Raw genomic sequence first — 57671 nt, 5'->3', positions numbered from 1 at the left:
GCATCGGGTGGGAAAACGCTGTTGTTGCATAGTTTGGAACCTGTGATCGAGCTTTTGGTTTCTGATTTAAGAGAAAGCGTGCTCTTAAATTTAGATGAGCGTTTTCGCTTGGCTGGCATTAAAAAATACCATAAAAAAGAATTGGATCTTTTGCAGAACAATGATCAGGTTTTGCACCATTATCAGTTTGACGGAATTATTTTAGACGCGCCTTGTACAGGTTCAGGCACTTGGGGAAGAACACCAGAAATGCTTACTTTTTTCGAAGAACGTAAAATCAATCAGTTTGCAACCATCCAAAAAGGCATTGTACAGAACGTGGTAAAATACTTAAAACCAGGTAAACCTTTAATTTACATTACCTGTTCAGCTTTTGCGCAAGAGAATGAAGCTGTTGTGCAGCACATGCTCGATACACTTCCACTAGAATTGGAAAAGATGGAACTGATAAAAGGTTATGAAAATAATGCTGATACGATGTTTGTAGCAAGGTTGATTAAGAAAAGCCAGGATTAATCAGGATTAAAGATTTTAAGATCAGTAAATATCTTCTCGGCCGTCATTCCCGCGGAGGTCTATCGGGTGGACACATCTTTTTTAAGTATTTTTAGGCGTTTTGCTAACCAACTTTAATAAAGCACGGATTTTAACCAAGGACGCTGTCAATCCCAAGAGCCGGGAAAATCAAAAAAACAGTTGCACAATAGTAAAAATGGCACTAACAAACCTGAAACGCAGTGGTTTTGTGTTCATAACCGATGATTTAATTTTAAAAAATATTGAACACAAAACGAAGTGTCGCTGTTTTTTTGATGCGCGTGAGATTGCGCAAAGGCTCATTGTTGGATTGACAAAGCGCTTTGGGTACTTTGGCGCTCCAAAGTACCATGCCCCGCGGCATAGAGCGATAGAAGAATGTTATAATTAATTGTGTCCACACGATAGGCGCAGGCGGGAATCCTAATGCTTTAAGATTTCCAATCAAGTTGGAAATGACGAATCGATTCATTACATACTAAGTATGTTCAAACCAGGATCTGAAATTCCTTTTGACGTATTTCACCGCTTCGACTAAAACGGCGATGGCTCCAATAATTAAGGTATATTCTTCAAAGCTGTTCATGATGTAAGCTTTAATGTTTAGATGAATATACGGAATTATTGTTACAGATTGATTGGAGGATTGTCATTTAATAGAGTAATCGTCATTGCGAGGCACAAAGCAATCCTACAACTATAGAAGGTAGCGATCGCATTAAGATTGCTTCGTTATTCCTCCTTATAATGTGAAAAACGAAGCTACATCATCCATTTTCCATCTCACCTCTTCCATCCCCCTAAAGCCCTGTATTATTTCTGAACAACTTAATCGCTATGGCCAATAAAATTACGCCAAAGGCTTTACGTAAGATGTTTAAGCCTGATTTTCCGAAAAGTTTTTCCAGCCTGTTGGTGTTTTTTAAGACAAAGTAAACGAACAACATGTTGAGTATAATGCCCACCAATATATTCTGGGTATGGTATTCTGTTTTTAACGAAAGTAAGGTAGTCATTGTTCCGGCTCCGGCAATTAAAGGGAAAGCCAATGGAACGATAGATACCGTTTCGGGTGCTTCTTCTTTAAAGATGGTTAATCCCAATACCATCTCCATGGCGATAAAAAAGATTACGAATGAGCCTGCAATAGCGAAAGATTCTACATCTAATCCGATTACTTTTAATAGCGATTCGCCAACGAACAAAAAAAGAATCATTAAACCTGCTGCCACCAGCGATGCTTTTTCCGATTCGATATGTCCTGCTTTTCTGCGTAATTCGATTACAACCGGAATGGCGCCTAAAATATCGATAATGGCAAAGAGCACCATCGTTGTTGATATGATCTGGCTTAAGTTGAACGTCATAAAATCGAATTTCATAGCTGGACAATTTTAAGCAAAGGTAGCGGAATTTGTATCAATTCCTCAATTGTGCGATTATTTATTAGAAATAGAACTGTGTTCTTAAAGTAAGTACATTGTCCTTTCTGTCAGCCGTATAATCTTTAATCTGCGTCGATTCGTTTTTAATAATATCGTAATAAATTACCGCCTTAAAGTGTGGATTAAAGTGATGTAAAAAGCCAAAACCAAAAGTATCAAAGCGAACGTCTGCAGCAGAGAGTCCTCTGTCGCTTGAAATGTCAAGTCCTTTCACCTTTGCATTCGGATCATACCAATCATACTTTAAAATAAGCTGGTTGTCCGTACTGTTTAAGGTTTGTACAAAGGTAAGATAGGCTCCGTTAAAAGTTCTGGTATAATAAGGCAAGGCTACCGATTTATTATCAACAGGATAGGAGCCTGGTGTGGTTGAGGTTGTTGAAGTGCCTGTTTGTAGTCCTGATACCACCTCGGCCCTTAATTCTGATTTCCAGCTTTTGGTTTTTGTAGCCAGCTGAATATCGGCACCATAATATCTCCTTGGTGCTACCTTATTAATTGTTGAAGCGGATGAATCCTTTACCATTCGCCATTGATCGTTACTCCTGTCCATTTTATAGCTAAGGGGTAAACGATGGTTTAAACCACCTTGTAAGGTGCTGATACCGCCTGCAATGGTGAATTTATTAAATGCATAAGTCTTATGGCTTAACCGGAAGATAAAATCTTTGCTATTGTCGAATTCTACTGCCCCGGCCAAACCCTGTCCATTGTAAATGCCGGCATCAAATACAAAGTTTTTAAGTGTAGCATCTTTCCAACGCGGATTTAGGGTAAAAGTAACCCCAAGATCACGTTCTGTTTTCATTAAAATTTGCGACATCCGTCCACGCTCTGGTGCTTCCCTGACAGAAGAAGACAACTGCAGTTCATTTCCAAACGGACGGCCCGAAAGACCCAGCGTCACTGCCAGTATCTTCCATTTGTTTTCGTAATAACGTCCCCAGAAATCGCGGATGGCCACACCTTGTTCTGTACCGTCAAACTGGAGTACAAAATAGGTAGAAGGACTCCCATCTTCTGTAAGCATCATGTAATCGGCTCTTAAGCGACCTCTTCTTAATCTAAACCGGTTATTGGTAAATTCGCCAAAATTCCCTCCCTGGTATTCTGCCTGTGTACCATTTGATTGCGCTACCTGAAATTGTGGCTGTAAATATCCACTAAACGATAATGAGCCATATTTCTTTGAAATAATAAGCAAATGGTTTACCGTTGTAGAATCCATTACATCGTTAATTGTTCTTTGTGCATAGCCTAATGTGGATATGAATAGTAAAACAACAGTTAAAGAGAAATAAGCGCTCTTAATTTTAGCAGAATTGCGGTACATCTTATCAATTTTCTGCAAAGGTAGTTTTATTAACAATTATTTAACATAAAAAAAGCCCCGACTTTAAATCGGGGCTTTAATTTTTTTGAAAAATATAGCTTATTTAGCGTCTTTCAAATGTGAATTCTTTTTACTGTATCCGAAGTAAATGATAAAGCCTAAAGCTAACCAGCCAAATAACCTTAACCAGTTTGTCCAGCCTAAACCAAGAATCATTAAACCACAGGCAACAACACCAAGAATTGGAATTAATGGTACCCAAGGTGTTCTGAACTGACGTGGAAGATCAGGATCAGTTTTTCTTAAGATAATTACCGCAATACAAACCAGCATAAAGGCAAATAAAGTACCGATACTGGTCATATCGCCTACCACATCACCGGGGATGAATGCTGCAAATAAACCTACAATTACTAAAATTACAAGGTTGGCTTTGTAAGGTGTGTTGAATTTTGGGTGTAAATCGCTGAACATTTTTGGTAATAAACCATCTTTACTCATTGAATAAAATACACGACTCTGACCCAATAACATCACCAGGATTACAGAAGAGAAACCTGCTAAGATAGCTACCGTAACCAATTTGGCTAACCAGCTATAACCTGTCATATATTCACTGATTGCAGCCACAACTGATGCCTCACCACCTTTGGTTCTGAAGAACTCAACCGGAGCGATACCTGTTAAAACGTGCGCAAATAAGATGTATAAAACAGTACATACTGCTAATGAACCTAAAATACCGATTGGCATTGCGGTTTTAGGGTTTTTAGTCTCTTGCGCTGCAGTACTCACGGCATCAAAGCCGATAAACGCGAAAAACACTGTTCCTGCGGCACCAATAACTCCCCAGAAACCACCGAAACTATGGCTGATACCTGCATGATCTACATAAGTAGTCGCTTCTGGAATATATGGATGGTGGTTTGCTTCGTGTATAAAGCCCCAGCCTAATACAATAATCAGGATTACGATACCTACTTTTGTGATTACGATTATTCCGTTTACAAAAGCAGATTCTGAAGTTCCTTTAATTAAAAGTAAGCTCAATAAGGCTACAATAAATAATGCAGGAAGATTGATTATACCATTTACGGTTCCATCAGGGTGCGATTGAAAAGGCGAGTGGCACCACTCATACGGTATGGGCGAAGTATGCAATACCTCTACCAGTAATTTATTTAAGTATTCACTCCAGGCAATACCTACTGTTGCAGCTCCAACGGCATATTCCAACACCAAATCCCAGCCAATTACCCAGGCCATAAGCTCGCCCATGGTGGCATAAGTGTAAGTGTAAGCACTACCTGAAATCGGAATAGATGATGATAATTCTGCGTAGCATAAACCGGCTAATGCACAACCTATTGCAGCAATAATAAAGCCGATAGTAACAGATGGCCCGGCGTTTTGTGCAGCAGCAGCTGCTGTTCTAACAAATAGACCAGCACCAATAATTGCGCCCACACCCAATGCCACTAATGCACCGGCGCTAAGTGTACGCTTTAAGCCTTTGGCTGAATCTCCTGCTTCTTCTAGCAGCAAATGCATTGGCTTCTTAGTAAATAAACCCATATTTTAGTTTTTGTTTAGATTATTTCAGCTCCAAACCTAAATAAAAATTACGAAAATGTAAAAGGGATTTAAGTTAAAAATCCCTTTTATACTTTTTCTATCCAGGTTTTTACAACTAATGCGCTAAAGTATCGGTTGTATTGATTAAAGTATCGGTTTTTATGTTGCCTAAACCATCGGTTTTTTGCTCAATTCTGATTTCTTTACGAACTTCTGTACGGTGTTCGCCTGCAATTGCCTTAACTGCGATGTAAGGAGCAATAACTAGTGAAACGATAGACATTAATTTGATCAAAATGTTCATTGAAGGGCCTGAAGTATCTTTAAAAGGATCACCAACAGTATCTCCGGTTACAGAAGCTTTATGTGGTTCTGATTTTTTATAGTGCATCTCGCCATTAATCATTACACCTTGTTCGAAAGATTTTTTAGCATTATCCCATGCACCACCGGCATTGCTCTGGAAAATTCCCATCAATACACCAGTTACGGTAACACCGGCCAATAAACCGCCTAAAACTTCTGGTCCAAAGGTAAAGCCCACAATTACGGGGGTGATTAAAGCAATAGCACCAGGCATCATCATTTCACGGATAGAGGCTTTGGTAGAAATGGCCACACACTTTTCGTATTCAGGTTTAGCTTTGTATTCCATAATACCTGGGATTTCCCTAAACTGGCGACGCACTTCCTGCACCATATCCATCGCGGCTTTACCAACCGCCTGAATACATAAAGCAGAGAAAATAAAAGGGATCATTCCGCCAACAAATAAACCTGCCAGAACAGGTGCTTTATAGATATCAATTGCAGAGATGCCTGCAATGCCAACAAAGGCAGCAAATAAAGCCAGAGAGGTTAAAGCAGCTGATGCAATGGCAAAACCTTTACCTGTTGCGGCGGTGGTGTTACCCACAGCGTCTAAATTATCGGTACGTTCGCGAACTTCGGGAGGTAACTGGCTCATTTCGGCAATGCCTCCGGCATTATCCGCAATCGGTCCGAAAGCATCTATTGCCAGTTGCATGGCTGTGGTTGCCATCATTCCGGCTGCAGCAATAGCTACACCGTATAAACCAGCAAAGTGATAAGAAGCCATAATTCCACCTGCCAATACCAGGATAGGGATCACGGTAGATTTCATCCCAACGGCTAAACCCGCAATAATATTGGTGGCATGCCCTGTAGACGATTGTTGGATAATCGAATTTACAGGTCCTTTGCCCATTGCGGTGAAATATTCGGTTACGATACTCATAATCGTACCCACTACCAAACCCACCATAATGGCATAAAATACATTGATGCTCGAGAATTCATATCCACGAAGTTTAAGCGTTTCAGGCAGCATCCATTTCACAATAAAGAATGAAGCTACGGCTGTAATCACAATTGAAGACCAGTTACCCAGGTTCAACGCATTTTGAACATTTGATTTATCATCTTTAATGGTGACAAACCAGGTTCCGATGATTGAAAATATAATGCCCATTCCACAGATTACCATGGGTAGAAGGATAGGAGACATTCCTCCAAAATTATCTTTTACATCAATCTCCTGCCCTAAAACCATTGTAGCCAGAATAGTGGCTACGTACGAGCCGAATAAGTCAGCACCCATACCGGCAACATCACCCACGTTATCGCCCACGTTATCGGCAATGGTAGCAGGGTTGCGCACATCATCTTCAGGAATCCCTGCCTCCACTTTTCCCACTAAATCTGCACCAACATCAGCAGCTTTGGTATAGATACCACCGCCAACACGGGCAAATAAGGCTATAGATTCGGCACCCAAAGAAAACCCGGTTAAAACTTCTATTGCAGTTTTCATTTCAGTACTGTTAACCGAAACAACGTTGAAATGCTTAAGAAATATAATAAACAAGCCACCTAAACCTAAAACAGCTAGTCCGGCAACACCCAACCCCATTACCGTACCGCCGGTAAAAGATACTTTTAAGGCTTGTTTTAAACTCGTTCTGGCGGCCTGCGTGGTTCGTACATTGGCTTTAGTGGCCGATTTCATACCGATATAACCTGCAGTTGCAGAAAATACTGCTCCAATTAGGAAAGAAATGGAGATAATCCAGCTCGAATGCATCGGAATACCATTTATTTCAGTAATGGTTCCTGAGTAGGCCAGGAGTGCAGCGGTAAAAACAGCAAAAATGCTCAATACCCTCCATTCAGCTTTTAAAAAGGCCATAGCGCCATCAGCTATGTAGCCCGCAAGTTCCTGCATGTTTTGATCACCCGCATCCTGCTTGTTTACCCAGGCGCTTTTAATCATCATAACTATAATCCCAACAAGGCCCAGCGCCGGGATACAGTAAATTAAATTGTTTTGTAAAAATTCCATAGTTAATAATTGGTTTTTATATTTGGTTAGTTGTTTATTTAGTTCAATGGTTCATTAGTCATTAGTTCAATGGTCATTGCTGATTGGTTATTGATACCTGGTCATTTTGTAATTGGGTTAACTGGTTAATTGTCTCCAAACGCCTCGCGCTAAGCGCTCTGCTCCAAACTCTACTCTAGCAAGATAACAAAATATTTTTGTGGTTAAAATTTTACAGCACCTGCGAATAAAATTTTGTCATCATAAAATAATATCCTACAATTTCTTTTTTTTAAATAAATTAGCCACAAACTAAACCAAACTAAAAAATGAAAATTGAAAAAGAAGACGCACCTTCTAAAAGAAAGTTAAGCCTTTTTGATGCCACAATGTTAGTAATGGGTTCAATGATCGGAAGCGGTATCTTTATTGTTAGTGCCGATATCATGAGGAACTTAGGTTCTGGTTATTGGCTAATTGTAGTCTGGATAATCACGGGCGTAATGACAGTTGCAGCCGCAATTTCTTATGGAGAACTTTCTTCCATGTTTCCAAAGGCGGGTGGGCAATACACCTATCTGAAAGAGATTTTTGGTAAAATGATGGGGTTTCTTTATGGCTGGGGCTTGTTTACTGTAATTCAAACCGGAACTATAGCGGCTGTTGCTGTTGCTTTTGGTAAATTTACGGCTTACCTCATCCCTGCATTAAACGATGCTGCTCCAATTTTCCAAAGCGGCGGTTATAAAATTACCTGGATTCAGATTTTGGCTATCGGAGTAATTCTGCTTTTAACTTATATCAATACAAAAGGTGTTGAGGGAGGCAAAATTTTGCAGAATATTTTTACAGGTTCTAAAATTGTCGCTTTAATTGGCTTAATTATTTTAGGCTTTCTTTTGGTGAAAAGCAGTTTTTGGACAGGAAACATGAGCTTTGGCTGGAACGCTTTCAATAATCTTAAAACAGATCCCAGCGGCAATTTTCTAAAATCGGGATGGGAATCTATCTCCGGAATGACCATAATGGGCGGAATTGCAGCTGCAATGGTAGGTTCTGTATTTTCGAGCGTTGCCTGGGAAAACGTAACTTTTGTTTCAGGAGAAATCGAAAACCCTAAAAAAAATGTAGTGCGTTCTATGGTTTTAGGTACCTCAGCGGTAATGATCCTTTATTTATTGGTTAATTTTATCTATCTCAATACCTTAAACAGAGATAGTATTGCTTTTGCCTTAAATGATCGGGTTGCTGTTGCAGCATCAGAACAAATTTTTGGTAGTGGGGCTGGCACAATCATAATTGCTTTGCTGGTAATGATTTCTACTTTCGGTTGTGTTAATGGAATTGTATTAGCAGGGGCGAGGGTGTTTCAAACCATGGCTAAAGATGGAATGTTTTTTAAAGCAGCACTTAAAAACAATAAAAACGGTGTTCCTGAAAGATCACTTTGGATGCAGGGCATTTGGGCATCTGCTTTATGTTTGAGTGGGCAATATGGTAATCTTTTAGATATGATCTCCTTTGTTATTGTGCTCTTTTATATGATTACTGTTTTTGGTGTTATTTATTTAAGAATAAAACAACCTGGTTTAGAAAGACCTTACAAAACCTGGTTATATCCGGTTACGCCAATTATTTACTTATTAATCGGTGCAGCATTTTGCATTTTGCTTTTAATTTATAAACAACAATATACCTGGCCGGGACTAATAATTGTTTTGCTGGGGGTGCCTGTATACTTTTTGATTAATAAAAAAGAACAAGAGGGTTAGTTGTCTCATCAATATAGAATTGTCATCCTGAGGGATAATTTATTTTATAAAAATTAATATTAATGGACAGAAGAATTTTAACGAGCTGTAGACTGTGAGGAATCGTCATTGCGAGAAGGCTTTTTCAGCCGACGAAGCAATCTTACAACGATCGCTACTAGCGTGCGCATTAAGATTGCTTCGTTCCTCGCAATGACGATTTTTTTTATTGGAATCTGTCAATGGTAGCTTGTCGAAGGGCCTGTTTTAAATGCCTCACAAGGCGTTTCGATACTTCTTCAGTACAGGCTGAGCTTGACGTGACAATTCGATTGAATAAAATTTATGATACAGCCTCTTTACATTAAAGGATAATGGCTGTCAACCGGCTTTTAGGTTTCAAATCTCATATCAACCTCTCCAAGTCTCATTTTTACATTTTGAAAATCAGGGTTCTGTTTCAATTGGTTCCGAAAGTCCCGTTATCCGCTTTACTCACCCGATAGAAAAAATCGGGTTCGTGTTCGCTGCTACCGGGTTTAGTTAACTTAAAGCTGTGCATTAAACTCAATTTCTAAACCCGACATAGCGGATACCGGCCATGCGCCTAAGGCCTGCAGGTGTATGAGCATGTGGCGGGACTGATATAAAAAGGAGCCAGAGGCTTTGCTTTTCTAAAAAAGAGAACTCAATTTTTAAACGCTGATAGCAGCAGGGCATTTTCCCTAAACCCTAAAACATATGTTTAATCTTACCGCTCAAGATCCAAATTCATTTTTACACTTTGAAAATCAGGGTTCTGTTTCAATTGGTTCCGAAAGTCCCGTTATCCGCTTTACTCACCCGATAGAAAAAATCGGCTTCGTGTTCGCTGCTACCGGGTTTAGCTAACTTAAAGCTGTGCATTAAACTCAATTTCTAAACCCGACACAGCGGATACCAGCCATGCGCCTAAGGCCTGCAGGCGTATGAGCATGTGGCGGGACTGACATAAAAAAGAGCCAGAGGCTTTGCTTTTCTAAAAAAGATGAATGAACTAAATTTTCAAAGGCTTAGAAAAAATCGAAGCATGTTCGCGGCTATGGGATTTAGTTAACACCTGCCGCCTAAATTTTGTATGTATTTTTATACTTATTTCTTACCTAATTGTATGCCTGTAACTTCATGGCAGATAATTTTTCCACATTTATTAAAAACCTAAAATGTTAGTTCCAGCATGGTTTTAAGCTGATTTTAGTGCGATTTTCGTCCTTTTATTTAAGAGTTATTGGTTGTTAATCAACGGTATAGTGCATTTGTTGGCCTGATATTTGGTTTAGGAAAAGCGGTAGCTGCAGCAACCTTAACCAAATTTTTAACCTTTTAAATTTTAAACTTATGGCTTTCAAAGCTAGATTAAACTTTTCAGGCAAGGAGTACGATGTGCTTCACTGTGCCTATGCGTTAAACCGTGATGTAGATGCTAAAGGAAGACCTTCTTCCGGAGTTTACGGCGGTACCATCGACATTGAGATCGAATCAACCGAAGACACCTCAATAATCGAGGCGATGGTAAACAACCAGTACAAACCTATTACAGGAACCCTTCTGATCAAAAAATCCGAGGAAGATGCCAAAATGAAAGAAGTTAACTTCGAAGACGGTTACATTGTTAAATATTCCGAAGGAATCAACATTGTTGGCGATCACCCGATGACGCTTAAGTTCCAGATTTCTGCCCGCAAGCTTAAATTAGGAAGCGCAGAGCATGTTAACGATTGGCCAAAAGCTTAGTCTAAGGTTGAGGGTAGAAAGGTTGAAGGTGTAAGGTTTAAAACGCCAACCGCCACACGCCAAGCCCAATGCTTAGTTAGGTAGAAGGTGTAAGTTTTAGGGCTTAAGGCATTTAAACGCCAACCGCCATGCGCCAAGCCCCCTGAACCGCAACCGCAATTCATTCATTTTTCAAAAACATTAAAACTTTACAACAATGGCATTCAAAACCCGTTTAAACTTAGGATCAAAAGAATTTGATGTACTACAGTGCAACTTTTCATTAAATAGAGATGTTGACGCAAAAGGCCGTCCATCATCAGGTGTTTATGGTGGTACCATCCACATCGAAATCGAATCAACTGAAGATACTTCAGTAATCGAATCAATGGTTAACAACCAATACAAGCCACTTTCCGGAACATTGGTCTTCAAAAAAGGCGAAGAAGATTCAAAAATGAAAGAATTGTCTTTCGAAGATGGTTACATCATCCAGTATAACGAAGGTATTGCGGTAAACGACAATACCCCGATGACTTTAAGTTTCGTAGTATCTGCCCGTAAATTAAAACTGGGCAATGCAGAACACGAAAACGATTGGCCAAAAGCATAGTATTTGTATAGGTTGGGCAATAGCTAACAAGCTAATGCCCAGCCTGATTTTATACTACGCTCACAAGAAGAAGGGAAATAAAACCAAAACACCTTCTTAACCATTAGAAATTTTTAAATAACCTCTTCATGCAAAACAGACTTTCTGGAACAGGTAAAGTTGAATCGGCATATAGCAGAAAATATGCCTGCATCATACTATTAACATTTTTATGTATTGCTTTTGCGGCATGTAAGCAAAATAAAAGCAAAAATCTTTCATCTACCGTTGCTACTAAAGATTCATCGTCAATAGTAGATAAAAATCTGCCGTTGGCAGAAGAAAAATATCAGGATCCACCAAAATCATTAATACAGAATCTTAAACAGCAAGCCTTGCACATCGTTTTGGTAAATGTAACCACCGTCGATTCTGTTTACAATTCGGAAAAGATTTTTAGCGCTAAAATATTGAAATCTTTTAAAGGCAGGCTAAAAGCTGGAGATAGCCTAAAATATATGGCCATGAACGATATGAAATACGTTAAACACCCAAACGATACCTTGATAGTTTTTCTTGACAAATCTAAATCACCTGTTTCATCAGGAGATAAAGATGTGTTTCTCTACGCATTGGAAAATGCATCATTCATTGGCAACAAATACCTTGATTCACTTTTGACCAGAAAATAATATGCCACTTTCTTTGCCAGCTTTTAACGATTTAAGAACCAATTACCCTACAACAAGTAGCGACCTGGTTAAAGCAACTATTGGTGGTGCTGTTAATGCAGCCTACATTACCAATACCTGTGTGGTTAGAATGAGCAGGGCATTTAATTATTTGGGTGTTGATAATAATATTTTTACCCTAAATACCCCAAGCTGGAAATATACCACAAAACAAGCATTTCAGGCCCAGGAAAAAGTAAAGGTACATGTAATTCCTAAACGGTATGCGTTTACCAAGAAATTCGAAACTATTGCAGGCGCCGATCAAAAACGCTATTGCTTCCGTGTGTCCGAATTTTTCGATTATCTGAACCATAAATACAATAAAAGTAACCACTCACTTATTTTAAAATCAGGCAAATTTTTTGCGCAGTCAGAGATACGCGATTTTACAGATAAGATTAGCAACAAAACCGGCATTATATGTTTTAAAACCAAATTTAGTGATGCAACAGGCCACTTTACCTTATGGGATGGTTATAAATGTTTGTATCAGGATTATTTTCTGGACCCCCGGACCTCAGAAATATACCTTTGGGAATGTTAATGCAATATTAAAATAACTACTATGGAAAATAAATTAATCTCCGAAATCAATATAGAAGACAAAGCCATTCTTCATTTTGCCTCCTTTTCCCTACAGCAAGCTTTTAATGATCACCATTATTTCGAGCTGCGGTTTAATCACGATCAAATGGGTGCGCCCGGATTGGTCAGTTTAGACGACAGTCGAGATTTTGTAGGTAAAACTTTAACCGCTTCTTTTGGCTACACGCCAGAAAAAATGCAGCACTTTGCCGGCCTGGTTACCCGGGTTGAATTGGCACAAAGCCACGGCTATCACGGTGTTTTAATTGTAAGTGGCTATAGTCCAACTGTATTGATAGACCGTGGACCCGATTTAGGATCCTATTTGGATAAAGATTTAGATACCATAGTAAAACTGGCTACCAAAGATACCCCGGCAAATGACCTGACTATAGTAGCCAATGCCTCAAGAAAATCGCCCATCGATTATCTGATCCAGTACCGCGAAAGCGATTTCGATTTTCTCAACCGTTTATCTGGCGAATACCACGAATGGTTTTTTTACGATGGTAAACAACTCAACTTTGGTAAACCCGATGAGCAAAAAGAAGTGGCCTTATTTTATGGCCGCGATGTGCAAAACTTGCAATACGCCATGGAAGTTTCGCCGATAAAATATAAACGTTTTGCTTATAACCCTAAGCAGGATGAAATGCTGCAGAGCGAGAGTACAGGGAAAGCAGACGGAAATCCAGATTTGGCGCATGCCATTAACGCCTCCAATTCGATGTACAGCAAAACCTTTAACCAGCCTTCATTAATCAGGGTTGACAATAGTAGCGACATTAAAAGCCATGTAGAAAACGAAGAAAAGGCCCACATCAGCGAATTGCTTAAAGTTAATGCCAGTGGTGACAATGCAGAACTTGGTATTGGTACCCTTGCCGAAATTATGATGAGCCTGCGTAAAGAACTTAGCTTCTCTACAGAAAGTCTGGGTAAATTCCTGATCACCAAAATCAAACATGATATAGATGGAACCGGCAAATACCACAATACCTTTGAAGGTGTAGTGGCTACAACGGAACGTTTGATGGTAAGAAATTACGAAAAACCACATTCCGATATGCAGCTGGCCGATGTAATCGATAATGATGATCCACAGGGGCAGGGCCGGATTAAGGTTAGATTTAAATGGGAATGCCAAACCAACGACCCAACTGAATGGTTAAGGGTTGTTAGCCCCAATGCCGGAAGTGGTGATACAGGGAAAAACCGGGGTTTCCATGTCATCCCTGAAAAGGGCGATCAGGTGGTGGTTGCTTTTGAAGAGGGCAACGTGGCCAGACCTGTAGTAATGGGCAGCGTGTACCATGGCAAAAGTGGCGATAGCAGTGGCTTCAAGAATAGTAATACAAAGGGCTTAACTTCAAGGAAAGGAAGTTGTTTAAGTTTCGATGACCTGAACCATGCACTAAACCTAGGTACCAATGCTGCTAACTTTGTGAAGATTGAAAATGGACCAGGATTTATTACTGAGCAGGCTGACAACAAAATAACATTAAGTACAGGCGGCAAAGATGGAAGTAGCATTACGCTGAATAGTAATGGGACGATTGATATTGTTGGAAAGGTGATTAATATTCAGGGTACAGATGAGATTAATGCGAATGCGGGTAAAATGCCAGGTGCCAAGGTGAATATTGGTACAGTTGGAACAACTGCAGTAAACTTAGGTAGTAAAACTTATAATTTGGAATCGCAGGGGACAATTGTAGTGTGCTCGGATGCCACTATTTCTCAAACTTCAGGAGGTGAACAAAAAATAATTGGTAAACCAGTAAACATAAACTAGTAGATGAGCAGATTTAAATTTTTTGATGACTATTCAAAAGTCAATTCTACAAAAATTGAGGATTCAAGAGAAGAATCTCCTATTAATAAGCATAGTAATCAAGTTAGATATCGCGCTGAACAACAGATTATTACTAAGCATAGTGGTAATATGGCAAGCCATGGGCTGCTTAAGCACGAATACTTATTGGGTTTAGATAAATTAAATGATGGTTATAATGCAAAGGTAACCATTACAGATGCTTATGGTTCCTATGAGCCAGAATTAATGAAGGATCTTATTCAATTAGGATTATTAATTGATTCAGTTAGACATGAACAGAAATTTAAACTGAATAATGATGGTAAACCTACAGAGTTATTGAATAAGTCAGAAATGATAAGTAATTGGATGACTTTGAGAACCATGCAGTTAAAGGATGACAAACTTTTGAGAAATTTTGAAAAGGATGAGCAAAAACAAATCCTCAAAGAAGTCAATAACTATTGTGACGTAGTTTTTTCAGATAATTATCCAATGTTGGAAGAATTGTCGAAAAATTTATTTCATTTCACTGTTTTTGATAAATATCTGTCTTCAGGTAATTTCCTTGGAAAGGATGCTGAGAATGTTCAATTTTATTCAAGTATGTTTAATATTCCTGTGACTATGGAATTTGAATATCAAAATTTTCAAGAGAAGGACGATTTTTATGTTTTCGAAAAGAATGGTAAATTACTTTACGTTGATTATGATCTAATTATAGATATTTATAAAACACAGTATCAGCCGGTGTTACATTATGCTTATACAGATTATGATTATAGTATCACTTCTAAAATAGAAGTTGATAAAAAAAGTAATTGTATCACCCAAGCTTATGTGACCATTAACGAAGCTGTCAAAAATAATGTAGAGAGCACAATCATTTATAATTTAAAACAAGTAGAGTTATGAGTAAAGGTTATTTGGATGAGGGTACCTGTTTAGTGTGTAGTTTCATGACATCAAGTTCACCAAATACTGCTGTTGCAATTGATAAAAATTTAAATGTAAATCATGCAAAACCAGATAAGCTGCTTTTGAGGCATGTAGATGCTAAAGTAAAAACGGATTTTCTTTGTAAAAAACCTTTTGCATCTATGCTAGGCTTTGCAGGGTTTTTAATTGGCTTTGGAGCAGGCTTCGCTGCGTTAGGCGGCGCTGCTGCCATGGCAGCATTAATGGGGCCTGTAGGTTGGGCTGCATTAGCTATAGCTATTGTTGTCATTGCATTAGTAGCAGCATTTGCTAAAGCAAAAAATATGTGTAACTCTGCCTTGAAAGGTAAGGAATGGGAAATGTTTCATAAAACAGTTAATTTTAAAGGTAAACATGCCATACATCATGCTTCTATATTGAATTGCAATCAGGGAGGATTAATTAGGGCTATTCCAGATCCCGTAATGGCAGCGAAAGCAGCTAGTGATATTGCATCCAATAGTATGAAAAGCATTGGTTTAAAGGCTTTGTCACAAGCTGTTTATGGTTTTGTTGCCGGTGCTTTTTCTGCAAAAACAGGCGGATTAGGAACAAATGCGGCTGGTGCTTCAACGCTTAATTTTGGTGCGCTTACAAGTACATTAGCATTTAGTGGTGTAGGGTACTATGTTGGTGAGGTTACAAATACTCATGGAGGTGCTGTCGCAGGTACGGGAATGGCTGTAACAGTTCAGCCATATGTAGATGAATTTGCAGATGGGGCTACTCTCTCTAGTGTTGGTAGCCGATTCAATGCCTGGTGGGCATTTAAACCTAGTCTAAAAGAAATGCCTCTAGTAGCATTCTTTAGGGGGATAAATCCTTCTAATGCATTGAATCGAGCTGTTTATTGGTATAGGTTTAACCCTAATTTTGTAAAAGGATTAGGTATTGGTTTGGCAACCTATGCTTCAGATTTGTTAATTGTAGATCCAATAAATGAAAAATTAGAGACATCTTCTTTAAATATGGCGAAAGATAATTCTATAAATAGTGGATTAGGGACGGACATTATAACTTTACGATTTTTAAATGAAAAATGAAAGTTCACGTGCATTTGGTTTAGGATTATTTTTAGCGCCATTTATAGCTTTTATTCTTATAATTTCACTTTCTCCTGGTAATCCATCAGATAATGAAGTAGACAAGTACATAAAAGCATCTTCTGAGATTATTATCCCAATAAGTAAAACCATAAACTTAAAAAGTACCGATTGGACAGGAAGGTTCGTTAACGGAGATGAGACTTCATTTACTAATTCGGTACGTTATTATCTAAATTTTCGTAAAAATAGATATAAAGAATATGAGGTGTTTTATTCCTCAAGCTTCAAAAAGTATTTTGTAATAGAGAGTTATAACAAAAGTATGTCAAATCTTATAGATCAAGATAGAAAAGAGGCTCAAGCTATGGTTAACGAACAGGAACTGAAAAATCCTAAATACGGAACATTACAAAATCCTATACCAATACTTTGGTTAACTGAATATGAAAAATTGTCAGATCCTATAAACTATCAAAAATATAGATACAATGTCGTAGAGTATCTCAGATTTTATAAAGATCGAAAAAATTATAATGAGGGTGCTTGTGCCGTTTGTCCTTATTAAGTTATAATGAATAATCCATCATATGGTACAACAGAAAAGCCAATACCTGTTTTTAATTTTAAAGGGGTCAATGAGCCTGTAAGATATTCCTCAGATAATGCAGGCTCTATAAATGGGTACAAATATCTTGAGCCCACAGCTGAACAGTACAAGCACAATGTTCTAACTTATTTAACTTACATTATGCCTAAAGAAGAATTTAAGCAACGTTTCGAAGGTGGTAAATAGTTACTATACTTTAAATATAAGCGAACAAATTTTAGGATAGATAGTTGGCGTTTTCATTACCGGTATACTTATACTCGCGAATTCCATTAATCCAGAGTAAATGGCGAAAGAAAAATTAGGCGTATTTGCGATAAAAATTTAAATACGATATATGAATGCGATCAAAAAAATGTGGTTTAGTAACAAGCCATTATTAATAAGTTTATTGGTTTTTTCTTTATTGTTAATTCGAATTATTTTTAGTTCTGTTTACATGTTTAGTAACCTGCATACTGTCAGTGGTACCATACAAAAGATGGATTTATCAAAGGACGGATCAAAAACATATTTAACTCTGAGTCTTCGTAATGATAGTAATATTTACTATCAGAGATATAAAAAAAGGTTTTTTGACAAGAAAGTGCTGGTATTAAATAATGGGCAAAAGATAAATTTTTATACTTCCAATAATCGTTTATATTCAGCTCCACCTTTATGGAATGATGGACAACATACGAGGTATTATTATTATTATTATCCTGTTTTTAATATCAATACCTCTAAATCAATAGTTGATGTTTTGCTATTTAATTTTTATAGTCTTAATTTAATAAATTTTCTATTCTATATTTCCGTTTTATCCACGCTCCTCTACAGCTTTTTTTACATCGTTCACAGCAAAGGAGTATTTAGGGTTTTGTTTTTGGTAATACTTGTTTTTGTTGTTTGGCTATGGTTTCCCTAAATACATAAAGCTTCATTTCTAGGGTAGGGATGATATTGATCCCAATGCCATTCAAGGAAATAATCCACAATCGGAGAGAAGTTATAATCAAAACACACATTTTTCTGATGAAACAGGAAGTTATTCCGATGGACAAATACAATATGTAACTACTAATAATCAATGGTCTAGGCTTTCAAGAAGTGAAGCTATGAAAGGTGTAGGACAGGGTGCTTCAAATACTTTTAAAGATTGGAAAGGAATTTTACTCGGCCTTATACCAGATTTGTATAAATATATTACCAATCCATTTGTAAAAGATGAAATTCAAGATTATATTAAAGCAATGATTAACGATGAAGCCAAAGCTAAAGCCGGAATAAATGTAATCGAAACAGATATATGAGTTGGTATAAAATTTACAGATTTCCTTTACTGGTAATAATAAGCTGGGTAATTTTTTTTTTATTTCTCTTCCTAAATCTTAAAAACGCAACTGTTATTTCTTTAGCTAGAAAAGATATTCACATTCAAAAAAAAAGCAGCGGAACTTATGGCAAATTTAGTTTTACATTAAATATATCGGACGTTCAAAAAAAAAATGATTATTCACGTTCATTTAAAAACTTTTGCCTTTCAAATTTATTCTTCAATCTGGAAAAAATTGAAAAAGCAGATTCAATATATCTTGCAATATCAGCTGATCAGTTTAGCGTGATAAAACAGAATAAACGTCTTTATTATATAACAGACCATCGGCCAAATACATTAGAAAAAATAGCTCAAATAATTTCTTATACTATTAATAACCAAACTTTATATCTAGCAATACCCTTGGTATTAACATTTGTTTTTTGTGCTGATGAGTTTAAAAAAGACTATGGATATATAAATAATTTGCATAAAAAATTATCAAATACTTCTTATGTATTAATCGGAATATTTATTTTACTAATTACTATTTATTAACCGCTATGGAAAAAAAACAACCTTTGAGAGGTAATAAGCTGATCATATTTGGTGTCTTGTTTACAGCATTCATGCTATTTGTTGGCTATAAGATTTTATTCAATTCTAATGACGAAACAAATATAACGGCGATAAATCAAAAATTGAAATCAGGTAAAGGAATAGATCAGTTTGATAGGGGGCTTGAGTATTATGATCAAAAAAAATATACTGAAGCCAGTAAATATTTTGAGGAATCAATAAACAATGGTTTTCCAGTAGCACATGCTTTATTAGGGGAATGTAAATTACACCTTAATGATTTAAAGTCGGCGCAATATCATCTGCTACAAGCTTTAGCGGTAGAAAATGGTGAAAATGAATTAGTAGGATATTATTCGGGAGTAGAATATAATCTCGGCATGGTTTATTATATGCAGAAAGATACCAAAAATGCAATAATACATTTGCAAAAGGCAAAACAGCTCGGAAATAAAGATGCAAACACATATCTATCTAAAATAAGATAAGTTAGCCAACTTTAAATTTACAGTGCTATTCGTTAATAGCCGCTAAACGTATGCGCAATCTCACATCTCATCTTACATACTGCTAAAAATTTCTATGAACAATATTTTAAAGTATAGTGCAATAGGCATAGTTGGTGTTGGTGTGTTTTTTGGACGGTATATTGGCCGATGGTTAGTTTATAAATTCGATCAACCAACTATGACTAATGATGGCCGAGCTTTTGCAAGAGAATATATTTCTGATTGCAGCGAGATAAATCTGATGATCAAAAATCGAAAGGATACAATGTCTTACTTCGAGGCTCGTGACCGTTTTAATCCCAATACAGATCTAAGTAGTAAATATATTGACAAATTTGAAAGTGTATTTTACGATGATAGAGAAAAAAAATATTTTAAAATTATATACTTTTTCCCTGTAAACTCATGGTTTAGTGATATGTATAGAGACTATCTTAGGGAATTTGATCAAGAAGAAAGAAAAAGGGACATTATTGCCACTGTAAATAATAAAGAACTAGCTAATCCCAAATATGGTAATATTAAAAATCCTATTCCCGTTGTTTATTTTGATGCCCCTAATGTAAATAATACATTTTATAGCGCTATTAGTGGTAACCCGGAAGACAAAGATTTTTTCAAAGGAACAGAAGCAGAATTTAGAACTTACCAACTAAATTATAATGTTAACTGTTACCTTTCTTACGTAAAAAGCAAAGCAGATTTCGAAAAAATGTTTGGTAAGCAGGCTGATAAATGAAAAACATTTTAAAATATAGTGCTATAGTAGCATTAGGTATAGGTTTATTTTTTGGGAAATATTTAGGAAGGTGGATTGTTAACATGATAGATAATCCAGACACCAGAATAAACAATGGCAAGCCTTATGTAAAACAATATTTGAATAATTGTGACACTTTGCATTTAATCATGAAAAATTTCACAATTAAACTTGATGATTTTGAAGTTCAGGGTGCATTCAACTTCTCGCAAGCTGATAATACAGCCTATTTAGATAAACAAACCTCTGTTTTTTTTGATGATAAATCAGGTAAATTTTATTGCATTTATTATTTTTTTTCAAGTAATTCAAAGAATAGCCAGATGTACGATGCTTTTATTTCAGATGTTGATCAAAATGGTGCTAGCATCATTGCAATGGTAAATAAAAATGAACTCTCTGATGGTACGTATGGTACTAAGCAGAAACCAGTACCTATCATCTATTATGAAGTTCCGGAGAAAATGAATAGCTTTTATAGTTTGGTTGATGATATTGGCAATTCTAATTATAAAACAGAGGGAGAATTTAAGGAATATACGACCAACTATAATGTTAGAAATTATCTATCCTATGTAAAAAGCAAAGCAGATTTTGAAAAAATGTTTGGTAAGCAGCCTGATAAATGAAAAACATTTTAAAATATAGTGCAATTGTAGCATTAGGTATAGGTTTGTTTTTCGGGAAATATTTAGGAAGATTGATTGTTAATGTAATTGATAATCCCGATACGAGGATTAATAGTGGTACGCCTTATGTACAGCAATATTTGAATAATTGCAATACTTATTGAACAAAGGCCAATCCAATTCGGTTTTTAGGGTGGTTGAAGATCTACCAGATTCGATAAGTAGAAATCGTGGGTTCAGAAGATGGATGGGATGTTGATATTACTGAAAATCAATTTAATTATAATGTTGAACAGTATTTAACTTATATCATGCCTAAAGAAGAATTTCAAGAGAGGTTTAAAAAGAAATAATAGTTTCAGTCTGTAAATGAACAAACAAATATCACAAGCGATTGGCTGGGCTTTAGGTGTATTAGTCATATTTCCTTTAATACTTTATGGCGTTAACTATCTTTTCAAAAAAAAAGATAATAATTCAAAAACTGCGATTCCTGTATATATAGATAATTGCGTAGAACTAAGGATTTTATTTCCTGATCAACTGGATTTTAGAGATACTCAATATAAAACATCTTTATTATCTCCAGAAGAAAGTATTTACAAAATTTTTTTTAGGGAAAAATCGATAAACAAGTATCTAGAGATTACATTTTTTAATTATCCTGATGATAAAGGACTTGCTTTTCCTACTTCTTTACGGGGAAAGAAAATAATAATAACAATCAATAGAGATGAATTAAATAATAATAATTATGGTACCCCTAACAATCCAATACCTGTCTTTAGAGTAAGAGAAGATCTTCCTGATTCAATCAGTAACAGAAGAGGGCCAGAGGATGGATGGAATGTTGATATTACTGAAAATCAATTTAAATATAATGTTGAACAGTACTTAACTTATATTATGTCGAAGGAAGAATTTAAGGAGAGGTTTGAAAAGAAATAATAGTTTCACTCTGTAAATGAATAAGCAAACATCACAAGCCCTTGGCTGGGCTGTAGGAGTAATAGTTATATTTCCTTTAATAATTTATGGGATTAATTACTTTTTTAAAGATAAATTTAATAATGGTAGTAAGGCTACGTCAAAATATATACAAAACTGTTCTGAGTACAGATTATTTATTCCTAAATCTTTAAATCTAAAAACAACAAGCTATACCTCTTCTCTTCTGGCTCCAAAAGAATCTATCTATAATTTGACTTTTAAGGAACCCTCTATCAATAAATTTCTTGTGATAAAATTTTTTAACTTCCCAATGGACAGAAGACTTGCTTTTCGTTCTGTGATGAAAGAAAAAATTGTATTGTTAACTATAAATAAAAATGATTTAGATGATCCTAAATATGGTACCGCTAACAATCCAATACCTGTTTTTAGAGTAAGAGAAGATCTTCCTGATTCAATCAGTAACAGAAGAGGGCCAGAGGATGGATGGAATGTTGATATTACTGAAAATCAATTTAAATATAATGTTGAAAAGTACTTAACCTATATTATGCCAAAAGATGAGTTTAAAAAGCGGTTTGAAAAAAGATAGACCTTTATCAGGCAGTTTCCGTTACCGCTAAATGTTTGCCCAATCTCACATCTCATGTCTAATATCTCAAATCTCATCTTACCTCTCAAACAAAAAGCGTATTTTTGCAGCAAATGGGAACACTCGTAGATTCAGGTATAAAGGGATATAAAAATTACGGCACGCATTTGCGCGAAAAGTATAAGGGGCAACGTGTATTTAAAGTAATTGTAGATGGTGGATTTACCTGTCCAAACCGGGATGGGAGCAAAGGTTTTGGTGGATGTACGTATTGTAATGTAGATTCTTTTACACCCGAACCATCGCGTAAAAATCCAAATATTAAAGATCAGCTCGAAGAGGGCATGTTGAGGGCAAAAACATCTTATAAGGCTGATAAGTATATTGTGTACTTTCAGCCCAATACCAATACTTATGCGCCGGTTCATTATTTAAAAATGATGTACGACGAAGCATTGTCTATCAATACAGAAGATATTGTTGGTTTTGCAGTGGGTACACGTCCGGATTGCATTGATGCCGAAAAGGTTGCACTATTGGAAAGTTATACCGATCGTTTCGATGTGGATTTAGAGATGGGGATGGAATCCATTTATGATGAAACCCTTGATCAGATTAACAGAGGTTGCAGTCATGGTGAATTTGTTGCTGCAGTAGAACTTTTAAAAGATAGTAAACTCGATCTCTGTGTGCATACCATTTTTGGCTTTCCATGGGAAACCAGGGAGCAGATGCATGGTTATATCCACGAAATTAACCGTTTCCCGCAAATCAAGTTTGTAAAATTTCACCACCTCCATGTGGTAGAGGGCTCGATAATGGGCGCTAAATATAAAAAAGAGCCTTTTAAATTGTTTTCGCTTGAAGAATATACCGATTTACTTTGTGAGTTAATCCCTTTATTGCGTCCGGATATTGTGATTCAGCGACTTTTTGGTATTTCAGATTGGGATTTATTGATTGCGCCTAACTGGGGGCTTAATAAATCGGCAATTCAGACCTATATGGATAAAGAAATTGAAAAAAGAGGAGTTGTGCAGGGGTCTGCCTATTTTTCTTAGGAATTTAAAATATTCTGTTATTTTTTTTAAAAAACCATGAATTTTCATGGGTTTTTATGTTTTCTATCAGTTTTTTTGATCTGTTTTTTCAAAATTTTAGCTAAAATAGTGTAAATAGTAGTTAATATGTGATTTTGTTTTTATCAAAAACTTGTATTAAAATAACCTGTATTTTTTGTTATTTTTATTTTTAGGGTTTGTTTTTGGTTTGTTTTGCAAAAATTAATCGTTTTTATTAAAATATTTAGATTAAATGGTGTAAAAAATGCAATATGTTGTATTTTTATAAAAATAAATCAAGCATATTTAAATTATTTAAACGTTTCAAACAAATTAAGCTAAAAAACTATGGGTAAATTCTCCTTTAAACAGTTCGCGCCTTTTGCGATATTGATGATTGTCGCAATTTTCGCTCTATTTATTCCGCTTCTTCCTAATTTTGATGAAGGTAAGTATAGTGGACCAGACATTGCATTTATATTAATCGCAGCTGCACTAGTGTTTTTAATGACTCCAGGCCTTGCATTCTTTTATGGTGGAATGGTTCATCGTAAAAATGTATTGTCTACCATGATTAAAAGTGTGGTAGCGGCAGGAGTAATCACGGTTTTATGGACGGTTGTAGGTTTTAGTTTAGCTTTTGGTGATACCATTGGCGGTTTTATTGGAAACCCTTCCACATTCCTATTCTTTAAAGGTGTAAATTCCGGAGCACCACATCTTCAGGGGGGAGCAGACTTAACTATTCCGCTTTCTTTGTTTGCTGTGTTTCAATTAATGTTTGCCATCATTACACCGGGTTTGGTAGTTGGAGCCGTTGCTGAGCGTATCCGTTTTACTTCTTATATTTTATTTATTGTTTTATTCGCCATATTTGTTTACTCACCGTTAGCACACTGGACATGGCATCCACAAGGTTTCTTGTTTAAAATGGGCGTGCTTGATTTTGCTGGTGGTACTGTAGTGCACATTTCTGCAGGTATGGCCGCTTTAGCTGGTGCATTGGTTTTAAAACGTAGAAAATCTCACTTAGAGCATAAAGAAGTTCCGCCGGCTAATATCCCTTATGTATTAATTGGTACAGGTTTATTATGGTTCGGTTGGTTCGGTTTTAACGCCGGTTCTGCACTAAGCGCAGGTAGTTTAGCTGTTTCTGCATTTTTAACTACAAATACCGCTGCTGGTGCTGCTGGTTTATCGTGGATGTTCTTTGATGTAGCAAGAGGTAAAAAACCTTCAGTATTGGGTTTTTGTATCGGTGCGGTAGTTGGTTTAGTAGCCATTACACCAGGTGCAGGTTTTGTAAGTATCTCATCAAGTATATTTATTGGTGCTATTGCCGCAGTGATCTCCAATCTTGTGGTTTCATGGAAACAAAAAACCAGTTTAGATGATACATTGGATGTTTTCCCTTGCCACGGTGTAGGTGGTATCGTTGGGATGTTGTTAACGGGTGTTTTTGCTACAAAAACGGTAAATGCTGCGGGTGCTGATGGCTTATTTTATGGCAACCCGACTTTCTTTATCACACAATTAAAAGGTGCGGTGATTGTAATCATATTCAGTTTTGTTGTATCATTTGTGATTTTCAAACTGGTAAATCTGATCAATCCAATCAGGGTTTCTGAAGAAGAAGAAGAACTAGGTCTTGATGCTTCTCAACATGATGAGAAATACTCTCAAGGTACTTTACTGGTAGAGGAGAGAGCGATCTATATCGAAAAAAACAGTCCATTAACAGAACCAATTTCTTAAGGATTTTATATATCTAAACTCAAATCAAGCTCAAACATGAAGAAACTTTTAACCGCTATTTTTGCAATGGCCAGCACTACGTGTGCCCTGGCGCAAGAGACCACAACCTCACCACTTGAAATTTCAGGATCGGTAGATACGTACTTTAAATATGATTTTGCTAAAAATCCATTAAACGGAAAAACATCTTTTGTAACGGATCACAACTCGGTATCATTAGGTATGATTGATATTGCCCTGAAGAAAAAAACAGGTAAAGCTTCATTTGTTGGAGAGCTTTCTTTTGGCCCGAGAGGACAATCGCAATCTATTCCTGATGCGGCAGCTGGAGGTTCGTCTTTTAATATTCAAAACTTATATGTTAACTACGATTTTACCGATCAGTTTAGTATGACAGCCGGTTACATGGGTACATTCATTGGATATGAGGTAATCTCACCGGTTGGAAACTTTAACTATTCTACTTCATACCTGTTTACCAATGGCCCTTTCCAAAATGCGGGGATTAAAGCCACTTATAAATTCAGCGATAAAGTAAGTTTAATGGCTGGTTTATTTAACGATTGGAACGTTTACTCAGCTTCGAGAGGCGTTTCGGCTATCGGTGGCCAGTTAATGGTTGCTCCTGTTGAAGGCTGGACTGCTTACATCAACGCCTTATCAGGGGCTGGTTTTGGCGGGTATGGAACGATTATAGATTTAACTACTTCGTATCAAATTACAGAGAAATTTAAATTGGGTTTAAATGCCGCTAATTATGATATCAAAGATAGTTCGGTACCAGGAAGTTACGCAGGTGCAGCGCTGTACCCTCAATTTGCTGTATTGGATGCAGTAACTTTAGGTTTAAGAGGTGAGTACTTTAAATTTAAAGCCGCGGGTGCAGTTCCGGCTACTGCTTTTACTGCAGTAACACTTACTGCAAACATTAAATCTGGTGGTTTAACATTTATCCCAGAAGTAAGATTAGACCATAACAGTGATAAACCGTTCTTTAACAAGAGTGGTGCTGTAGCTCCAAATGGTGGCCAGTTTTCTTTGGCAGCAGTTTACGCTTTTTAAGGAAATAAAAATGTTAATATAAGGCCGTTCCGATGTAAAATCGGGACGGCTTTTTCTTACCTTTAAATATTTAGAATTGTCTATTAACCGATTTCAAATGAAACACCTTCTTTTTATTACTCTTGCTTTTCTTTCCATTCAATTATCCGCACAACAGAAACAGTTTTCTAAAGATGATAACGGTAAATTTATCTATTATAAGGTGGTAGATTCGCAAGTGGTAAACAAAGATACTTTACTGCAAAGGGCCAAATCTTTTGTTAACGTGGCTTATAAAAAATCGATGACGCAAGAAACTATTACCGATTCTTCTGTGCTGGCGAAAGGAACTATGGTGATCGATAAAACAATTTTAGTGGCGGGCCATCCAAGCGGAGAAATGAGTTTTAATTTTGTTTTTGAGGCACGTAATGGCAAATACCGGTTCTGGTTAACTGATCTGCTTTTTATCCCATACCAGCGAGACCGTTACGGGAATTTTGTTGCCACAACTAAAATTGGAGTGCCTTTAGAGCGTACACCAGGTAAACTTAGCGCTGGTGCATGGAAAGATATTTTAAATAGCGCCTATAACAAAATAGAAAAATTTGGCGATGACTTTAAGAAGTATTTAGCAACCAGTAGGGTAGAGATAACCAAAAAGAAAACTGAAACCATTTCTACCAAAAAATGGTAAAAGCTTCAAGTTAAAACTTACCGAAAAGTTCTTCAACTTTCTGATAACGGAACTTAAAAATCTCATTGATTTTATTATTCACAATTACCGCATTTGCGATGCTGCCAATCGGTCCCCAACCTATGCTATAGTGTAACGTATCGTGCATTAAAACTCCTCCGTCTATTTTTTCGAAATGGTGTTGATGGTGCCAGAAAGCAAATGGGCCGAAACGCTGTTCGTCTATAAAATATTCTTTATCCTTTACATGTGTAATTTCGGTGACCCAGCTCAATTTAATTCCAAATAAAGGAGAAACCTTGTAGGTAATAATTAAACCCGGATACATTTTGGTGTTGGCCATATTAGGCGAGGTAACATCAAAAGTCATGTCTTTTGGGGTAATCTCTGCCAGGTTTAAGGGCGAAGAGAAAAAGTCCCATGCAGTAGCTAAATCTATTGGAAGTTTCTGCGTAAATTCTAATCTATATGTTTTCAAGTATTTGTTTTAAGGGACAACAACAAAGATGCGGTTTTGTTGGGTTTAACCGCATAGTTTATATAGATAAAGCGCAGCGCTAGGAATTATAGATTAGTCATTCCCGCGAATGCCTACTTTGTGGACACAAAAACTGAAATTATTTTTAGTGCTCTGTGCCGCACGGCATCAAACTTTTGAGGCATCAAAAGTATGCAAAACCGAAGCGTTAGTGGAGCTCATTCATGGCAAGTAAAACAATAATAAAACATGAATAAATGCTTAGTCAATCCAGGCAAGGAGCCTTTTGCACAATCCCAATACACATCAAAAAACAGCGGCACTTTGTTTTGTGTTTGTTGTGCTACCTGAAAGTTTTTGCAAACTTTGAAACACAAAACCACTGCGTTTGAGGTTTGGTAGAGCTAATTGTTCTGTTGTGCACCTGTTTTTTGATTTTCCTGGCTCTTGAGATTGACGGACGTGCTTCGGAAAAGCCTATTCTTTTTCAAAGCAAGCCAGCATAACGCCTTAAATAATTCTAATAAAGACGTATCACAGGGTAGTTGCGGACGGGAACAAAATAGTGCTCAATGAAGCTTATTCCATTACGATTATTCGAAATGGTGACACTAGACTTCTGACCTCCGACCCCTGACTTCCGAACTAAACCATCATCCCTCTTCCATCTCACATTTTCCCTCTTAATGCACCATCTTATCTGCGCAGGTGGAGCTTGCAAATGCTTCCGGTTTAGCTTTAAAAATAAAGCCCATGCTTAAAATATACCCCATGGCATCATTTAGCGCTTTGTTGGATTTAAATAACGGACTGGTATTGATATCTGCATGTACTTCTAAAGCCACATCATAAATGTCAAGTAAATCGCAAATGGAATAAGCGGTTTCGATAGATTTCTGTACTTCCATTAACATTCTTTCTTTGATGCTTACCTGCTGCGTACTCTTTTCCTGATGGATGTACATAAAACCGCCATGATGTTCTCTTAAGAGCACAATCACAGTTGCAAAATCAGTTACTGCACCTTTTACCTGCGAATCGGTACCGATGCAAACTTTAAGTTTAAAGCCATTTTCACTTTCTCTGATAATCGCATTTTCTACTTCTTCCAGGATTGAAGATTGAATAATTTCACCACTAAATTTTTTCCACGTCATACATTGTATTTTTTGAGGTTAACGAATGGTAATCAGGTTTTTATAAAAATAAGCGCTAAAAATTAAATATATGTTAAGCCAGGATTGTTTATTTGCTAACAAAAAGTTAGTTATCAACAAGTTAGTCATAATAGTTTGGATGAACTTCTAATTTGTTGAAACAAATTATTATTCGGTCCGTTAATATTTATACAATCATTTAAAATTCTTAATTATGAGAGCAGAATTAATTCAAGAGCTCCAGTTATTACAAAATAGCAGAGCGAATAAATTTGTAGATGAACTGGCAGACAAAATCTTATCTTCGGTTGACGCCGTCAATGAAAAGGTATTATCTTCAATGTCTAAACGTGGCAGCATGTTAATGTTGCTTGATAAAAGACTCAACTTTTCTACCCTTCGGAAGCTGCGGAGCAGATTTTTAAAATCCTAACTAAGGCTACCGTTTTCGCCCTGAAGAGAAATGATTACCTTTACGGCGGAATGATGGAAAATGCCTTAAAAAAATTAAACATTTCTGCACTTAATGAGATGCAGGAGTCTTCTGTAAAAGCAGCTAAGACTGGTAAAGATGTAATATTAATAGCGCCAACGGGTTCAGGGAAAACGTTGGCCTTTTTATTGCCCTTGCTTTCCAATTTAAAAACGGGAGTTAAAGGCGTACAGGCTTTGGTTCTTGTTCCTTCAAGAGAACTTGCACTTCAAATTGAGCAGGTTTTTAAACAAATGGGCACTTCGTTTAAGGTAAACTGCTGTTACGGCGGCCATGCGGTAAGGATCGAAAAAAACAACCTCGCACACCCACCAGCTGTCCTGATCGGAACACCTGGCAGGATCGCTTACCATTTAGAGCATCAGAACTTTGACGAATCTTTTATAGAGACCTTAGTTTTAGATGAATTTGATAAAGCACTGGAGTTTGGCTTTGAAAATGATATGTCCTATATCATTGGCTCGCTGCTTTCTTTAAAACAGCGTATACTTACTTCTGCGACTAAAATGGAAGAAATTCCGGCTTTTGTAAAGTTAAATGCACCTGTTGAAGTTGATTATTCAAAAAATATAGAAGCAAAACCAGATCTAAAGCTCAAAAAAATAACAGTACCTGCAGCCGATAAGTTAGATTACCTATTCAGATTACTGAGTAAAATAGGCAGCAAAAATACATTGGTATTCTGTAACCACAGGGAAACGGTAGACCGGATAAGTGACTTACTGTTCGAAAATGGTTTAGGGCATGATGTTTTTCATGGCGGAATGGAGCAATTTGATCGAGAAAAGGCACTACTTAAATTTAGAAATGGTAGCCATCGGATTTTAATCACCACAGATCTGGCAGCACGTGGCCTCGATATACCGGAAGTGGAACATATTGTACACTATCAATTGCCCTATACCGAAGATGCCTATATTCACCGCAATGGTCGTACGGCGCGCATGCATGCAAAAGGAACAGCCTACGCCATTTTAACAAGTGAAGAAAACTACAAATACCTGCCTGATGATATTGAGGAGGAAGTTTTAGAAGACCGGTATGTTTTACCACAAGAGAGCGATTGGGTTACCTTATACCTGGCTCATGGTAAGAAAGATAAAATTAATAAAATTGACATTGTGGGCCTGTTTTTACAAAAAGGAGATCTGGTAAAAGAAGATTTAGGACTAATAGAAGTTAAAGATACAACCAGTTATGTAGCTGTAAAACGAAGTAAAATAACCCAATTGTTAAAAAAACTAAACGGCGAAAAAATTAAAGGAAAGAAACTTAAATTAGAGATAGCAAGTTAGAAGATAAGTCCGCAGTTGGAAGTCTGGATAGCTAAATCAAAATTTTAGGCATTTTGCAACATTAAAACATTATAATCCTTACCATTAGCAATGAGCAATAACGATATATTAAAAAAACTTAGAGTAGCCTTATCACTTAAAACAGAAGATATTATTACCATCTGCGACTTGGTGGGTTTTAAAGTGACAAAGGCAGAGCTGGGTGATATTTTCAGAAACGAAGACCACGAGAATTTTAAACCTTGCGGCGATCAGATTCTGCGCAATTTTTTAAATGGTCTTGTAATTTATAAAAGAGGTCCGAGGGATGAGAAAAAGCAATAATTTATGCTTTTTATTATTTTTTATACTGATCACATTTTCCTTTAACGCTCTCTCTCAGTCTCAGTTTAAAATAAGTGGTAATGTAATCGATTCTTTAAAGAAGCCTATCGAAGGCGTAAATATCCGGTTGATTACTGATCAGGATACCCTCCGCTCAAATTCTGATGCGAAGGGAAACTTTGTATTTACAAAAGTAAGCCGAAATAAATTCTATCTTTCCGTTACTGCATTGGGTTACAAACCTTACGCGTCGCTCTACGAAATCGAATCTTCAAAAAAAAAATCTGATCTGGATCCAATTGTGCTCAAAATGGAAAGTATCCGCCTTGATGATGTGGAGGTTAAAGTAAAAGTAGACCCTATCAAAATTAAAAAAGATACTATAGAATACAATGCAGGAGCCTATACCATTAGGGAAAACGATAAGGTTGAAGATCTTTTAAAGCAATTACAGGGCATTGAGGTTGATGATAAAGGCGCTGTTACGGCAATGGGAAAAAAAATGACCAAGCTGCGGGTTAACGGCGAAGATTTTTTTACCAGCAATGTAGAAGATTACATCAGGCAGTTACCGGCAGATATCATTGCCAAGCTACAGGTGATTGATGATTATGGTGATGAAGCGAATTTTACCGGGATTAAAACCGGTACTCCTCAAAAAATGCTGAACCTGGTTACCAAGCCTGGTATGGATAAGGGCGTTTTTGGGGGAATGAGTGTGAATTCTGCCACCAATAATGCGCATAACCTGGGAACCAACGGCAGTATCTGGAAAAAAACAAAACAGATTGGTTTTGGCGGTCGCTACGGCATTACCAATAATGAGTTTGCCAAATTGAATAATGGAGCCTTAAAAGGTAATATCAGAGATAAAATATCGAAAGAATTTAGTGTTAATGGCAGTTATGATTTCAGTAACGGAACCAGTAAATCTATACAGAGTAATTACCTTGAGACATTTAATCCGCAGGGAACCATCAACGACTTAAGAGAAAGTGCTAATAATTCCAAATCGCTGACCAATAACATTAACCTGGGGTTAAACGGAGCTACAAAAAAGAATTATTTCAATGCTTCCCTGGCTGGCTCTTTGGCCGATACCAGGAACGATGCTTTTTCTACCTCTAATAAAACAGGTTATATCAAGCAGGACCTTATTTCCAATTCAGGTTCCCGCAATAGCAATCCAGATCTTAACGGAAGCATCAACTGGTCGCGGCGTTTGGCTAATAACAAGCGTTCGCTTTCTATGGGTTTCAATTTTGGCAGCAGTGCCGGAAATAGCAACAGTACCATTAATGATATCATCCGTTATTACAACGAAACTACCAATGTACTGGTTAAAGATTCATTATTGAACCGTTTGGTGGATAACAATACTGCAAATTCGAACTTCGGCGGAAATATCCAGTTTTCAAACTCCTTAAAAAGGGCAAATGATACCAGTGGATATAGTTTTATCAACTTTTCCTACCGCTTTTCAGTAAGCAGAAGCCGCAATCTGCAAACTACTACGGTGACCAATCCTTTAGGAAATCGATTTGTGGTCGATTCCTTGGGACAGGATTACGTATCCAATTTTATTAACCAGAACTTCAGCATCGGTTACAATACCAACAGCAACAGGATCAGCTATAATTTTGGGCTGAATTTTTCGCCGAGTATCATTATTGGAAAGTACCAGAATACAGGGCAGGAACTTAAAAACTATCAGTTAAATTTTTCTCCTTCGGCCAATTTAAGCTATCAGATTAAAGATAACGGAAACCTGAGTTTTGGTTACAATGGCTATACCAGCTCACCTGATTTTAATAAACTGCAACCTATAAGGAATAATAATGATGTGCAGAACCTGATTATCGGTAACCCGGATCTTAAAGCAACAACGAGTCATACGGCTGATTTTAGCTATAATAAATTTGGGCTTAAATCGGGCTTGAGCATTATGGCAGGTTTATCAGGTAGCTTTGCTATCAATAGTGTGGTGAGCAATACGGTTTTTCTTCGGGATACGCTAAACAGTTTGAAACAACAAACCACTTATGAGAATGTGAACGGCATTTATAACATCGGCGCTAATTACTCCGTAAACAAAAGGATGCTGGATAATAAACTTTCCCTATCCATAAACGGAACTATTGCCTACAGCCACAATGTTTTTTACACCGATAATGTACTTAACCGCAGTAGTGGCATCAATGTTTCTAATGGTTTTAAATTTAACCTCAACCAGAAAAAATATGCTTTCAATACAAGTGCATCTTATAGTTTTAGTTCCAATACCTATTCTGTAATGAACCAGAACATCAAAAATGTGCAGGTTGTGGCATTGAGTGGAAGTGCAAGCTGGATTCCCGGTAAACGCTTTAGGGTAAATGCATCGGCTTCTAAAAGTTTAAATTTTGGATATAGTTTATATGCCGGAAACCCTTTATTGGTAAATATGGGATTGAATACTTCCTTCCTGAAAGGTAATAAATTGCTTTTTTCTGTCCAGGCGAATGATTTGTTTAATCAGGGCGCTCTATTCAGCACAAGCATTACCAACAATTCTATTTCTGAGAACAGAACAAGGTTTATCAGCCGTTTTATACAGGCAACATTGAGTTATAACCTCAGCCAGTTTGGGGGTAAAAAAGGCAGATTGAACAGTAACATTAATACTGAAGAATAAATAGTTAAACCCAGATTATTTAGTTTAGTGTTTCGTTATATTTTGCAATTTACCTTATGAATAAAATCTTGTTTTGTATTTTACTGATTGCTAGCCATGCTTTATTCGCACAGGATCAGAAAGTAGATTCGTTAAACAATAAACCTCAAAAAGAAAATTTTGCCGACGATTGGGCAGCGTTAACGAAGTATCAGAAAGAAAATGAGCTTTTAACACCACCAACCAGAAAAGAAAAAAGGGTTGTTTTTTTAGGGAGTTCTATTTTCGAATTTTGGAAACAGAAGGATCCTGAATATTTTAGCCGGAATACTTACGTGGATAGGGGAATAAGCGGACAGATATCGCCGCAACTGCTGATCCGTTTTCGGCAGGATGTGATTAACCTTAAACCAAAAGCGGTGATTATTTTGGCAGGTAGTAATGACATTGCAGGCAATACAGGCCATGTGACGATAGATAAAATTATGGATAATATTAAATCGATGGCAGAACTGGCAAGGTTACACCGTATTAAGGTAATACTTTGTAAATATTTGCCTGTTTATGAATATCCATGGAATAAGCAGATTAAGGCAGCCGATATCATTGTTGATTTAAACGAAAAAATTGAGACCTATGCCAAAGAGAGAAATTATACCATTTTGGATTACTGGACACCATTGGTTGATGAAAGAAAAGGCCAGCGTGCCGAATTGACGGTTGATGGGGTTCATCCTAACCTCGCTGGTTATAAAATAATGGAAGGGGTAACGGATGTGGCGATCAAAAAGGCTTTGAAAAATAGACACTAATCGGTAAATGCTCTTCGACTCCGCTACCATCGGCAGACCCTATCAGTACGGTCGTCATTCTCGCGCAGGCAGGAATCTTAAAGCGCTTGCATTACGATTATTCATAAGTTTCCCTTGTTTCAAAGGTATTCATGAGCACTCCGTGGTTCCCAATCAAGTTGGGAATGACGATTCCTCGGAGCCTATAATCCGCTAAAAAATCTGTTATTCATATTATTTAATAGTAAATTAAACCCTCAGGGTGATAACCGCGTGGGGTATTCCATGTTTTCTGTGACTATATATTTAGATTCAAATAGAAACGTCGTCATCTCGACTGAAGCGCAGCGAAACGGAGAGATCTGCATGGATAGATTTCTCGACTCCGTTACACTCCGCTCGAAATGACGATAGCTTGATGGAGCAACTGCATAAATAAAAACTACCTTTCCTTTGCTGTCATTTTAAATGCAGTGAAGAATCTTTAATAAATAGGAAACTAATAAAATCCTTAATTGCCATTCGTAATGACATGCGACTTTTCTTTTAATTAATTTTCAGTAATATTTGAAAGTTTAATAAATTTAATTTACTTTTACATCGTGAAAGAGAAAATGAGATAGAAAGATTTACACAATGCCTTAAAAAGGCTTATTTTTTTAATCTTTATTTTCAATTTTTACTGAAAGTTAAATAATTAAATTATTCGTTATGGACTACAATATACTCGGATATGCCATCTTTATAACGGTTATCGTATTCATCATCGTAGTGGTAGGGAAGATATGTTACCGCAATGGAAATATCTTTGTAGCCGAACTCATTCCCGATCACCTTGATCTCTGTCAACAGATTAATAAGTCACTGTTGGTCTCTTATTACCTGGTCAATATTGGCTATTGTGCCATGACATTGGTAGGGTGGGAAACGATCCTTTCATCGCAGCAGCTTGTAGAAGTGATGGCGGTAAAAGTGGCGACTATTGTTTGCATCCTGTCTATTCTTCATTATTTAAATATCTATTTGCTTACCAAAACCATTCATAAATTAATAAAATAACACTTAAACTTTTCATTATGGAAACGACAAAAATTTTAATCGGCTATGCATTTTATTTACCAATTGCACTTTTTTTGACTTTTTATGTTTCAAAAACGCTGTTCAAAAACAGTAAGATATATATGCTGGATATTTTTAAGGGAAGGGAAGAGATTGCCAACGCAACGAACAAACTTTTTGAAACGGGTTTTTACCTTTTGAACATTGGTTTCGCACTCCTCATTATGAAGATTACGATCAGCGCAAACGATTACCGCAGTCTGGTTGAAGCGCTAAGTTCTAAAATAGGTGGCTTTGCCATTTACCTGGGCATTATGCTATTTATCAACCTGTATTTCTTTTTCAGGGGCAAACGTAAAGCGAAAGAAAACCAAAGGCCAAATCCTTTTCAGCCATCTATATAATGGTATGCATAAAAGAAGTCAAGTTTTTAAAACTTGACTTCTTTGAGAACAGTAACACATTTAAATAATTGAAACTTTAGATGCGATTAAGTTATATCTTATATCTATGCTAATTTATTTTCAATCTCTAAGAATATTTCCAGTCAAAGACAATTAATAATTTTTTATTAACGCAATCATCTCAAACAAAAAAGTCCCGATTTTATCGGGACTTTATATTAATCTAATTTTTTATATCTGATGCGTTTTGGGGTAACATCACCCAGGCGTTTCTTGCGGTTTTCTTCATAATCTGAGTAGTTACCTTCGAAGAAATAAACTTCAGAGTTACCTTCGAAAGCAAGGATGTGTGTACAGATCCTATCCAGGAACCACCTGTCGTGACTGATCACCACAGCACAGCCTCCAAAGTTTTCTAGAGCTTCTTCCAGTGCACGCAAGGTATTTACGTCGATGTCATTGGTTGGCTCATCCAGTAGCAATACATTGGCTCCTTTTTTCAAGGTAATGGCCAGGTGTACACGGTTACGCTCACCACCCGATAGAATACCAACTTTTTTCTGTTGATCGCCACCATTAAAGTTGAACTTTGAAACATAAGCACGTCCGTTAACGGCTTTAGTGCCCAATTGTATATTGTCTAATCCATCGGTGATGTTTTCGTATACCGTTTTATCTGCATCTAAATCATTGTGCATCTGATCTACATAACCTAGTTCAACCGTTTCGCCTACCCGGAAAGTACCCGCATCTGCTTCTTCCTGTCCGGTAATTAAACGGAATAAAGTGGTTTTACCTGCACCATTGGGCCCAATAATCCCTACAATACCTGCTGGAGGAAGGGAGAAGTTTAAATTATCGAATAATACTTTGTCGCCATAAGCTTTGGTAACGTTTGTGGCTTCAATAACCACATTCCCCAAACGTGGACCTGCAGGGATGAACAGTTCTAATTTATCTTCTCTTTCTCTGCCATCTTCTGAAGCTAATTTATCGTAGTTGGCTAAACGGGCTTTAGATTTTGCATGACGTGCTTTTGGTGCCATGCGTACCCATTCCAACTCACGTTCTAATGTTTTCTGGCGTTTGCTTTCTGTTTTCTCTTCTTGTGATAAACGTTTTGCTTTCTGATCTAACCAGCTGCTGTAATTTCCTTTCCAGGGAATGCCTTCGCCGCGGTCTAACTCTAAAATCCATCCGGCAACGTTATCCAGGAAGTACCTATCGTGGGTAACTGCAATAACGGTTCCTTCGTAATTTTGCAAAAATTGTTCTAACCAATCGATACTTTCAGCATCCAGGTGGTTGGTAGGCTCATCCAATAATAATACGTCAGGATGTTGAAGCAATAAACGGCACATGGCCACCCGGCGGCGCTCCCCACCTGATAATACACCAATTTTAGTATCCGGATCAGGACAACGTAAGGCATCCATGGCCCTTTCTAATTTCGAATCAATTTCCCAGGCACCTAGGGAATCGATTTTATCCTGAAGTTCACCCTGTCTGGCCATTAACTTATCCATTTTATCCGGATCAGAATAGTTTTCTTCCAAACCAAAGGCCTCATTCACTTCTTCGTATTCTTTTAAAATGGCAGTAACTTCGGCAACGCCTTCTTCAACCACCTCGCGAACGGTTTTTTCGGGGTCTAAGATCGGCTCCTGCGCTAAATAACCCACCGAATAACCAGGTGAGAAAACGACCTCGCCCTGGTAAGATTTATCTAAACCGGCAATAATTTTTAAAAGAGACGACTTACCAGAACCATTTAAACCGATAACTCCGATTTTGGCTCCGTAAAAGAAAGAAAGGTAAATATTTTTTAAAACCTGTTTTTGTGGCGGGTAAATTTTATTTACTCCTGCCATTGAAAAGATTATTTTCTCGTCAGACATGTTAGCTTCTTATTTTAGAATGTTTAAAGGCAATTTTGTTTCGAAAGGGGAATTTTATACTAAAAATCTGCTTTTTAAAATTCGCCCCAAGTTCCGAAAGTGGCAATGCCAAGACCGGTTACAAAGATAGAAACAACAAGCCCATTACAAAATGGTTTGTTAAGTATATATCCTAAATTTGATGATGGATGGATCACATTTTGTAATATCGAAGTGAAGAACTGGTATATATGTAGGTTCTTATTAATTACAAGTTTATCTAATTTAAAGGTAATCATCTGAAAGACCTTTAGCTACTGCTATCGTGGAACGGATTTAGCAACAGATCAAAAAATCTGGTTAAACCAATAATAGCTAATTTATGAAGCAATAGGCTTACTCGCTAAACTTCATCATCTTTTCTTCCGGGTGCTATTTTAATATTATTTTTTGCTCAGGATGTTTATTCGAAATGATAAAAATATTATATTCGTGAATCAGTAAATTGCTCATGATGCAATAACTGTTCAGAATTATCCCGCGGTAATTCTGAAGGAACAATCCGGATATGCAACGCTCTCAAGTCACAACTCTTTCTCGTTGCAGCTGTATTGCCTAAAGACCAATCTTTTTGTTAGCCATAAAACGGCTAATGTTAAGTTGTGTCTAAAAAATGTATTTAACGACCATAAATATAGTTGATATGCAAAAAACAATGACCCCAATGTGTGCTTTGAGAAGCTTAGCCAGATACAGGCCAAATGGTAAGCCAACTTTTGCAGGTTCATATTTTTGTTTTAACTGTAGCGCTATTAATTATTGAAAACATTAATGGTTGGTGATTGATGGCTTAAGCAAGCTACACCGATCTGCTAAATAATCTTATCATAACCAAAAGTGGAGACCAGAGACCACAGCGCAAACGGGGCATCATCCGAAAAGCCAAAAGAGTAGGAAAATTAAAAATTTAAAAAAAAATGAGTGCAATGAGTCTTCAATTGGGCGTACAGTTCCAATTACTTAAAACCAAATTAGTAGCAATTTATGAGAAAACAGGAGCGGAATCTTCTTTTCTTTTAGCACCTATGGATATCAAGGAAGTTAACAGCGTTAGCTTAAAAGAGATGAAAGATGATTTTAAAGCTGCTTTTAGTAGCGAAATTACCGCAAAGCAAATAGAAGATAGCCTTACCGCCATAAGTAACGAATCTAATGGTGAAAATAAATTTAATTTAGAGAACTTAAAATTTACATTAAAAACCGCTTACATCTATAAAAAAGGAAATACAAAGGAGTATGCCTTTGCCATTGAGGTTGATTGTGGAGATGCCATTCCTGATTTAGGGTTTGTGAAAATAGAAAAATTGGCTTTTAAAATCTGGAATACCAACAAGAATGTGATATTGCAGCAACTGAATTTAGATACCATTGAAAATTTAGTTAAGAAACTTGATGCACCTGAAAAAAAAATAGCCGAAGCATAATAATATTAGATGATTAGTATCAGCTAATTTGATCTGTTTTCTTTTAAGCACAGCCGCAAGCGCATAATTTTTTGATTTCAAATGAGTAACCATACCAACTTCGCTTTTTCGGCTACCGGGAAGATTTTTGAGTTAGATGCATCAGTAACCATTATTGTAAGGAACAATGAAAAATTGATTTTAGGAGAGCTTGACACCAGTCGGGCTAAAATCAAAGATTTATTGAACAACAATGAATTGGGCGTTAATGGGCTGTCTGGGCAATTTACGCTGTTTAATAACTTACCCGGAACTTTTAAAGCACAGGTGCTTAAATCTGCCGATATCTGGTCGGTGGTTATTCTGTATAACAAAAATATAGCAGGTGGCAAAGCTTCGATTTATGTCAATGCGGTTGTGCTGGCGGATACTAAACAGTTGGCTTTAAGCATAGATACCGATTTTTTTAAGGATGGAAATGTATTAGAGCAGTTCATTTATGACACAATGACTTTTTTTGCTATAAAAAAAGTAGCATTAATCGTTAGAAATAAATCTTCCCTTGCCATTAACCAATATTTAAACCGAAGCGCATCAGATTATTTTCCTGGGATGGTCTTGTCAGATCGCTACGGTAAGTATCAATTGGTTGCCAACTCATTGTTTGATTTGGAAAATAGTGATAGTGCATTTGGATCGGGGCTTTATCAATTAACTGGCCTGGATCATATTGACTTGGTCATAGCAGCATCGCTGAACACTTCAAAATTTGAGGCGATGCTCATCAGTGCAAATATCAAAAAGGATGGTTATGAAATTGAAAATTTATATTTCGGGATTAAAAATGATAATGGGTTCTACCTAGAGGCTGGAGGGAAGCTTAATTTTCCTTTGAAAGATGATGTATTAACCTTTGTTCTTGCCGGAAACCTATCCGTTTCCTCCTTTACCTTGTCTGCTTCTTCAAACTATAAGATACCATTAAACACCAGGATTAGCCTGAGCGATTTAGGCTTGATGATTGGCGTAGGGGCAACAGGAATTACTTTTGGGATGACTGGTAGGGTAACAACCAATAATATTTCCATTTTTGCAGGGTTTATTGTTAGCCAGGCTAATATCGGACTAATTACAGCAGCCATTACCTCTACCAAGGGAAGGACTTCCTTAAAGGACATCATCGTAGATATTGCGGAAGTTGATTTTCCTGGAATAGAATTTCTTGATGTGGTGGCTTTAGCCGATTTTGAAATCAATAATGCTAAAATGCCTCACTGGAACCCAGAAGAGGCCAATAAAGCAGAAATCTTAAATAATTTTAATTCGAGCCTGCCTACTGAACTCGCTATATCCGGTGTAGAAAATCTTCAGGTTTCTGCTTTGGGAACCAGCCGTCAGTCCATTTTTACCGATACTTCAACCATGCGGCATTACCGGGTGGACTCATCGGGAGCTATTTCTTTAAACTGCCAGCTGTTTATATGCACTCAGCCTACCAGAATTGGGAACTATCAGATGAATGTCGGTTTTTTTCTGTGTGGCACTATCGAAATCTTTAATGTAAAGGCTAGAGGACTCTTTCTTTTAGAGCCTGGTAATGCTATTCTGGCATTGATTGAAATTTCAAAAATTGAGATCAAGGGAATATTTGAATTGACAAGGTCACGAAAAACAATGCCTATGGAACCTATAGAAGGTGGACTGGCTGGTGCCCTGATAAAAGCAGATGCCCAAGGCCCCGTACTGTATTTAAATATCAACCGGGCATCAAAAAAACTCGAATTTTATTTAAGTGCTTATGTGAATATCTTAAATATCTTTCAGTTAGATGCCTTGATTCTTCTTAAAGACAGAAAGGTGTACATTGATCTTGAACTGCAATACGTTGGCTTTAAAATCTTATTCCATTTAGATGGAAACTACGCAGATTTTTCGAGCAGTGGATTTAGTTCACGTTTGGTATTCGATACCAGTGGATTTATCAAACTTTTGGAAGAAGCCCAGAATGCCGTGCGTGATGCGGCCAGGAGCGTGCAAAACTCTATAGAAAATGCAAACCGGAAATTAACCGAGGCGCAACAGCAGATTTTAAATCTGAGTAACACGATTAATGAATATAATGATTACATCCGGGGTTATCTTGACAGAAGAGAAGATGCTTCCTGGTGGCGCGTTGATGAAAAAATTTATTATTCAGCTCAGATTTTATATTATGAAACCTTAAAGGTAGGTGTGAATGTGGCTATCGGCGTAGCCTATGGTGCTTTGGAAATAGCAAAGGCCGCACTAACCCTTGGAGGAAAGGTCGCATCAGGAGCTTTAGAGGCGGTAGCTAATATTTTAAGTGCCATTACCAGGTTACTTTGGATCAAATCTTTTGTATTAAGTATGGAATTTACGTCTAATGCCAGGAAAATAGAAGCGGAGCTTGAGTTAACTGTTTTTGGAAATGATATCAAGTTAAAAGGTTCGTTGGATGTAGATAAAGCGATGAACGATATTGGTGCTTTGATCACTGGTTTTGTGAAGGATAAACTATCTGCTAAAACGCAGGAAGTGACCTCAAATATCAATAATGGTATTTTTAGAACTTTAAGTTCAGAAACGGATTATAATTTATTAACGCCTAAATTGCAAAGCATTGCGCAAAATAAAAAGGACTATTATGACTTACTGGAATTTCATGACATGATAGAAGATTTCCTGATCGAATCGAATAAGAAATACCTGGATGAATATGAAAAACAACCTGATGATTGGCAACGAAACATTTGCGAAATAGAAGAGGTGAAACTCAAAAATGAAGTGATACAGCGCCAATGTGTGGAAGCCTTTGATGATGAATTTGTAAGTTCATTGGATGAAGTAATTACATTGGTACGCGATAACCAGGTTAGGGCTACAAATTCTGAATTGGACCAACAGATGAACGATTTATTAGATCTTGTTAGGGACATAAATAATCAGAAAACAGTTGCAAGAAGTTTAAGGAACGAAAGACGTTCTTTGTTTTCAAGAGTAGAGAACGTTATTGAAGATAATAATGAAGTTAAAAGATCATTTAAGGCCAACAGCGATTTTGATATAGATCTAGCCAATGAGAATTATGCAGATGGATTATCAGAATTGTTAAAGAAAACATTCCCAGATAATACGAATGAATATGGTGAGGAATTTAAAGATGCTGTGGCCGCAGCCATTTATCAATTTAGAAATCCTCCACAAGTTAATCCAAGAAGATAATGGGCTTCATTAGAAAAAGTCGCCATTTACTGTTAATACTAGCTGGATTAATATTTTATGCTAATATCAGCTATGCTCAAAACCTGGAGCCTAAGCGCAGTTTTGTGCTGCTGATTTATATGAATGGATCAGACCTGGAAAGCAAACATCAGTTGGCGAGTGAAGACATTAACGAAATTATCAATTCCTATAATAACGTTGATGATAACTTTGCAACGGTGATTTTGCAGGGAGGAACTAAAAAATGGCAATTCTCTGAGCCGATTTCCAGCGATAGCCTGACCTATAGTAAGGTTACTAAAAATGGGTTTGAAAAAGTAAAAGTTACAGCCAACAAAAGTATAGGAGACCCATCAACCCTGGTTGATTTTATTGCTTATAGCAAAAAGAACTTCCCTGCAGAAAGATATGGGTTGATTTTTTGGAATCACGGAAGAGGCAGTGTACATGGTTTTGGATATGATGAGTTATTTCCTGAAGATATTTCCCTGTCGTTACGTGAAATGGGAGAGGCTTTTGCTGATTTAAAACATAGCCAAAATGATTTGAACCTGGATTTTATAGGTTTTGACGCCTGTTTAATGGCAACCATTGAAACGGCTACGGTACTGGCACCCTATGCTGAATACATGGTGGCCTCACAAGAACTTGAACCTGGCAACGGCTGGAATTATAAATATATCATCAACTCCTTATCTACCAATCCAAATCTAAGCACAACTCAACTTCTGGAGGGAATTACAAAATCGTATATCGATACTTATTCGTCTCAACCTTATCTGCAGGCAACATTGTCTGTAATAGCGCTTAATAAAGTAGATGCTTTAAATATAAGTGTAGGAAAATTAATCAGTAACATTTCTGCAAATCTAAATTCAACGTATCCGCCTAAAGAAGCTTTTAGGCAGAAATCAAATTACCGGGCCAAGTCCAAATCATTCGGATTGCCTTCTTTTTCATTCGCGGCTGAAGATATGATTGATATTTTTAGCTTTTTTAAGCTGGCAGCTAAAAGTACAGACACATTGTTTAGCGATTTCGAGAAAAAAATGCGGGATGCAGTTTTATTCAATGTTTATTCAAAAAATTTGGATAAAGATGCCATTTCGGGGCTTTCGGTATATTTCCCTTATTACAATAGAAAAACGGCCAGTCAATTAAATGATTATTTGAAAACGCCTTTTAACATAGCGTTTGAAAAATTTATCGAAAATTATGTAGCTGAATTAATTGGGGGCGGTGCTGATAGCGTTTTTGTTGGTGATTCGGGAAGGAAGCTAAACGCAGCCATGTTGGTTAACACCAATAAGATTTACTTAAATATCAGAAGATTAACTGGAGACAGCACGCTGGTTTCGTATGGATTGGATGCCTACGATACCAATGTGGATTACCGTGGAAATATTACCTTGTATGGGGGTAATAAAAAATGGGATGCCAGGTGGATCAGCATTAACGATATCAATGTTTGTGTATTTATGGGACTTTCCAATCAATCGGGTGTATCTTACAATGTACCTGTGCTTTGGAATGGGAAACAAGCTGAACTTATGATCAAGTATTTTAATGTTGACGGGGAAAATCTGGCTAAAGTGATCGGATTTCGGGAGATTTCTGCTGATGGGATTACGGATAAGATTAAGGACCTTCAAGCACATGATGAAATTACTTTTCTGGGCCAAAATGCCCTGGATGAATCAATGAGTATTGAATTGGGTAAAATTACCATCACTGATCCTTCAGCTTTAGACATCAAGCTTTTAACCATGCCAAAAGGGAATTATCAGGTAGGATTTTGTATGGTTGATTTCTACGGAAATAAACACTATACCAAATTCGAAGATTATATAATCAATTAAAATGCCGTATTTAATACGCTTAAATAAATTAATAATTAACGATTGATCTGAGCTAAATTTAATCTTTTAGTTTGGTATTAAAACTTTTTAGCATTAGGTATAAATATATATGGAATTAACGACTCAACAACGCAACGAAAACATTTCTGCTGCAACTAATGCCTTACTTTTTGAAGACGACTATCTGCATATCAAAAATGCTATTGACCAGCTCCATTTGCTTTTTGCTGGCGTAACCGGGGTAAATGCAGGTAACATTACAGATCAAGATATTCATCTGCCAAGCGGTAAAGCAGTTTCGACCATTAAAGCTGCACATTGTCTTAAAGAATTGGAGCGCACACGTAGATTTATAAGAGGCATTTATCGTGCGATTAATCATTTATTAGATACAATACCCGGGCATACCATAAATATATTATATGCTGGTTGTGGTCCTTACGCCACACTGCTTACGCCTTTAACATCTCAATTTACCGCAGCGCAAATCAATTTCATTTTATTAGATATCAATCCTGGTTCGTTGGAAGCAGCAAAAAATGTTTATGAAAAATTAGGCCTTTCAGACTATGTGGCCGATTATGTTTGCACCGATGCCACTACTTATAAATTTCCTGATAGTGTTAGTATTGATATGGTAATTTCAGAAACCATGCTAAATGCTTTAAAGAAAGAACCGCAAGTGGCAATCATGAACAATTTAATTCCACAAATGCGTCCAGAGGCTATTTTTATTCCGGAAGAGATAACTGTCGAAGCGGTATTAACACGATGGGAAGAAGAATACAACAGTTTTACAATACCTGATTATCAGCCAAAAAGGATAAGAGTAGGGTTGGTATATTGTGCAAGCCGTGAATTCAAGCTTCCACAGCCAGTGGTTTTACAGGTGCCTGCTTCGGAAACCCATAAAAGACTTGATTTATTTACGCAAATCACGGTATTTGGTAAAGAGGTCCTAAATACTTACACTTGCAGCCTTACAATGCCACTAGCGGTTTGTGAATTACAAAATCAAAAGGAGGGTATAACAATCAAATTTGAGTATGTAATGTCTGATAACCCTGGCTTTACCTATACGATTTAAAGATGGCATTAAGTACCGGCAGATATGCCTTCTACCGGTGCTTTTAATTATTAATCCAGGTTAATTATGATCACTTTCCGGTGATGGACTTGTGTTATTCGATGCCTCTGCCGGGCTTTGGTATGTTAATGTACTGTTCGAAGAAGGCGCATTTGGTGGCTGTTGTACAGGATTAGTTACCGCCGGATTTACCTGTGAAACGGGAGGCGTAGCCTGTTGTTGTCCGGACCAAATATCAGATGATAGATTATTTGCTGCAGCAGAATCAATTGAAGGAGCGTTTTCCTGGGTTTTTAAAACTAAATAGGCAGCACTGCTTATGCCAGTAAGCCATAAAAGTGTCTGGCTCAGTTCGGGTAGGGCACATCCTGTTTTTATGCTGTATACTTTATTCAGAAAAATAATAACAGCAACGCCAGTCCATATAACTTTTTGAAAACGATGTACGCTGATGCCGTTATCATCAGAAAGAATATCTACAAAAAAGCCTTCAGAAGGACTGTTTTGATGGCGAAAACGTCCATCTTGTATTTCCCTTTTATCAATTATGGTACCACCTGCAGTTACACCGGCACTTATTCCCATTAACACTAATACTGTTTCATTTAGTCCTGTGTCATTACAATTACCCATGCAAAGCTGCAAATAAATATAGCTGCAGGAGATCACCACAGTCCATACACCTAATTGTACACGCGATAGACTAAAGGGATTGTTGCTCTTAAAAATCAGCAGCTTTTTTTGCTGTTTTAATCTCGCGGCATTGGCATTAAACAAATTCAGGTTATTTACATCATCACGAAGCAGGTTGGTGAACAAGGCCAAAGCAAAAAACGCGAGGATAATCCCTATAATTATGACAAGTGCTAAAGTTTTATGAAGATCATAAGTCTGTGCATTTCCTCTGCATCCTGTAGCAAGTACTGCCAAAATCATTATTAAACTGCTCTTTTTCATAATTGATGCGTTTATGGTAATGATGGATTGAATGGCGTTAAACGACTGAGCCATGAGTTCTGAAACTGTGCCTGGGAAGGATTCTGTTTAATAATATTTAGATAACGCTGTTTTCGAAGTGCAATAACCTGATTGTATAGTGCTTCCAGCGGAATACTGTTAGCTGCAGCAATAGTTTGTGGCCCAACTATGCCATCTACAACAAGTTTACCGGGCATAATATTGTTTATTGCCTGCTGTAAAAAACGGGAGGCGATACCTGTACCCATATTTACAGCCGTGTCAAATAACTGGTTGGCAAGCTGTTGGCTGTTTAAGTTGTCCAGACTGATCACATCCCAGAAATTCTGCTTATAAAATGATTGTACTTCGGCCTGTACTGCACTATTGGCAGCAAGTGTGGCATTTATATTGTTAGGATGTGTTAAAACGGCCTGATCTACCACTGGCCAACCACCCCAGTTAGGCCAGAAATTTCTTGCGATACCAGCGTAGGTTTCACCACCGCTATCATTTGGGTTATTGGCATAACCACCTTCGTTACCCATTGTAATTTTAAATGCAGAATTAAAAATTGCCATATTTAGATATAATTAAGTTTTTAACTTTTACTATCTACATGTCAATGCATTTCATATATAACCGACTGATGACAGTGGTTAAACCAAGATTGATGAGAGCACTAACGACCTGTTTCAAACTAATATATTGCAAATTTGATAATATCGTTGTTCTTGAACAGGTTATCTCAAATATAGCTTTTTACTTTTTATTAATTAGCAATCTGATACATAAAATTATGTGAAAATGTAATAATAAAATTTGCACAGCTGATTAAATTTAGCAGCATGTTATTATGATCTACATCCAGTTCTTCTGAGCAGTAAAATCAGCAGGCTGATAATTGATATATTGCACAAACCGCGGTTTTGACGAAGCATTTGGACTACTGCCATGTGGTAAAGCCTGATGCCAGATAATAAAATCTCCGGCCTCAGCAGCAATAGGTAAGCTACCCAGCGCATGCAGGTTTTCTGTTCTTGGGTTGGTTCCAGCAGGAAGGGCGCGGAGCCATTCTGATATGCGATGTTGAAACCCGGGAACCAGGGTAAAGGCACCCTGATTAGGTGCGGTATCTGCAAGGTACAGCAAGCCCTGCAGGTTAAATGGAATAGGTAAATCCAGGCTGCAATCCCAATGTAAATCGGGCCCTGTAAATTTCCATTTATCAGTCTCTGGTGGGTTAAAGCCTACGCGATCTGTTGTTACCCAGATATCGGTACGCTGCCATAGCTGTTCATAAGCCATTCTGATGCGTGCTGATTGCCTGTTTTTTTGTAATAAAGGGTGCTGAAATAATTGAACCATAATTCCTTGCCTCGAGGTATTGGGGCTATACCAAGTGTTAGCATCATCTAGATTTATTTTTAGAAAATCACAAATCACATCAATAGTGGCCTGGCAATCTTCTTTAGGAATCACATTTTTAAGAATCAGATAGCCATTTTCTGTCCAAAATACAAGTTCTTCCGCACTGAGTACTGATGGGATGGGTTGGCTAAGCCCTGGTGCCTCATTAAATAAGCTGTTAAATCTACTGATCTGTTCGCTTGTAGGGCTGCCTGAAGTATGCACAATCCATTTTTCAAATTCTTCAAATGCCGGGGCATATTGAAAAACGTAAGTGAGTGTTTGCTCAATGCCAAGACCCAATACACTCAGTAAGGTTTTATCCAGTTGCCATTCTTTTTTCCAAAGTTCATCGTCAAACTTGTTGACCCTTCTAAGCATTACTTTGCTCCAAAAACGCTTCAGGTGCATCAGGCCCGAAGTGCTGAGTGCTGTTGATTGTGGTAAAGTAAAATCTGATGTCATCTTTATTTCTCCGCTTTAGGGTTGATATACATATTTTGTTTACATATCCAGTTTATCATTTGTGGGAAAGACAGACTACTTTCCTGGCCTGAAGGATAGGTCATTCCATTCCATTGCAATAAAGGAACGCCGAAAAAATGGCCCTGGGTAAAGTTATCCACAAGGCTTTGCCCTCCGCCCTTGTATCCTTTATCATGAAATACGATATGAGGGTCAATATCCAAATGTACAGATGCAGCATATGACCAGGCTATAGCCATCATTTCGCCACCGTTATTGAGGTCGTTGCTTGGTAGCGAATCGCTCATATCCATGCGTATTTCAGCCGGCATACAGGCCAGGTGTCCAGCTTCGTGTAAAATGTCGCCGGGATACAACAGCTTTTCAGTGTCAATAATCAATACGCCATCTCTTAGTTTAAGACCAGGTAAAAAGGTATCTTCATTTATTTTCTCCAGCTGGTAATGTAAACCGATCTCAGAAATAAAGTCAAGAAGTTTAGCAATTAACTGATTATTGTTTAATTCCTTTTCCATTTGTTCTGCCAGATGATTTGAATGTGTTGTATTTGCCATTCTCAGGCTTTCAATTACCTGCTGTTCGGTTTCCGGGTCTTTTTTCAAAAAAACTGTTTTTTTCCTGCCTTCAGTAATCAGTTTGGTAAGCCAATCGTTTACCTTACAGTCAATAACCAGGTGTATCCGGTCAGCAATGCCATTATTTGCTACACGGTGTTTTATGTTCGCATTAATGTACCAGCAGTCGCCTTCGTTCATCATAATACGCTCTTCATCTACATAAAACTCAACACCTGGATTAGTGAATATGGGCACATGCAAACGTGCTTCTCCATGTTCAAAAGCCAGTTCAATATCTCTGTGTGCTTTAATGACTGATCCAGCACGAAGATTTAACAGTCGCACAGAAAGTTTTTCACAGTCAAGTTTCTCTAAAAAGCGGCAGGTTTCAGGTAGTTTATTTAATAGCGCTGTATTTTCAAAATTTTTGTGGCTAAAAAGATCGGCAAAAGGATTATCGCTGTTTCCACCGGGGGTACGCAAAGGTAAAACATGCCAGTTACCTGTATAATCGGCAGTATTGTAGTGCGGCATCCAATTATTGCCGGTTAATAAATCGTTCAATTCTTGTTGGAGCAAATGAACGTCAATATTGAGGTTTAATTTAGAGAAGCAAATCATGATACTTGCAAATTATGAAATTATTTAATACCAATACATCCATTGCGCCGGATAAAAAAAGCGATAAAGCTTCGGCAGGAGTTTCCACTATGGGCATTCCTTTGCGATTGAGGGATGTGTTTAATAAAACGCCGATGCCTGTTTTTGCTTCAAAATCACCAATGAGCTGATAAAACTCAGGATTGAATGCACTGGTTACGGTTTGTACCCGGCAGGTACCGTCTTGATGAACAATACCTTCGAGCTGGTTTTTCCATTCAGGCTTTATCTCATCAATCAATATCATGTATGGGCTTTCCCACCCATGAATAAAGTATTTTTGTACATCTTCAATTCTAACTGACGGAGCAAAAGGCCTGAAATCTTCCCTGAATTTTATTTTGCTGTTAATGTGGTTTTTTATACCCTTGATACGCGGATCTGCCAATATGCTCCGGTGCCCTAATGCTCTCGGTCCGAATTCGGCCCCACCCTGAAACCAGCCTATCACTTTGCCAAGCGCAAGTTCGGCAGCTGTAAGTGAAACAAAATCTGGTGTTTGCCTGATCAAAAATGACGGATTATCACTAATTCCTGCATCTGCTATGGCTCGTTCCACGTCATCATTGGCGTATCCACGCCCGAAAAAAACGTGGTCTGGAATGGTTCCTTTTGGCTGGCCCAGCATCTTGTGCCAGCCATAATAGGCACAGCCAATGGCTAGTCCGTTGTCTCCCGCTGCGGGCTGGGTGTATAGATTTTTTACAATGCCCGAACGGCGTAATTTATAATTGGCCACAGCATTTAGGGCCACTCCGCCGGCATAAGCAAAATTGGCATGCGGCTGAAGTTTAGACCGTTCCTGAAAGAGATAAATGATTGCCTTTTCAGTTTCATCCTGTACCCAGCGTGCAATGTCGGCATAGTGGGTAAAATCTTTTTTAAAAGCATCATATCCTGATGAGGGTTTGTTGAAATACAGATCCACATTTTCGTAAAATACTTCGATGATGCCATTCTCTAATTTAAACAGGGGTGGTTTTCCATTCAAAACACCATAGGGCGCCAGGCCCATCAGTTTCCCAACATCATTCAGGTTGCCAAAACAATAATGACTGGCCGCATGATAAAGTCCGCCTATGGAATGATAATTGGTTGGTAGTTTTAATGAAGCCGTGTTTTGATATAATTTAACTTCTGAAAAATCTTTAAACAGCGGAATTAAATCTTTCCCGTCGAAATAATAAAAGCTGTCTTTTTCACAATACATGCCACTACCAAATAGATAGGGTGGAACCTTCGTGTCTTCAAGATCTAAACACTGGTTGTAAGGGCTGCCTGCACCATCAACCACCATTACATTACATTCTTTGAACGGTGACATGCCTACTGCGCTCCAGGCATGTGCCAGATGATGGGATAGGGTGATCACAGGTATTTGAATATGCTTATCGAAATACCGGCGTCCGGCATATTGGCTTGGTGAGATGTTATTTTCAAAGTTTGAGGCTTGCACAATTAATGTTAAATCACTGGCCTTAATCCCAGCAAAATCAAGGCAATACCGGACGGTATCAAAATCGTTACCTCCGTCATGTTTAATCCTGCTAAGCCTTTCTTTCTCAATACCAACTATGATTTTGCCGTTTTTTAACAGCGCTGTTGATCCATCATGTGATAAGCCTGTTCCCAGAATATAGGTGTCCATTGGTACTTATTGTAATTAAATGTGGGTAATCGCAGCATAAACATATAAATAATTTTGAAACCTGAGCTCATGCGTCTATTTAAGTAGATGAATTGTTTTAATAAAGTTGTTGATAATTGTCAAATTATTTTTGATAAATAGGATATTAAAATATAAAAAGTTATGATAACTTTATACTTATCTTAAGTAGCTGCTCTAAATGAACTCTCAATCTACAAACTCATATGTAAATCAAAATTGTATTTTAAATAATACGTATTTGCATATCTCAAATTTACTTAGCGAAACTGAAGTTGAAGATATTCGTTCTCTTTTTAAATCCGGAGCATTTGATGATGGCAGGTTAACGGCGTATAGTGCTGCAAAAGAAGTAAAAAGCAACTTGCAGCTTAATCCTCAAACACAGGAGCACGTAGCCATTCAACAAAATATTTTAGCTGCACTCAACCGCAATCCCTTATTCAGAAATGCGGTCTTACCACACAGTATTCATCCCTTTGTTATCAGTAATTATATGCCAGGCATGCACTATGGCTGGCATGTGGATAGTCCGGTTATGGGCAATATGATCCGCACTGATGTCGCCCTAACCATTTTTCTGAATGATCCCGAAGAATATGATGGGGGTGAACTGGAACTCCAGACTGCTAATGGCAATATATTATATAAGCTGAATAAAGGTGACGCCATTTGCTATCCATGCACACAGGTTCATCGCGTACGGGAAGTTACCCGGGGAGAGCGAAACGTTGCGGTAAGCTGGGTGCAGTCACTGGTTAAAGAAACAGTATACAGAAAAATGTTATTTGAAATTTTTCAGGTCACTGAAAATCTCCGTAGCAAAGCACTGTTTGAAGAAGAATATCTTGTATTACAGCAACACTATAGTAATCTTTTGCGCATGTGGGCAAATTAATTAGAATTAATGGCAACTAAAAAATTAACGGTGGGCGTTTTGCTTTCCAATTCAAGTATCCTGCCTATGGCTAAGCACTTTAGTACAGGGTTGAAAAATGGACTTAAGGGGTTAAACCAGGAGGTTGAGTTAGAAATTGTGCCCGAATTTATCGGACAGGGTTCCCGTGAACTTGCTGAAGCCGCGCTTACCAAACTGGTTAGTTTTGATGATGCTGACGTAATTACTGGAATAGTTTCCAATAAAGTAGGTGCTGATCTTTCAGAAAAGATAGCAAATATTAAACGGCCTTTCATCATGAATAATATTGGGGAGCATTTGCCAGATCCTGAAAAGTTTAACGATTACATGTTTCTTAATTCAATTCATACCTGGCAGCAGTTGTGGTCTATTGGCCAATGGGGAGTTCAAACTTTTGGTAAAAAAGGAATGTATGTATCTGGTTTATACGACTGTGGATATTCATTTCAAAGCATGTTGAGTGCTGGTATGGAATCGGCAGCCGTAGGAGTAACTATGCCATTTGCTATTGCACCAACACCAAACCCCAAAGAAACAGGCGATATTGCCGCTGTATTTGAGCATATACATATTTACAAACCTGATTTTATTCTGGCTACTTTTTGTGGGAAAGAAGCTGAAACTTTCTTAACGCAATATGTGGAGCAGGGCTTGCATAAAACAACTCCGTTACTTGGTTTGCCGTTTCTGCTGGAGCCATTTACAACAGCTGAGCCAGTTGAGGTTTATACTACATTATCGTTAAACTGTGAATTAAAACAGGACCAGCTTGATGAGGTAAGTCAGGTAATGGCAAATCCTTTTACACAGTTTGGCTTTGAAACAGGTCTGCTAATTGCCCAGGCGGTTAAAGACCAGGGCGGAAAATCTTTGCAAAAAGCCCTTGCCGAAGCTGCCATTGAAACAGCACGTGGACGTGTTGAAATTGTACCAGAATTAAATGCCATACAAAGCAGGGTTTACCTGGTCAAAAATAATTTCAATGGAATCAAAGATGAAATATCCAGGCAGCTGATTAGTGAACTGGAGACGATTAATATTAATCATGAAGATGTAAAGCGGATCAACAGCCAAACCTCTTCATTTTGGATGAACCCTTATTTAGGCATATAAAATGAAAATAGCGGTTATTTGCAACTCAGATTCGCTCGCATTTCCAACTGTCCAGGCATTAGCTGCCCGTGGGCTTTTAGGTGGTGTGGCAGTGCTGAAGCGAAGCAGCAAAATATTGCTGGGGCCGCTGCTGGCTATGGGTTTGTCTACTGATCAGGTATTGCAGTTGAATAAAATATCCTGGCAACAGGAAATGCAAAAGTGGCTAACAGCATCAGATGTGGATGCGGTTTGGGTATTTGGTTTTCCCTGGTTAATTCCTGATGATATGCTTCAAATGGTACGTAATGGTTATTTCAATTTTCATTTTGGTGAATTACCAAAATATAGTGGAGCTGATCCGATATTCTGGCAACTCAGAAACAATGAACGCTTTGCTAGTCTGACTATACATCAAATGACGGCAGATATAGATGCAGGTCCGGTTTTGTGGTCAAAGCAGCTACCTATTATAAAAGGTGAAAATTATGGTTTGCTTTGCCAGCGTTTAGGCTTTATGGCTGTAGATGCACTACCTGCCTTGGTGAATAACAGTAGCCATCTGCCTGTTATAAATGAAAATAATGAAGATATGGCGAGGTATGAAAAAAGACCTGGTCATCGGGAGCTTGCGATCAATTGGCAACAGCACTCTGCAGACGAAATAGAATGTCTGATTAATGCAGCCAACCCAAAATATGATGGTGCTACAGCCTGGATTAAAAATGCTGAAATACGAATCCTGGAAGTTTCACCGGCAGAGATTCAGTTACCGGAAGAAGTGAAGCCAGAACCGGGCACAATAGTTTATGCCGATGCAATTTATGGATTGATTGTGGCTTGCCTGGAAAATCGTTTTTTAAAGATCAATATTTTGCACATGCGAGAGGGCTATTTTTCAGGAAGTAAGCTCTTTCAGATGGGAATACAAACAGGAGAAAAATTTATAAACCTAAATTAATATTATATGGAAGGAACAATTGGAGAAGTAAGGATTTTTGCCGGCGATTTTGCCCCAAGAAGCTGGGCTTTGTGCCAGGGACAGCTATTAAATCTAACCACTAATCAGGCGGTTTACGCCATAGTAGGTACTTTATACGGCGGAGACGGGCGTACCACTTTCGGATTGCCTGATTTGCGAAGCAGAACAGTAATAGGTCTAGGAGCAGGTGCAAATTTGTCTGTTTATACAACACCAGGGGAAAAAATAGGCGTAGAAACGGTACCACTTACCGTAAATCAAATACCTGCGCATACGCATACCGCCATAGTTACACCTGCAACGGGTAATGGTATCGGTAATGCTACATTCTATGCCAACCCAGGCGGAGGTACGCAAGAGAATGGGCTAGATGCTTTTATCAGCAAGGAGGAAGCCGCTCAAATGGCCATTTTCGCTACCGGCGGTACTTTGAGTGCTTTACATAATAGCTCTTTAGAGGTTACAAATGTTAACATTCCCAATCCGACTGTTGCATTACAACCCGCAGGAGCCAGTGCCGGGCATAATAACATCATGCCAAGCATTGCACTCAATTACATTATCTGTATACAAGGATATTTTCCATCAAGAAATTAATTACTAAACCTTAATAAAATAATTATGGAAGGAACAGTTGGCGAAATCCGTGCATTTGCAGGCACTTTCGCACCAAGAACCTGGATGTTTTGCCAAGGGCAACAAATGTCCTTATCTCAATATCAAGTTTTATATGCAGTCATCGGTACCATTTATGGTGGAGACGGCGTGAATACTTTCAATTTACCCAACATTGCCAGCCGTATAGTAATAGGAGCAGGCCAGGGTGTTACCCTGAGCGCTTATCAATTAGGAGAGGAATACGGACAGGAAAGTCATGCTTTAACTTCAATGGAGCTGCCAGCCCATACGCATCAAATTACCCCTACTTACAGTACCACTGCAGCATCAGTAAATATTTCATTAAATGCAGTTGCTGCTCCTGGTCCTGAAAATAGTCCGGTGGGTAATTATCTGGCACAAGACTCAACGAATATTGACAATGTTTATGCAAATCCGGCTAATTCTCCAAATCTGGTTAACCTGAATAGCAATGCTGCACAGGTTAGCAATCTCTCACCGCCAATACCAAAAGTAACCATCGGTGCAGCAGGTGGTAGCTTGCCACACAATAATATACAACCGGTACTGGCTGTAAACTATATCATTTGCATAGAAGGACTTTTCCCTTCAAGAAACTAAATAAATTGATTCATACTAAATTTTATCAAAAATGGAAGGAACTATAGGAGAAGTAAGGATGTTCGCCGGAACGTTTGCACCGATGAGCTGGTCAATTTGTGGCGGGCAAACCTTAGCAATACGTACCTATACCGCATTATATTCAATAATTGGTACTAATTATGGCGGCGATGGTACAAACACATTTAAATTACCTGATTTACAGGGAAGAACTATTGTTGGTGCAGGTCAGGGGCCTGGGCTTTCAGAATACAGCATAGGTGACACAGAAGGCACAGAATCAGTAACAATCGGTCTGCCGGAAATGTCAGCTCATATACATAATTTAGCATATATACCTGCAGCAGGTACAGCAACTGTAACTGTTAAAGCATCTGCTGACCAATATGATGAGCCCAGCCCTACAGGCAATCTTTTAGGTGCGCCAATTTCATCGGGGGAAATGTTATATGGCGTACCACAAGCGCCGGCACAACAAGCGCCAATGGCTAATGGCACGCTGAGTATACAAAGTGTAACCGGGCCGCAGTTAACCAACATGGCTATTGCAGCTTCTGGCTCAGCAACACCTGCCGTCCATGAGAACAGGCAACCCTCAATGGCCCTTTATTATGTGATTTGTATACAAGGACTTTTTCCTGCAAGAGACTAAAAACCCAGCTTATCCACAATCATTTATCAGTATAACCGGTAAACTTCAATCCCGGTTATACTTTTATTTCTACTGCAAGTATTGAAGATTTAGAAAAGTAATTATATGAGGAAATTTTACAAAAAAGTATTTCATTTTTTATTCATTATCCCGGTGCTTTTAATCAGTGTATTAAGTGCCAGGGCCGCTTTATCTAAAGGCGATCTTGCGGTAATTGGAATGAACGGTGATGCAGACGCCGGAACAACTATACGTAGTTTTGCTGTGGTTGCACTTAATACTATTGCTAAGGATGAGGTAATTTATATTACCGACCGCGGATGGGTAAATACCTATGGCTCAACTGCAGGACATTTTGTAGGTGTAACTACAACAAATGAGGGAACTTTGCAATGGAAGCCTTCAGTAGCAATATCAGCAGGTACGGTGATTATTTTCAAGATTGACTTAGCTAACAGGCAAGTATTGGGAACAAAAGGGGATGGCAGTTCGCTTCCTTCAGCAGATTTTTCTATACTTTCGAACTCATGGACTAACACTACTCTTTCTGCCAACCCATGGAATCCAGCAACGGGTGATCAGTTATTAATCTACCAGGGAAGTGAAAGCAGTCCTTCATTTATTTTTGCTTTTAATAATCTCAGATTAAATGTTGCTGTTGGGACTTCTTCAAACGGATGGCATATAAATCCCAACAGTGTTGAACCCACTAATCAGCTTCCGGCTTATAGCGAATTGCCATCTGATTTAGGTACAACTTATTCTACTGCCTTTTTTACGAATACAGCTAATTCACGTTATCCCAATGTAAAATATAATCCGACCTTATCAAGTGGGTCAAAAGCCACAATTTTAACGGATATTACCAATACGGCTAATTGGGTCAATACAACTTCATCTGGTACACCGTATAACTTTAGCCTGGGCTTTGGTTCTGGCAATTTAACACAATTCACCGCTGGGGAGCCAACGGTTACAGCTGCAAAAATCAGCATTAGTGGTGCAAATGGCACAGGTGGTGCATTTAAGATAGGAGATGTGGTAACCGCAACCTGGGATAATACAGCCAGCGGCGATAACAATTCAGGAGTTACAGACGTAACGGTAAACTTTAGCCAATTTGGCGGAGGTACTGCGGTTACCGCAACCAACAGTAGCAATACCTGGACAGCTACTTACACCATTATTGCAGGCACATTAGATGCTACAAACAGGAACGTATCTGTTACGGCTACAAATACGGTTGGGTCTACAACTACGGACGATGACGCTAATGCTACCGTGGATAATATTACCCCGACGGTTGTGATCAGCAGTAGTGCAGGTGTTACTGGCGGATCAACAAGCACTTCACCAATTCCATTTACAGTTACTTTTTCGGAGACGGTAACGGGATTTGTAGCAGGAGATATTACACCAGGAAATGCCACCATCAGTGGTTTTTCAGGTAGCGGAACAACTTATACTTTTAATGCCACGCCAACGGCCAATGGTGCAGTAACGATAAATATTGCGGCCAATATAGCGCAGGATGATGCAGGCAATGGTAATACAGCAGCCACTCAGTTTTCTATTAGCTATGGACAGGCCGTCGCGGCACCAACTGTAACGGCTTTGAGCCCAACCAGCGGCCCGACCGGTGGAGGCACTAGCGTGACCATTACCGGCACCAACTTCAGCGGGGCGACCGCAGTGACCTTTGGCGCTACGGCAGCTACAGGCTTCACCGTTAACTCGGCAACACAGATCACGGCGACCGCACCGGCAGGAACAGGCACCGTTGATGTCCGCATCACTACAACAGGAGGCACCAGTGCGACCAGTGCCAGCGACCAGTTTACCTATGTACAGTTGCCGACAGCCACACCGGTAGTAGCCAGCCCTTCCAATGGCAATTTAATT

At 37.9% G+C, this 57671-nt stretch carries 53 protein-coding genes (1 of these 53 running past the window's edge); 41 read left to right on the top strand and 12 right to left on the bottom strand.

Annotated elements, in window-relative coordinates:
* A protein-coding gene (locus tag IM793_RS21040) for an RsmB/NOP family class I SAM-dependent RNA methyltransferase (RefSeq protein ID WP_193424773.1) crosses the window boundary here: on the top strand, positions 1–516 show its end. It extends 654 nt beyond the left edge of the window; 516 of the gene's 1170 nt are visible here — the last part of the coding sequence; its start codon lies off the left edge, out of view; it ends in the stop codon at positions 514–516.
* An 821-nt stretch (positions 517–1337) separates the two neighbouring features.
* Here the strand turns inward: IM793_RS21040 and IM793_RS21035 are convergent.
* The 4 genes from IM793_RS21035 to IM793_RS21020 form a co-directional block, all read right to left on the bottom strand.
* Positions 1338–1904, bottom strand: coding sequence for a MarC family protein (locus IM793_RS21035; RefSeq protein ID WP_193424812.1), 567 nt, complete (start codon positions 1902–1904; stop codon positions 1338–1340).
* A gap of 79 nt (positions 1905–1983) precedes the next feature.
* Positions 1984–3333 (bottom strand): porin, encoded by a 1350-nt coding sequence (locus IM793_RS21030; protein ID WP_227256340.1) that lies wholly within the window; start codon positions 3331–3333, stop codon positions 1984–1986.
* A gap of 81 nt (positions 3334–3414) precedes the next feature.
* Positions 3415–4890 (bottom strand): amino acid permease, encoded by a 1476-nt coding sequence (locus IM793_RS21025; RefSeq protein WP_193424771.1) that lies wholly within the window; start codon positions 4888–4890, stop codon positions 3415–3417.
* 115 nt (positions 4891–5005) lie between these two features.
* On the bottom strand, positions 5006–7252 hold the full coding sequence (locus IM793_RS21020) for a sodium-translocating pyrophosphatase (RefSeq protein ID WP_193424770.1): 2247 nt from the start codon (positions 7250–7252) through the stop codon (positions 5006–5008).
* Positions 7253–7560: 308 nt separating this feature from the next.
* Here IM793_RS21020 and IM793_RS21015 point away from each other — a divergent pair, with 308 nt between their 5' ends.
* The 22 genes from IM793_RS21015 to IM793_RS20910 all read left to right on the top strand — a co-directional run bounded on the left by IM793_RS21015 (position 7561) and on the right by IM793_RS20910 (position 26966).
* Positions 7561–9003: an APC family permease gene (locus IM793_RS21015; protein WP_193424769.1), complete on the top strand. Its 1443-nt coding sequence runs from the start codon at positions 7561–7563 to the stop codon at positions 9001–9003.
* Positions 9004–10359: 1356 nt separating this feature from the next.
* Positions 10360–10755: a type VI secretion system tube protein TssD gene (tssD, locus tag IM793_RS21010; RefSeq protein WP_025141870.1), complete on the top strand. Its 396-nt coding sequence runs from the start codon at positions 10360–10362 to the stop codon at positions 10753–10755.
* Positions 10756–10951: 196 nt separating this feature from the next.
* Positions 10952–11347, top strand: coding sequence for a type VI secretion system tube protein TssD (gene tssD / locus IM793_RS21005; protein WP_132402436.1), 396 nt, complete (start codon positions 10952–10954; stop codon positions 11345–11347).
* A 128-nt stretch (positions 11348–11475) separates the two neighbouring features.
* Positions 11476–12018, top strand: a complete 543-nt coding sequence (locus IM793_RS21000; RefSeq protein ID WP_132402433.1) for a hypothetical protein — start codon at positions 11476–11478, stop codon at positions 12016–12018.
* A 1-nt stretch (position 12019) separates the two neighbouring features.
* On the top strand, positions 12020–12604 hold the full coding sequence (locus IM793_RS20995) for a T6SS effector amidase Tae4 family protein (RefSeq protein WP_193424768.1): 585 nt from the start codon (positions 12020–12022) through the stop codon (positions 12602–12604).
* Between the two features lie 21 nt (positions 12605–12625).
* A complete protein-coding gene (locus tag IM793_RS20990) occupies positions 12626–14440 on the top strand; it encodes a type VI secretion system Vgr family protein (RefSeq protein WP_193424767.1) in 1815 nt (604 codons plus the stop codon).
* A 3-nt stretch (positions 14441–14443) separates the two neighbouring features.
* Complete coding sequence (locus tag IM793_RS20985) at positions 14444–15376, top strand: hypothetical protein (RefSeq protein ID WP_193424766.1); 933 nt, start codon at positions 14444–14446, stop codon at positions 15374–15376.
* A complete protein-coding gene (locus IM793_RS20980; protein WP_193424765.1) occupies positions 15373–16482 on the top strand; it encodes a hypothetical protein in 1110 nt (369 codons plus the stop codon). The genes IM793_RS20985 and IM793_RS20980 overlap by 4 nt, the downstream gene beginning before the upstream one ends.
* Positions 16472–17050 (top strand): hypothetical protein, encoded by a 579-nt coding sequence (locus IM793_RS20975; protein ID WP_193424764.1) that lies wholly within the window; start codon positions 16472–16474, stop codon positions 17048–17050. Before IM793_RS20980 ends, IM793_RS20975 begins: the two co-directional genes overlap by 11 nt.
* Positions 17051–17056: 6 nt before the next feature.
* Positions 17057–17278, top strand: coding sequence for a hypothetical protein (locus tag IM793_RS20970; RefSeq protein ID WP_193424763.1), 222 nt, complete (start codon positions 17057–17059; stop codon positions 17276–17278).
* Positions 17279–18192: 914 nt separating this feature from the next.
* Positions 18193–18387: a hypothetical protein gene (locus tag IM793_RS20965; RefSeq protein WP_193424761.1), complete on the top strand. Its 195-nt coding sequence runs from the start codon at positions 18193–18195 to the stop codon at positions 18385–18387.
* Entirely contained in the window at positions 18384–18950 is a 567-nt protein-coding gene (locus IM793_RS20960; RefSeq protein ID WP_193424759.1) for a hypothetical protein, read from the top strand. Before IM793_RS20965 ends, IM793_RS20960 begins: the two co-directional genes overlap by 4 nt.
* Positions 18951–18955: 5 nt before the next feature.
* Positions 18956–19459 carry a M48 family metallopeptidase gene (locus IM793_RS20955; protein WP_193424758.1) on the top strand — a complete coding sequence of 168 codons (504 nt, stop codon included), beginning with the start codon at positions 18956–18958 and terminating at the stop codon, positions 19457–19459.
* Positions 19460–19553: 94 nt separating this feature from the next.
* Positions 19554–20219 carry a hypothetical protein gene (locus tag IM793_RS20950; RefSeq protein WP_193424756.1) on the top strand — a complete coding sequence of 222 codons (666 nt, stop codon included), beginning with the start codon at positions 19554–19556 and terminating at the stop codon, positions 20217–20219.
* A complete protein-coding gene (locus tag IM793_RS20945) occupies positions 20216–20869 on the top strand; it encodes a hypothetical protein (RefSeq protein WP_193424754.1) in 654 nt (217 codons plus the stop codon). Before IM793_RS20950 ends, IM793_RS20945 begins: the two co-directional genes overlap by 4 nt.
* Positions 20866–21033 (top strand): hypothetical protein, encoded by a 168-nt coding sequence (locus IM793_RS20940; protein WP_193424752.1) that lies wholly within the window; start codon positions 20866–20868, stop codon positions 21031–21033. Before IM793_RS20945 ends, IM793_RS20940 begins: the two co-directional genes overlap by 4 nt.
* 205 nt (positions 21034–21238) lie before the next feature.
* Positions 21239–21817 (top strand): hypothetical protein, encoded by a 579-nt coding sequence (locus IM793_RS20935; RefSeq protein WP_193424750.1) that lies wholly within the window; start codon positions 21239–21241, stop codon positions 21815–21817.
* 16 nt (positions 21818–21833) lie between these two features.
* Positions 21834–22412 (top strand): hypothetical protein, encoded by a 579-nt coding sequence (locus tag IM793_RS20930; protein WP_193424748.1) that lies wholly within the window; start codon positions 21834–21836, stop codon positions 22410–22412.
* Between the two features lie 113 nt (positions 22413–22525).
* Positions 22526–23473: a TIGR01212 family radical SAM protein gene (locus tag IM793_RS20925; RefSeq protein ID WP_193424746.1), complete on the top strand. Its 948-nt coding sequence runs from the start codon at positions 22526–22528 to the stop codon at positions 23471–23473.
* Positions 23474–23821: 348 nt separating this feature from the next.
* Positions 23822–25228 (top strand): ammonium transporter, encoded by a 1407-nt coding sequence (locus tag IM793_RS20920; RefSeq protein ID WP_132402406.1) that lies wholly within the window; start codon positions 23822–23824, stop codon positions 25226–25228.
* Positions 25229–25264: 36 nt separating this feature from the next.
* Positions 25265–26290 (top strand): porin, encoded by a 1026-nt coding sequence (locus IM793_RS20915; RefSeq protein ID WP_193424744.1) that lies wholly within the window; start codon positions 25265–25267, stop codon positions 26288–26290.
* 97 nt (positions 26291–26387) lie between these two features.
* Entirely contained in the window at positions 26388–26966 is a 579-nt protein-coding gene (locus tag IM793_RS20910) for a DUF4468 domain-containing protein (protein WP_193424742.1), read from the top strand.
* 10 nt (positions 26967–26976) lie between these two features.
* Here IM793_RS20910 and IM793_RS20905 read toward each other — a convergent pair whose 3' ends face one another.
* Together IM793_RS20905 and IM793_RS20900 are read right to left on the bottom strand one after the other, a co-directional pair.
* Positions 26977–27444, bottom strand: coding sequence for an SRPBCC family protein (locus tag IM793_RS20905; RefSeq protein WP_193424741.1), 468 nt, complete (start codon positions 27442–27444; stop codon positions 26977–26979).
* A gap of 683 nt (positions 27445–28127) precedes the next feature.
* Positions 28128–28601 (bottom strand): ribonuclease H-like YkuK family protein, encoded by a 474-nt coding sequence (locus tag IM793_RS20900; RefSeq protein ID WP_121283513.1) that lies wholly within the window; start codon positions 28599–28601, stop codon positions 28128–28130.
* A gap of 214 nt (positions 28602–28815) precedes the next feature.
* Here IM793_RS20900 and IM793_RS20895 point away from each other — a divergent pair, with 214 nt between their 5' ends.
* From IM793_RS20895 to IM793_RS20865, 7 genes are all read left to right on the top strand, one after another.
* Complete coding sequence (locus IM793_RS20895; RefSeq protein WP_132402397.1) at positions 28816–29034, top strand: hypothetical protein; 219 nt, start codon at positions 28816–28818, stop codon at positions 29032–29034.
* A 50-nt stretch (positions 29035–29084) separates the two neighbouring features.
* The gene (locus IM793_RS20890) at positions 29085–30389 is read left to right on the top strand and encodes a DEAD/DEAH box helicase (protein WP_193424739.1); all 1305 of its coding nucleotides are present in this window, start codon (positions 29085–29087) and stop codon (positions 30387–30389) included.
* Between the two features lie 90 nt (positions 30390–30479).
* A complete protein-coding gene (locus IM793_RS20885; RefSeq protein WP_029274124.1) occupies positions 30480–30713 on the top strand; it encodes a DUF1456 family protein in 234 nt (77 codons plus the stop codon).
* Entirely contained in the window at positions 30697–33387 is a 2691-nt protein-coding gene (locus IM793_RS20880) for a TonB-dependent receptor (RefSeq protein WP_193424737.1), read from the top strand. Before IM793_RS20885 ends, IM793_RS20880 begins: the two co-directional genes overlap by 17 nt.
* Positions 33388–33443: 56 nt before the next feature.
* A complete protein-coding gene (locus tag IM793_RS20875) occupies positions 33444–34178 on the top strand; it encodes a GDSL-type esterase/lipase family protein (RefSeq protein WP_193424735.1) in 735 nt (244 codons plus the stop codon).
* 690 nt (positions 34179–34868) lie between these two features.
* Positions 34869–35216: a hypothetical protein gene (locus IM793_RS20870; protein WP_193424733.1), complete on the top strand. Its 348-nt coding sequence runs from the start codon at positions 34869–34871 to the stop codon at positions 35214–35216.
* A 17-nt stretch (positions 35217–35233) separates the two neighbouring features.
* Positions 35234–35620 (top strand): hypothetical protein, encoded by a 387-nt coding sequence (locus IM793_RS20865; RefSeq protein ID WP_193424732.1) that lies wholly within the window; start codon positions 35234–35236, stop codon positions 35618–35620.
* A 218-nt stretch (positions 35621–35838) separates the two neighbouring features.
* Here IM793_RS20865 and ettA read toward each other — a convergent pair whose 3' ends face one another.
* A complete protein-coding gene (gene ettA / locus IM793_RS20860) occupies positions 35839–37518 on the bottom strand; it encodes an energy-dependent translational throttle protein EttA (RefSeq protein ID WP_193424730.1) in 1680 nt (559 codons plus the stop codon).
* Positions 37519–38483: 965 nt separating this feature from the next.
* On the opposite strand from ettA, the gene IM793_RS20855 reads away from it, so the two are divergent.
* From IM793_RS20855 to IM793_RS20840, 4 genes are all read left to right on the top strand, one after another.
* Positions 38484–38981, top strand: coding sequence for a hypothetical protein (locus IM793_RS20855; protein ID WP_193424728.1), 498 nt, complete (start codon positions 38484–38486; stop codon positions 38979–38981).
* Positions 38982–39062: 81 nt separating this feature from the next.
* Positions 39063–42203, top strand: a complete 3141-nt coding sequence (locus IM793_RS20850) for a hypothetical protein (RefSeq protein ID WP_193424725.1) — start codon at positions 39063–39065, stop codon at positions 42201–42203.
* Positions 42203–44062 (top strand): clostripain-related cysteine peptidase, encoded by a 1860-nt coding sequence (locus tag IM793_RS20845; protein WP_193424723.1) that lies wholly within the window; start codon positions 42203–42205, stop codon positions 44060–44062. Before IM793_RS20850 ends, IM793_RS20845 begins: the two co-directional genes overlap by 1 nt.
* A gap of 109 nt (positions 44063–44171) precedes the next feature.
* Complete coding sequence (locus tag IM793_RS20840; RefSeq protein ID WP_193424721.1) at positions 44172–45149, top strand: class I SAM-dependent methyltransferase; 978 nt, start codon at positions 44172–44174, stop codon at positions 45147–45149.
* A gap of 60 nt (positions 45150–45209) precedes the next feature.
* Here IM793_RS20840 and IM793_RS20835 read toward each other — a convergent pair whose 3' ends face one another.
* The 5 genes from IM793_RS20835 to IM793_RS20815 form a co-directional block, all read right to left on the bottom strand.
* Positions 45210–46106, bottom strand: a complete 897-nt coding sequence (locus IM793_RS20835; protein ID WP_193424719.1) for a hypothetical protein — start codon at positions 46104–46106, stop codon at positions 45210–45212.
* 11 nt (positions 46107–46117) lie between these two features.
* On the bottom strand, positions 46118–46687 hold the full coding sequence (locus tag IM793_RS20830; protein ID WP_193424717.1) for a glycoside hydrolase family 108 protein: 570 nt from the start codon (positions 46685–46687) through the stop codon (positions 46118–46120).
* A gap of 280 nt (positions 46688–46967) precedes the next feature.
* Positions 46968–47981, bottom strand: coding sequence for a phytanoyl-CoA dioxygenase family protein (locus tag IM793_RS20825; RefSeq protein WP_193424715.1), 1014 nt, complete (start codon positions 47979–47981; stop codon positions 46968–46970).
* A gap of 2 nt (positions 47982–47983) precedes the next feature.
* Positions 47984–49180, bottom strand: coding sequence for an aspartyl/asparaginyl beta-hydroxylase domain-containing protein (locus IM793_RS20820; RefSeq protein WP_193424713.1), 1197 nt, complete (start codon positions 49178–49180; stop codon positions 47984–47986).
* The gene (locus tag IM793_RS20815) at positions 49164–50867 is read right to left on the bottom strand and encodes a carbamoyltransferase C-terminal domain-containing protein (protein ID WP_193424711.1); all 1704 of its coding nucleotides are present in this window, start codon (positions 50865–50867) and stop codon (positions 49164–49166) included. The genes IM793_RS20820 and IM793_RS20815 overlap by 17 nt, the downstream gene beginning before the upstream one ends.
* A gap of 259 nt (positions 50868–51126) precedes the next feature.
* On the opposite strand from IM793_RS20815, the gene IM793_RS20810 reads away from it, so the two are divergent.
* The 7 genes from IM793_RS20810 to IM793_RS24895 all read left to right on the top strand — a co-directional run.
* A complete protein-coding gene (locus IM793_RS20810) occupies positions 51127–51783 on the top strand; it encodes a Fe2+-dependent dioxygenase (RefSeq protein ID WP_193424709.1) in 657 nt (218 codons plus the stop codon).
* Positions 51784–51792: 9 nt separating this feature from the next.
* Positions 51793–52917 carry an ABC transporter substrate-binding protein gene (locus IM793_RS20805; protein WP_193424707.1) on the top strand — a complete coding sequence of 375 codons (1125 nt, stop codon included), beginning with the start codon at positions 51793–51795 and terminating at the stop codon, positions 52915–52917.
* A gap of 1 nt (position 52918) precedes the next feature.
* Positions 52919–53857, top strand: a complete 939-nt coding sequence (locus IM793_RS20800; RefSeq protein WP_193424706.1) for a formyltransferase family protein — start codon at positions 52919–52921, stop codon at positions 53855–53857.
* A 6-nt stretch (positions 53858–53863) separates the two neighbouring features.
* Positions 53864–54475, top strand: coding sequence for a phage tail protein (locus IM793_RS20795; RefSeq protein WP_193424704.1), 612 nt, complete (start codon positions 53864–53866; stop codon positions 54473–54475).
* A 24-nt stretch (positions 54476–54499) separates the two neighbouring features.
* Positions 54500–55117 carry a phage tail protein gene (locus IM793_RS20790; protein ID WP_193424702.1) on the top strand — a complete coding sequence of 206 codons (618 nt, stop codon included), beginning with the start codon at positions 54500–54502 and terminating at the stop codon, positions 55115–55117.
* Between the two features lie 31 nt (positions 55118–55148).
* A complete protein-coding gene (locus IM793_RS20785) occupies positions 55149–55769 on the top strand; it encodes a phage tail protein (RefSeq protein WP_193424700.1) in 621 nt (206 codons plus the stop codon).
* A 105-nt stretch (positions 55770–55874) separates the two neighbouring features.
* On the top strand, positions 55875–57671 hold a 1797-nt coding region (locus tag IM793_RS24895), incomplete at its 3' end, for an IPT/TIG domain-containing protein (protein ID WP_227256339.1).

This window comes from Pedobacter sp. MR2016-19 (assembly GCF_014947265.1).
Classification (GTDB): domain Bacteria; phylum Bacteroidota; class Bacteroidia; order Sphingobacteriales; family Sphingobacteriaceae; genus Pedobacter.
The sequence above is the reverse complement of the archived record's forward strand: the minus strand, read 5'-3'. Positions and strand labels throughout refer to the sequence as shown.

What these genes read in the sequence shown, in the direction of transcription:
- IM793_RS21035 (WP_193424812.1), bottom strand. Translation starts at nt 1,904, where the DNA reads ATGACGTTCAACTTAAGCCAGATCATATCAACAACGATGGTGCTCTTT.
- IM793_RS21025 (WP_193424771.1), bottom strand. Translation starts at nt 4,890, where the DNA reads ATGGGTTTATTTACTAAGAAGCCAATGCATTTGCTGCTAGAAGAAGCA.
- IM793_RS21020 (WP_193424770.1), bottom strand. Translation starts at nt 7,252, where the DNA reads ATGGAATTTTTACAAAACAATTTAATTTACTGTATCCCGGCGCTGGGC.
- IM793_RS21015 (WP_193424769.1), top strand. Translation starts at nt 7,561, where the DNA reads ATGAAAATTGAAAAAGAAGACGCACCTTCTAAAAGAAAGTTAAGCCTT.
- tssD (WP_025141870.1), top strand. Translation starts at nt 10,360, where the DNA reads ATGGCTTTCAAAGCTAGATTAAACTTTTCAGGCAAGGAGTACGATGTG.
- tssD (WP_132402436.1), top strand. Translation starts at nt 10,952, where the DNA reads ATGGCATTCAAAACCCGTTTAAACTTAGGATCAAAAGAATTTGATGTA.
- IM793_RS21000 (WP_132402433.1), top strand. Translation starts at nt 11,476, where the DNA reads ATGCAAAACAGACTTTCTGGAACAGGTAAAGTTGAATCGGCATATAGC.
- IM793_RS20995 (WP_193424768.1), top strand. Translation starts at nt 12,020, where the DNA reads ATGCCACTTTCTTTGCCAGCTTTTAACGATTTAAGAACCAATTACCCT.
- IM793_RS20990 (WP_193424767.1), top strand. Translation starts at nt 12,626, where the DNA reads ATGGAAAATAAATTAATCTCCGAAATCAATATAGAAGACAAAGCCATT.
- IM793_RS20985 (WP_193424766.1), top strand. Translation starts at nt 14,444, where the DNA reads ATGAGCAGATTTAAATTTTTTGATGACTATTCAAAAGTCAATTCTACA.
- IM793_RS20980 (WP_193424765.1), top strand. Translation starts at nt 15,373, where the DNA reads ATGAGTAAAGGTTATTTGGATGAGGGTACCTGTTTAGTGTGTAGTTTC.
- IM793_RS20975 (WP_193424764.1), top strand. Translation starts at nt 16,472, where the DNA reads ATGAAAAATGAAAGTTCACGTGCATTTGGTTTAGGATTATTTTTAGCG.
- IM793_RS20970 (WP_193424763.1), top strand. Translation starts at nt 17,057, where the DNA reads ATGAATAATCCATCATATGGTACAACAGAAAAGCCAATACCTGTTTTT.
- IM793_RS20965 (WP_193424761.1), top strand. Translation starts at nt 18,193, where the DNA reads ATGAAAGGTGTAGGACAGGGTGCTTCAAATACTTTTAAAGATTGGAAA.
- IM793_RS20960 (WP_193424759.1), top strand. Translation starts at nt 18,384, where the DNA reads ATGAGTTGGTATAAAATTTACAGATTTCCTTTACTGGTAATAATAAGC.
- IM793_RS20955 (WP_193424758.1), top strand. Translation starts at nt 18,956, where the DNA reads ATGGAAAAAAAACAACCTTTGAGAGGTAATAAGCTGATCATATTTGGT.
- IM793_RS20950 (WP_193424756.1), top strand. Translation starts at nt 19,554, where the DNA reads ATGAACAATATTTTAAAGTATAGTGCAATAGGCATAGTTGGTGTTGGT.
- IM793_RS20945 (WP_193424754.1), top strand. Translation starts at nt 20,216, where the DNA reads ATGAAAAACATTTTAAAATATAGTGCTATAGTAGCATTAGGTATAGGT.
- IM793_RS20940 (WP_193424752.1), top strand. Translation starts at nt 20,866, where the DNA reads ATGAAAAACATTTTAAAATATAGTGCAATTGTAGCATTAGGTATAGGT.
- IM793_RS20935 (WP_193424750.1), top strand. Translation starts at nt 21,239, where the DNA reads ATGAACAAACAAATATCACAAGCGATTGGCTGGGCTTTAGGTGTATTA.
- IM793_RS20930 (WP_193424748.1), top strand. Translation starts at nt 21,834, where the DNA reads ATGAATAAGCAAACATCACAAGCCCTTGGCTGGGCTGTAGGAGTAATA.
- IM793_RS20925 (WP_193424746.1), top strand. Translation starts at nt 22,526, where the DNA reads ATGGGAACACTCGTAGATTCAGGTATAAAGGGATATAAAAATTACGGC.
- IM793_RS20920 (WP_132402406.1), top strand. Translation starts at nt 23,822, where the DNA reads ATGGGTAAATTCTCCTTTAAACAGTTCGCGCCTTTTGCGATATTGATG.
- IM793_RS20915 (WP_193424744.1), top strand. Translation starts at nt 25,265, where the DNA reads ATGAAGAAACTTTTAACCGCTATTTTTGCAATGGCCAGCACTACGTGT.
- IM793_RS20910 (WP_193424742.1), top strand. Translation starts at nt 26,388, where the DNA reads ATGAAACACCTTCTTTTTATTACTCTTGCTTTTCTTTCCATTCAATTA.
- IM793_RS20900 (WP_121283513.1), bottom strand. Translation starts at nt 28,601, where the DNA reads ATGACGTGGAAAAAATTTAGTGGTGAAATTATTCAATCTTCAATCCTG.
- IM793_RS20895 (WP_132402397.1), top strand. Translation starts at nt 28,816, where the DNA reads ATGAGAGCAGAATTAATTCAAGAGCTCCAGTTATTACAAAATAGCAGA.
- IM793_RS20890 (WP_193424739.1), top strand. Translation starts at nt 29,085, where the DNA reads ATGATGGAAAATGCCTTAAAAAAATTAAACATTTCTGCACTTAATGAG.
- IM793_RS20885 (WP_029274124.1), top strand. Translation starts at nt 30,480, where the DNA reads ATGAGCAATAACGATATATTAAAAAAACTTAGAGTAGCCTTATCACTT.
- IM793_RS20880 (WP_193424737.1), top strand. Translation starts at nt 30,697, where the DNA reads ATGAGAAAAAGCAATAATTTATGCTTTTTATTATTTTTTATACTGATC.
- IM793_RS20875 (WP_193424735.1), top strand. Translation starts at nt 33,444, where the DNA reads ATGAATAAAATCTTGTTTTGTATTTTACTGATTGCTAGCCATGCTTTA.
- IM793_RS20870 (WP_193424733.1), top strand. Translation starts at nt 34,869, where the DNA reads ATGGACTACAATATACTCGGATATGCCATCTTTATAACGGTTATCGTA.
- IM793_RS20865 (WP_193424732.1), top strand. Translation starts at nt 35,234, where the DNA reads ATGGAAACGACAAAAATTTTAATCGGCTATGCATTTTATTTACCAATT.
- ettA (WP_193424730.1), bottom strand. Translation starts at nt 37,518, where the DNA reads ATGTCTGACGAGAAAATAATCTTTTCAATGGCAGGAGTAAATAAAATT.
- IM793_RS20855 (WP_193424728.1), top strand. Translation starts at nt 38,484, where the DNA reads ATGAGTCTTCAATTGGGCGTACAGTTCCAATTACTTAAAACCAAATTA.
- IM793_RS20850 (WP_193424725.1), top strand. Translation starts at nt 39,063, where the DNA reads ATGAGTAACCATACCAACTTCGCTTTTTCGGCTACCGGGAAGATTTTT.
- IM793_RS20845 (WP_193424723.1), top strand. Translation starts at nt 42,203, where the DNA reads ATGGGCTTCATTAGAAAAAGTCGCCATTTACTGTTAATACTAGCTGGA.
- IM793_RS20840 (WP_193424721.1), top strand. Translation starts at nt 44,172, where the DNA reads ATGGAATTAACGACTCAACAACGCAACGAAAACATTTCTGCTGCAACT.
- IM793_RS20835 (WP_193424719.1), bottom strand. Translation starts at nt 46,106, where the DNA reads ATGAAAAAGAGCAGTTTAATAATGATTTTGGCAGTACTTGCTACAGGA.
- IM793_RS20830 (WP_193424717.1), bottom strand. Translation starts at nt 46,687, where the DNA reads ATGGCAATTTTTAATTCTGCATTTAAAATTACAATGGGTAACGAAGGT.
- IM793_RS20825 (WP_193424715.1), bottom strand. Translation starts at nt 47,981, where the DNA reads ATGACATCAGATTTTACTTTACCACAATCAACAGCACTCAGCACTTCG.
- IM793_RS20820 (WP_193424713.1), bottom strand. Translation starts at nt 49,180, where the DNA reads ATGATTTGCTTCTCTAAATTAAACCTCAATATTGACGTTCATTTGCTC.
- IM793_RS20815 (WP_193424711.1), bottom strand. Translation starts at nt 50,867, where the DNA reads ATGGACACCTATATTCTGGGAACAGGCTTATCACATGATGGATCAACA.
- IM793_RS20805 (WP_193424707.1), top strand. Translation starts at nt 51,793, where the DNA reads ATGGCAACTAAAAAATTAACGGTGGGCGTTTTGCTTTCCAATTCAAGT.
- IM793_RS20800 (WP_193424706.1), top strand. Translation starts at nt 52,919, where the DNA reads ATGAAAATAGCGGTTATTTGCAACTCAGATTCGCTCGCATTTCCAACT.
- IM793_RS20795 (WP_193424704.1), top strand. Translation starts at nt 53,864, where the DNA reads ATGGAAGGAACAATTGGAGAAGTAAGGATTTTTGCCGGCGATTTTGCC.
- IM793_RS20790 (WP_193424702.1), top strand. Translation starts at nt 54,500, where the DNA reads ATGGAAGGAACAGTTGGCGAAATCCGTGCATTTGCAGGCACTTTCGCA.
- IM793_RS20785 (WP_193424700.1), top strand. Translation starts at nt 55,149, where the DNA reads ATGGAAGGAACTATAGGAGAAGTAAGGATGTTCGCCGGAACGTTTGCA.